The organism is Ochrobactrum sp. WV_118_8 (assembly GCF_039631535.1).
Lineage (GTDB): Bacteria > Pseudomonadota > Alphaproteobacteria > Rhizobiales > Rhizobiaceae > Brucella > Brucella anthropi.
On sequence record NZ_JBDIUZ010000001.1, the window covers coordinates 912,091 to 969,299 of the forward strand.

Consider the following 57,209-nt stretch of genomic DNA (forward strand, 5'->3'; position numbering starts at 1 on the left):
CCCTCGTTTGAATGCTTCTGGTATGGCGGCGATGATCGCCTTTTTCATGACGGTGGGCAGCGCCTCATCGGAAAGCTCGTCTGGCCGTGACCACCATCCATCCGTAGACGCACTCTTGCTGACATTCTCGGAGCGATAGACCGACAATCTCAGTTCGAAATGTGTAAAAACATGCGTGATTGAACCGGAAACGTTCCATTGTGCCGGGAATGGTGCTGCAGCGATTGTTGCATCTCCGTCGATACGCGCCGTCCAGTGGCTGCCCGGAACTTCGGTCATTCCGGCAAGCAGGCCTTCACCTTTCCGCTTGCGCAGGAGAATTGAACCATCCCCCGCAATGGCGATGAATGCCGCCCCGGTGCGAATTGGCTTTTCTGCCTTGGGGGCCTTAACCGGAAACTCCTCCGGATCGCGTGATTTGAGAGCCAAGCAATCATCGTTGAGCGGGCAGATTGCACAGGCTGGCCGTCGTGGCGTGCATATGGTTGCGCCCAGATCCATCATGGCCTGAGCAAAGTCTCCCGGTCTGTCGATGGGCGTCATTTGACCCATGAGTGCGCGGATTTCAGCTTTTGCAGCGGGCAGGGGCGTGTCGATTGTGTAGAGCCGCGAAATTACACGCTCCACATTGCCGTCGACGACGGCAGCCGCCTCGCCAAACGCGATTGCGGCGATCGCCGCCGAAGTGTAATCGCCGATGCCCGGCAGTTCCTTCAGTGCAATGGCATTGTCTGGAAACTTGCCATCGTGCTGTAGGGCCACGGCGTTGGCACATTTTTTCAAGTTACGTGCACGCGAATAATAACCGAGCCCGGCCCATGCACGCAGGATATCGTCCTCACTCGCCTTTGCCATGGCTTGAACGGTGGGCCAGCGTTCTACGAATTTCACGAAGTAGGACTTGACCGCCTCCACCGTCGTCTGCTGAAGCATAATCTCGGAGAGCCAGACGCGATAGGGATCGGGTTTGACGCCGAAGGCCTGTTCGGACGGGCTCACGCGCCACGGCAGAACGCGATGGTGCCGGTCATACCAGCGCAGGAGCTTTGTGGATTGATTGGAATTGGTAGAATTCAGCATGAGAAGGACATCGGTTAACAGTTGGGCAGCATTCTGATTAATGCCTTATTTTTAGAATTGATAGAAACAACGCTGTGCATAATAGATCCTAGCGCATAGAAGTCTCACCGTGGGCCTTCTGATGTGCTCGGTTGGAAAGAGAATAAGTGGACCATTCTGTACCTGTCTATGTCATCAATCTTGCGCGGTCACGGGATCGCTGGGACAGGCTGAAGTCCAATGCGGATGCGCTTTCGATCGATCTGAGGCGCGTGGAAGCTGTTGAGGGAAAACTTCTGTCCCCGGAAGAACTGACGGATTTCGATGATGCAGGCTTTCGTCGTTGGCATGGTAAAACTGTACTGCCCGCAGAAATTGGTTGTTATTTCAGCCATATCCAAGTGCTGGAGATAATAGCCGCAGCACCTGAATCTTTTGCGGTCATTGTGGAAGATGACGTAATTTTCACTCCTGCTTTTCAACCGTTCCTGACGTATTTGACAAAGGTGACGGGTTGGGATGCGGTTAAGCTCGTGAATCACAGGACGGCTGCCTTCCGCCCATTTCAAAAAGCCGGTGATCAGTTCTCCATAGGTCGCTGTCTGCATGGTCCGCTGGGCAGTTCAGCAGCATATGTCGTAACCAGGGAAGGTGCGTCGAAAATGCTGAAAGCGCTCCGGCCCATGCGACTGCCTTATGATGTTGCATTGGAACGCGGGTGGGCTGGTGCGTATCAGGTTTTTACGACCGACAAGCCGGTCGTTGAGTTTTCGGATATTGCGATTTCTACGATCGCTCAGGGGCGTTCTGCCTACGCCAAGAAGCGTTTACCTGTATACAAAAGGATAACTACCCTTCTGTTTCGAGCAACTGACTATGTCCGACGAATCGCCTACGCTCTTGATAAGAAGGGCTTAAGAGAGGGCAGAGATTGAGTTATTTTAAAAAGTCTTTTCTCCTGCGGCGCCGGATAGATTCCTGGGTGCTCGGGATAGCGTCGGCCGCGATGCCCATTCGCATCGGTTTTGGACCGCTGATACTTTTCGTCTTTTCATGCATTGGTATTTATCTCGCCTGCGGACGTCATGCGACGACACGTATGTTCGCAAAAAAATTCTATCTTTTCATCGTCTTATATGCTGTCTGGTCGTTAGGCTTGATCCTGTTTCGCGGCGAGCCTTTCCACGATAACCGGCAGATCGGCTATACTCTGCTGATCACCATTTTCGCTTTTGCCGGTTCCGGAATGGTGCTTATCCGTGATCCACTGCGAGCCTATGTCCTTGGCGCACGCGTTGGAACGCTGCTTGCCGTCATTATCGCGGTCTGCCTTTCTATCGTCGACGGTGGACGCATTGGCATTGGCGGCAATCAGGCCGTTTTCGCATTCGTTGCTGGGGTAGCGGCGATCTCTGCTGCGATCCCGCTGCGCAACACATCACGCTACTTGCCGAATGGTCCGCATTGGCTGGTTCTCGGGTTCGCCGCTGTTTTGACCTCTGAAACACGTGCAGTCATTGTGGTGTTGCCGATATTTGTCGCTGTGGAAATCCTCATCTTCCTGAAGCGTTTCAGCATCAGGCAACAGGGCGCGGCTTACGCAATACTGTTTGCCGCAACAGCGGCTCTGGTCGTTGTCGGCCCTGTCGGAAGCATCATTTCCAAGCGTTTTTCTGGAATGGTCGAATATTACGATACCGGGCGTGCCGCTGACTGGGAAGACAAGATCTCAGCCGATATCCGCGAAGTCATGTGGAAAAGTGCGTCTCGTGTTATTGCGACCCATCCGTTTACAGGTGTCGGCTCCTATTCGAAGATGGATTTCGTAAAGGCTGAGGCTGGCGATAAGGCTACGATGCTGAACGGCTTCCGTCACGTGCACAACACGATTCTCGATGAACTGCTGAACGATGGCATTGTTGGTCTTATCTTCATGGCCGGCGCATTTATCTCGATCTTCGTCTATCTGTGGCGGACCGCCGATAGTTGGGCGATGCGGCGAGCATTAATTTATTTCGCTGTTATCTGTGGCAGCTACGGCATGCTGCACAATCCGCTTTTGCACGAGGTGACCATCGCCTCGACCATGTTCTTCCTCGCAGCACTGAATGCGGCTGCATCGCGACGAATGATGGCTGCGCGCCGCGCAGGTCTCATCTCGTATATTTTTGGAAAGAAATCAGCCGCATGAAAGCCATTGTAACGGGCGCAGCCGGATTTATCGGGTTCCACACGGCGCAACGACTGCTGGATGAAGGCTGGCAGGTCATCGGCATAGACAATGTGAATGACTATTATCCGGTTGCCCTGAAAGAAACCCGGCTCTCCAAACTTCATATGAGGGAAGGCTTCAGGTTTGCAAAGGCGGATATTTCCGATGCGGAAGCGTTCAATGCGGCAATCGGTGCTGATCGGGATGCAGATATCATCGTGCATCTGGCAGCGCAGGCGGGTGTGCGATACTCCATTGAGAACCCCACCGTCTATATCTCCGCTAATGTGCAGGGACAGGTCACGGTCTTCGAAACAGCGCTCAGACTGGATAAGCGACCGCCTGTCGTCTATGCCAGTTCATCGTCGGTCTATGGCGCGAATGAAAAGGTGCCTTTCTCCGAAAGCGATCCTGTCGATCATCCCGTCTCGATCTATGCCGCGACAAAGCGTTCGGGCGAATTGCTGGCCTACTCCTACCGTCACGTGCACAAGCTCCACTCTGCGGGCTTGCGTTTCTTTACCGTCTACGGTCCCTACGGGCGGCCTGACATGGCGCCATGGCTGTTCACGTCCGCGATCCTCAAGGGTGAGCCGATCCGGGTGTTCAATAATGGTGAGATGCAGCGGGACTTCACCTTCGTGGACGATATCGTCAGCGGTGTAGTCGGTGCGGCACGGCGCATACTCGACAAACCGGAAGATACCGCACCTGTTTATAATCTCGGCAACAACCGGCCCGTAATGCTGAACGATTTCATTGCTGCAATCGAGAAAGCGACGGGCAAGGAAGCAATCCGTAAGCTCGAACCCATGCCAGCTGCCGACGTGCCGCGTACTTACGCCGACATCACGCTTGCTGCTGGCGATCTTGGCTTTAGCCCGAAAACGACACTCGATCAGGGGATTCCTTTGTTTGTCGAGTGGTTTCGCGGCTATAATGGAGCGCGATGAGCGAACCAGCATCCAGACGCGGTTTCAGGCCGCTGGCAGACATGGCTTCGGGTCTGGTGGATCCGATGCTGCAAAAGCGTGCCGGTATCAATCTCGCTTTGCTTCAGTCGTGGGAAGATATAGTCGGCCCTGCAATCGGTGCAACGTCACGTCCGCTGCGCATTATCTGGCCCCGTCGTCTGCATGAGGATGATCCGTTTTCACCTGCAACGCTGATTATCGCCTGTGAAGGCTTCGCAGCCCTGCAAGTTCAGCATGAAACAGGGGAAATCATCAGCCGTATCAATGGCTTTCTCGGCTTCTCGGCAGTCGGGCGCATTCGCATCGAACAGAAGCCGCCGGTTATTCCAGCCAAGCGTCGGATAAAAAGGCTGGCTCCGCTTGGTCCAGCGGAAGAACGCCGCATCGACAAGGCCACGGACGGTATTGAAGATGACGCGCTCCGCGCAGCACTGGCGCGTCTTGGCAAGAACATTCTCGCAGAGAAGCGGACAATCGGTCGAAAAGACGGTAAGGACAGCTGAATTCGGCTTGCTGCCATAAAATTGATGCAAGCTTTCAGCAGTTTGAACTCGGCACTCCAATTGATTGTCGCAAATATGAAGACAAAAAACGCAAGGTGCTGACTTTCATGTGAACGCTGCGGGTCTAGCGAAGTGCGATCTGCCGCTTTAGATTGTATGTCGAAGTCAACTATTGAAACAGGACTGGATGATTCGGATGCCTGCAGCGTTTAATCGCAGACACGTTATTTCTCTCGCCGGAGCAGCGGCTGCCGGGCTGGCGTTTGCCGGTGGTGCGAATGCGCAGCAGCGCGATCCTGAAGGCACCGTTGATGCGGCCAAGATTGCCGAACCCGGCAAGCTCAAGGATATGGTCTATGGCAAGGCTGACGCGCCGGTCACCATCGTTGAATATGCATCGCTGACCTGCCCGCATTGCGCAGATTTCACGATCAACACATTCCCGAAAATCAAGGAAAAATATATCGATACGGGCAAGGCACGGCTCATCTTTCGTGAGTTCCCGTTCGATCCGCGCGCGACTGCCGCTTTCATGCTGGCGCGCTGCGCACCGGAAGACCGTTACTTCCCCATGGTCGACGTTTTCTTCAAGCAGCAGCAGCAGTGGGCGACCGCCGAAGATGGTGAAGCAGCTCTCCTGCAAATTGCAAAACTTGCCGGTTTTACACAGGAGTCCTTCAAGGCTTGCTTGACGAACCAGCAAGTTCTCGATGATGTGAGAGCGACGATGGAGCGTGGGTCGAAGGATTTTGGTGTGAGTGCAACGCCGACTTTCTTCATTAACGGACAAAAATACGCTGGAGCGCTTTCGGTTGACGAAATGTCGGCAATCATCGACAAGCTTCTCTGATCCGGTTTTCAGATCGAAAAGCGGGCGCTCTTCTGCGCCCGCTTTTTGCGTTTTTGAGATAGAGCATTTCCAGCAAAAGTGCGAAGCGGTTTTGCGTGGGATAATGCGTACAAACAATGAGCTGGAGCGGTTCCACCACCCGGTTTTAACAGGCACCGCTCTCGCTGCAGGAGGGGCATTCTGATGCGCTTCTCCAGGCTGCGCCTTGTCGGTTTCAAATCTTTCGTCGAGCCCATGGAGTTCGTCATCGAAGGCGGGCTGACGGGCGTTGTCGGCCCGAATGGCTGCGGCAAATCCAATCTGGTCGAAGCGCTGCGCTGGGTGATGGGTGAAAACTCATACAAGAACATGCGCGCCTCCGGCATGGACGATGTGATCTTTTCCGGCTCGGCCACGCGGCCCGCGCGCAATACTGCGGAAGTCACGCTTTTTCTCGACAATTCTGACCGCACCGCGCCTGCAGCTTACAATGATGCGGACGAATTGCAGGTCTCTCGCCGCATTGAACGGGAGTCGGGATCGGTCTATCGCATCAATGGCAAGGAAGCGCGCGCCAAGGACGTGCAACTTCTCTTTGCGGACCAGTCCACCGGCGCACGTTCACCGTCGATGGTCGGGCAGGGGCGTATTGGTGAGCTTATTCAGGCAAAGCCTCAAGCCCGTCGTGCGCTTCTGGAAGAAGCGGCTGGCATTTCGGGCCTGCATACGCGCCGTCATGAGGCCGAGCTGCGCTTGCGTGCTGCTGAAACCAATCTCGAGCGTCTGGACGATGTGGTTGGCGAGTTGGGAAGTCAGATTGAAAGTCTGAAACGTCAGGCGCGTCAGGCGAACCGGTTCAAGGCACTTTCCGCAGATATTCGCCGGGCGGAAGCCGCACTTCTGCATTTGCGCTGGTCGCAGGCAAAGATGCAGGAAGGCGAGGCGCAAAGCGCCCTGGCGCAGGCAACCTCGGCTGTCGGTGACATGGCGCAAGCCCAGATGAACGCGGCGAAAGTACAGGCGGTCGGCGCACACAAACTGCCCGAACTGCGTGAAGCTGAAGCGAAAGCTGCGGCTGCATTGCAGCGTCTTTCCATTGCCAGAACGCAGCTTGATGAGGAAGGCGAACGTCTTCGTGCCCGCCGGGCAGAGTTGATAAAGCGTCTTGAGCAGCTTTCCGCCGACGTCGCGCGCGAAGAAGAAATGATGCGTGAGAACGCCGATATTCTGGCGCGTCTCGATGACGAAGAACAGGAACTGATCGCTGCCGCCGAAGAATCCGGCGAGCGCGATCAGGAACTGCATGCACTGTTTGAGGAAGCGGAAGTTCGCTTGCAGGACAGCGAGAACGCTTTGTCCCGCGTTACGGCTGAACGTGCCGAAGCTGCCGCAGAGCGTGTGCAGATCGAGCGGGCATTGAAGGAAACACGTGATCGTCGTGACCGTCTTTCTGTCCAGATGGAAGCGATCGAGCGCGACATCGCTGCTGTCGCGGAACAGATCGGTGGCCTGTTCGATCCTGCGGAAAAGCGCATCGTGGTCGACAGTTGTATGGAAGCGCTGGCATTCGCCGAGGAAATGGTTGCCACCGCGGAGGAGCTTGTTGCAAGTGCGCGCGAAGCCGAGGCCGCCAGCCGCCAGCCTATGAGCGAAGCGCGCACGGAGCTGAACCGTATCGAAACGGAAGCGCAGACGCTGGCCCGCATTTTGAATGCCAGCGAAACGGGACAATTTCCGCCGGTGGTGGAAGAACTGCGTGTCGAGAAAGGCTATGAAGTAGCACTTGGTGCGGCACTCGGCGAAGATCTTGATGCGGCCAGCGATGAACACGCACCGGTCTACTGGGCTTACAATCCCGCAGCCAATGCCGATCCCGCTCTGCCCGACGGCGTGACACCTTTGGATCGGCTGGTAGAAGGGCCGCAGCAATTGCGCCGTAGGCTGGCACAGGTCGGCGTTGTCTCGGAAAGTGAAGGCAAGCGCCTGCAAACCATGTTGCGGCCCGGCCAGCGGCTCGTCAGCAAGACTGGTGCGCTCTGGCGCTGGGATGGTTATACAGCGAGCGCCGATGCGCCGACCCCGGCAGCCCAGCGACTGGCACAAAAAAACCGGCTGGCGGAGCTCGAACAGGAGGCGATTGCCGCGCGCAAACGTGCCGAGCAGGCTGAGCAGGATGTGCAGCGAACCGAAGCCGGCGTCCGCGAGGCGGTCGAACAGGAACGCGTCGCGCGTGATCAATGGCGTGCTAAGCAGCGCAAGCTTGATGAAGCGCGTGAGGCTCTGGCGGCTGCTGAGCGTGCAGCAGGCCAGTTGGCAACACGCCGTGCCGGTCTGGAAGACAGCAAGGCACATCTGAAAGAAAATCTCGAAGAAGCGCAGATCCGTGTCACGGAAGCCGAAGACCGGCTTGACGCAATGCCGGATATCGATGCGATTGGCGAACGCCTTGCCGCATTGAGCAGCGAAGTCATGTCGGACCGCACTGCTCTGGCCGAAGCGCGCGCTGCTTACGAAGGGCTGCGGCGCGAGGCCGATGCCCGCAAACGGCGGCTGGAAATGATTGCGTTGGAGCGCCGCAATTGGAAAACCCGCGCCGAAAATGCGGACCGTCATATAGCTGCTTTGAATGATCGCCGTGCGGAAACGGCAGATGAGGCCGAGGTGCTTGCCGAAGCGCCTGACGAAATCGAGGGTCGCCGCCGGGCACTGTTGAACGAACTTTCGCAGGCCGATGCCCTTCGAAAACAGGCTGGCGATATTCTGGCCGAGGCTGAGGCTGCACAGGCGGAACTCGACAAGACGGCGGCCCTTGCTATCCAGCAATTGGCAGCAAGTCGGGAACAGCGTGCGCGTGCCGAAGAACGTCTTGCGGCGGCGGAAGAGCGGCGCAAGGACGCCGAAGCCCGTATTGCCGAAGCTTTGAACTGCCCACCGCATGAAGCTATCCGCCAGACAGGTTTAGGGCCGGACGAAGCTTTGCCTGATCCTGACCAACTAGAACGCCAGTTGGAGCGGTTGAAGATCGATCGCGAGCGGCTCGGGGCGGTTAATCTGCGCGCCGATGAGGAACAAGAAGAACTGTCCGGACGTCTGGGCATCATCGTCTCCGAGCGTGAGGACGTGATTGAGGCGATAAAGAAACTGCGCCAGGCAATCCAGAGCCTCAACCGTGAGGGACGCGAACGCCTGCTGGCTGCGTTCGACGTGGTGAATGTGCAGTTCCAGCGTCTGTTCACGCATCTGTTTGGCGGCGGCACGGCTGAACTGCAATTGATCGAAAGCGACGATCCGCTGGAAGCCGGCTTGGAAATTCTGGCCCGCCCGCCTGGCAAGAAGCCGCAGACCATGACACTGCTTTCCGGCGGCGAGCAGGCACTGACGGCCATGGCGCTCATCTTTGCTGTGTTCCTCACCAATCCGGCACCGATCTGCGTACTCGATGAAGTGGACGCACCGCTGGATGACCATAATGTGGAGCGTTACTGCAATCTGATGGATGAAATGGCGGCTTCGACCGAAACGCGCTTCGTGGTCATCACGCATAATCCGATCACTATGGCGCGCATGAACCGTCTCTTCGGCGTGACGATGGGTGAGCAGGGCGTGAGTCAGCTTGTTTCTGTGGACTTGCAGACGGCGGAACGGCTGCGCGAAGCGGGATGACGATCATAAAACCTTCAGAGCTAACAGCATGGGCGACAATTTCGGCCGCGTAAATCACTGGATGGTGTAATGTCCTAGCGCCACTAATATCCGCCAGGCTGCCATTGCTGACGGAAACGTTGATCGGTCGCGACGGCACGGGCCGGAGACATCATCAGATCGGCAATCTGAGCTTGAATATCGGGAAACGGCTCGCGCGCAAGGGCGATATCCGTGCGGCGCGGAACGGCGTCGTCGCTGAGCTGATCTGAAGAATACCATCGAGACAAAAATTGTAAGATTGGTCTGGATGGCGCAGACGATTGACTGGGCGTTTCTGGAAAAGCACTTCGGGGAAGTTTACAAGGATGGTGGTGGCCTGCCACCCTGACGCGGCTGATGGCAGGACCTGCAATCCTCAAGCACACCTTCAACCTGTCGGATGAGGCCGTCTGCGCCCGTTACCTCGACAGTCCTTATTTCCGTGTGCCTTGAGCTGGCGTTTGTGTGTGCCGGCGCAACTGTGTTGAAGTTGGGAGTGGGCCTCCCGAAGCCGACCTGCAGGGGCCGGCTTCAAACCACTCCATGCTGCTTCGTTTCAAGAGACGTGGTGATGAGCGATGGAGAAAAGGCGGTGCGCGACGCCTTTAGGTGTGTGGCGAGAAGATGAGCGAAAGCGAACCGCTGACGACATATCGAAATGGGCTCAGACTCAGTCAAACCAGAACAAGGTTATCTTTGAGCAGGACGCAGAGGGTGGGATCGAACATCGGACCTGAACCTGGACGTCGGTCTCCTGATAGATGCACTTGCGGGTCGTCTGTCGGAAGAAAGTTCGAAAGCCCGTATGCCAGAGTTCGCCGATGCAGTACGTGATCCGATGTGCGAGGAGGTCGCGCAGAGGAATGGACAGCCGCATGAGAGGTAGTTGTTACCCGCGGGGCGGCAATCATCTGCGCGCATCCACGCTCGATGCGGCACGAAGTTTGAGGAGACCTGTACCATGGCCAAAATTGAATATCTCATGCCCCGGGGACGGTGACTGTGGTTCAAGAGGCTTTGCTTGACCCCACGAGGCTTGAGCTCAATGCTTCTCAAGAATGATAGCTCGTCGTGGATAGTGTATTCACTTTTAGGCCAACAGCCTTGCGCAGAGCCTCATTCATGCGGCTCTGCCAACCTTTGCCAGTAGCCTTGAAGCGTTGAACCACATCCTGATCGAGCCGGATCGTAACCGGTGTCTTGGGATCGTCGATACGCGGTCGGCCCCGAATGGCCTTCTCCATCTTGGCGGCCATTTCCGGGAGGGCTTCTTTGAAGGGTTTTGCCTTGGCAAGTTGTTCATCGGTGGCTTCTGGCGCATCAGGATCACTTGCGATCATCTTCTGGATTGCTGCCTCTTCTTCCTGAGTGAGAGGGCGCTTAGAGGAAAATTTGATACCCATCATAGCTTCCTTTCCTTTTGGCTTGCTGGACGCATGGAGATAACGGAGAGGGCTTCCGAACCAATCGGCTTGAAGACGACGACGATAATGATCTGACCGTTGAATTCGCCGATTGCCATCAAGCGATCTGCCTTGGTAGGGAAGACCTTGGCCGACAAGAAGAATTCTAAATGCAAGTGTTGAGTTTCAATTGAGTTTGAACCAGTTTTCCATTTCGCTCTGATCCAATTGCGAGACAGATACCATTGTGTTTTCAAGAGCATGAATTCAACTGACTGGGACATGGTCAAACGGAAAACTGGTTCAATTTGAGATGAAATTCAACAGAATATTGTTACGAACCTTTTGCGTGTGCGCGCCCATGATAGTATCGATCGTTATTTTAGAGCGCTTACCTTAACTTAATGCTTATTTAAGCTAAGGGCCAATTGCTTAAATAACACTGCGCCCGCATAATTGGGCATGTCCGAATCAGATTCTAACCTTCGGCTAGGCCGCTTCGTCAAGACCCCTGTTGCGGGCGAAATCGTGCGTGCCTTCGTGCCGCCTTCGTGCCGCCTTCACTGCCGCCCGAACCGCCGATCGACGTGCTGGCCCTTCTGGAGCGGCTAGGCCTGGCCGAACGCGCGTTGGGTCGTCTGGACGGGATCACGATGTTGCTCCCGCGTCAGGAGCTGTTCCTCTACATGTATGTAAGGAAGGAGGCCGTCCTTTCATCCCAGATCGAAGGCACACAATCGACTCTTTCGGACCTGCTCCGCTTCGAGACCGAGGCGCAGGTCGGCCAGCCGATTGACGACATCCGCGAAGTCTCGAACTACGTCGATGCGATGATGTATGGGCTGGAACGGCTGGAGGAGCTACCGCTGTCACTGCGTCTGATCCGCGAGATGCACGAACGCTTGCTACAAAGCGGACGCGGCGGGACGAAAAATCCCGGCGAGTTTCGACGGTCTCAGAACTGGATCGGCGGCTCACGTCCCGCCAACGCGCTGTTCGTACCGCCGCCGCCGACCGAGATGGACGATTGCCTCGATGCGCTTGAGCGCTTCATGCACGAGGACGGCTCCCGTCTACCCGCTCTCATAAAGGCCGGACTGCTGCATGTCCAATTTGAGACCATCCACCCGTTCCTTGATGGCAATGGCAGGATCGGCCGCTTGCTGGTGACGTTGTATCTCTGCGTCAACGGTGTGCTGCGCAAGCCACTCCTCTATTTGAGCCTGTACCTGAAAACGCATCGCGCCGACTATTACCGCCTTCTTCAAGAGGTGCGCGAGCACGGGGCGTGGGAAGCCTGGCTCGATTTCTTCCTTACCGGAGTTGCGGAAACGGCCAATCAGGCGTTCGAGGCCGCTACCCGTATTGTTGATCTGTTCAAGGAAGACCGCGAGCGGATTACGACAGAGAGCGACCGGGCAGGCTCCGCACTGCGTATCCACGATTTGTTCCAGCAGAACCCGTTCCTGACGGCCAACCAGCTCGTCCAACAAACAGGGCTTTCGGCTCCGACCGTGAATGCGGCACTCGCCGATCTGGAACGGTTTGGCATCGTTGAGGAAATCACCGGGCGCAAACGGGGGCGCGTGTTCAGTTACCGGCGATATCTCGCCATCTTGAGCGAGGGAACCGACCCGCTCCCCATGACGGCTTAAAAGGGGAGCCCGTGCCGATAAAAACTACATCCGCCGCACAATTCGCGACCGCCTTCACTTGGCGTTTTCCTTGGACTGGTATTCGTCAAACAGTGCCATGATCTGTCGCATCATGACATGCATGGGGTCATCACCCATTTCCTGTGTGATCGAAACCAGCTGAGCCGGGAGGAAATCCGGCAGGCAACAGGGTATGGTCTTGAGGACGTCGCTGCGGTGATGCGTGCGCTCGCCACCATTGCCGAAGGCGTCGATATTTCGTTTCGCACGCGGCCCATGCTGTCGGATGTCGCGGACGAAATGGTGCTGGAAGCTGCATTGAACGGGCAGGCGGAGGCCATCGTGACGCACAATGTCAAGGATTTCCGTCCGGCACTTGGACTGGGTATGACCGTGATAACACCGGGAGAGATCGTCAGGAGACTGAACACATGACGCAGACCCAACGCTATAAATATCCGCTGCAACTTCCGCAATCCTTGAAGGAGACCGCCGCGCGTCTGGCGCAGGAGGATGGTGTGTCGCTCAATCAGTGGATCATTTCCGCCGTCGCACAGAAGATCGGGGCCGTGGAGACGGCCAGCGAATTCCTCAAGGCACGTGCGGGTACGACGAAACGCGGTGCTCTGACAGGCTTTCTGGACAAAGCGCCGGATGTTATGCCCGTGCCGGAAGACAAGATGTGATGCAATGATGTGCTGGCAGGCATCTACGGTGAAAGCCTTTTTTGCTTGCTTGAGGGGGCCGGAACGAAGCCGCCCCTCAAGGCCGAGCCGCTTACCGCGGTGGCGCGTTCCGCGTCAGCCTTGACCGGCCGGCTCCGTCCCGGCGAGGGCTTGTGAGGCAGGAAGGCGGGCCTGCGCTGACAGGCAGCGCCAGCCGCGACGAGCCATGCAGACGCAGTGCATTGCCGAGTGAAGGGGAACCGATTCATGACCCGTGCCGCCCTCTATGCCCGCTATTCGTCCGACAATCAGCGGAAGCCTGCGCTCCCGCTTCGGTCGCGTGCTGCTCTTCGACCCGACCAATACGAAGTCGGCGGCCTATAATCCACTGCTCGAGGTGCGGAAAGGCGAATGGGAAGCCAGGGATGTGCAGAACGTTGCCGATGTGCTGGTGGATCCCGAAGGCTCGCTGGAGAAGCGGGAATCACTGGGAGAAGACATACCACTCGCTGCTGGTCGGCGCGATCCTGCACGTCCTCTATGCCGAAAAGGACAAGACGCTCGCCGGCGTTGCCGCCTTCCTCTCCGATCCGCGCCGGCCGATCGAGTCGGCGCTATCCGCCATGATGACCACCCCGTACGTCGGCGAGAAAGGCCCGCATCCCGTCATTGCCAGCGCCGCCCGCGAACTGCTCAATAAATCCGATAACGAACGCTCCGGCGTGCTCTCCACCGCGATGAGCTTCCTCGCTAATCTCCTTATACAGGGTCAAGCGCCCTAAATTGACATCCAGCCTGGAACCTATCCGCCTCTCCCAACAATATAGAAATCATCGGGCGCTTGCGCCGCTCACAAAGCATTCATGCCATCTCCTTTCAATCCGGTCGAACCGAACGGGGCCGCTATTCAGCGGCCTCCCGGATCGTCCCGACGATCCATTCATTCAGGCTCTTGCCCGATGCTGCTGCGGCAATGACTGCGGCGGCATGGTCGTCAGGCGTGAGGCGGACATTGAACTTGCCAGAGAACTTCCGACGCGGCTCGATGCCCTTCTCCCGGCACATTTCGAGATACACGGCCAGCGACTTGCGGCCTTCCTCAATCAGATCGTGGACGCTCTCGGCATAGAAGTCGGCCCCACCATTCAGGCCGACAAACTCGCCGCGCAGCATCTGAATCTCGGGATCGAAAGCGATGACTGCCTTCTCACCATTGATTTCAACGACATTGTTCATGGCTTTACTCCGTGTTCGTCCAGCCATTTACGGATGCTGGCAACCGCACCTTTGTCCGTATCCGGTGACGGATGCGGGCGATGAAAGACGCGCACTTCGCCGAACAGGAACACGCCGACGCGCGAACCTTCCCGCTCGCTGACTTCCGCCCCGAGAACTACAAACAGCGCCTCTATGTCCGCCCAGCGGATCGAACCGTTGACTGGGCGGGCGAAGATCAGTTCCAGCGTGGCTCTGTGACGCTTTTTCATGGAGTATCCAGTATCATTTTTTAGTACCGTTTTCAAGCTCGATTTTGGCTCCCGAATCGGGCGATCCAGCGTCGGGGCAGAACATTTCATCGAACAGGTCGCCGAACCATCGCTCGAACACCTCGATCTCGGTTTCCGTGACCGGAACGGGATCGGGCCAGTCGTCGGTCACGGTCCATGTGGTGAGGGCGTGTTTCGGCGGCCTGCCGGAGAATGGCCACGGGTAAATGTGACGGCTTGCCAAAACCTGATGCAAAATCTTCCAACCGCGCCTCCAATCAAAGCGCATAGATTCCACCGTTCGCACAATGGCTAAAGCTTATCTGACTTCGCTGCTCTGCAACTGTTGTGAACTGATGTGAAAAAGATTTTCAAATTGAAATATTTCTGATAACAATATTTTCATAAAGATAAAAACAAACGGGAACCACGTGAATCTGTCAACTTTGATCGGGTCGTGCCGGGGTAGTCTGACCTCAAACCAGCAGAAGATCGCAGATTTTGTGCTCGCCAATCCATTCGCGGTCGCGACAATGGGTATTGAGGAGCTTGCACAGGCAACCTCTACCTCGTCGGCAACGATTACCCGTTTTGTGCGGGCGCTCGGATTGGGGAGCTTTACAGATTTCAGAGGGCTCGCGGTGCAAGGCTATCAGTCATTGCTGCGCCCCGTGGAAAATGTCGACCGCGCCCGTCACATCCCGCCCGGAAAAATTGCGGAGGACTCCTTCCAGAGTGCGGCGGAAAGCCTGCGGCAGGTTATGAGTGAAGCCGGGAATACCGCATGGGAGGGCGTTGCCGCCCAGATGATGCACGCGCCGCGTGTTGCCTTTCTCGGTTTTGGCGTCAGTGCGAACATGCTGCAATATCTCGCTGATAAATCGATCCTTTCTACCCAGTCGCAGATCATGCTGAACGGGGCAGGCGGGCTTGAACGTGTTGCCCAGAAAGTGCTTCGGCTGGGGCCTGGAGATCTTGTGATAGCGATGGCCTTGCCACGCTATTCACAGGCAACCGTTGATTTTCTGAAACTCGCGAGGGGCAGGGGAGCCTATTGCATTGCCGTAACCGATGGCCCTGCCTCGCCGCTGTGCCCACACAGTCATGAACAGATTTTTGTGCCTGCGAGCCACCCCGTTTTGCACAGTTCGACGATTGGGGCACTCGCTGCCTTCGAAGCGATTATTGCCGTGCTGACGGCACATCATCAGAGCGTCTCGGATGCCGTCTCCGTAACGCGCTCTCTCATGCCCTATCTTTATGCGGAGGATGAAGATCTGCCGCAGTCCAAATCGAGGACCACGGATGTCAGTGAAACCGAATAAGCCGGTAGAAGCACCGATCGTACGCGTTGAAAATGTCAGTGTTGATTTCAAGGGCGATGATGGCACGTTTCGTGCGGTCAGGAATTTGTCGTTCGAGATCCGACCGGGTGAAACGCTGGCAGTTGTGGGCGAATCCGGATCCGGTAAATCTGTCACCTCTCTTGCGATCATGCGCCTTGTGGAATTCGGTGGCGGCAAGATTACGGAAGGCGCTATCGAATTTACCAACCGCGATGGAGTTACACACGACCTTACCAGATTCGCGCTTGATGAGATGGAAGGTATTCGCGGCAACGATATCGCGATGATTTTCCAGGAGCCGATGACCTCTCTCAACCCGGTTTTTACTGTTGGCGAGCAGATTGCCGAAGCGGTGCGTTTGCATCAGAAATGTTCTTCTGCTGAAGCACGGGCTGAAGCACTGCGCATGTTGGAAAAGGTCCGTATTCCCGATGCCAGGCGCATACTTGACCGTCATCCGCACCAGTTGTCGGGTGGCATGCGTCAGCGTGTCATGATTGCCATGGCTCTTTCTTGCCGGCCGCGCCTGCTGATTGCCGATGAGCCTACCACGGCTCTGGACGTCACCATTCAGGCGCAGATTCTGCGTCTCATCCGCTTGCTGCAGGAAGAGATGGGCATGGCCGTACTCTTCATCACTCACGATATGGGCGTTGTGGCGGAAGTCGCAGACAAGGTACTTGTTATGCGTAGCGGCGAGAAAGTGGAAGAAGGCACAGTAGAAACCATTTTTGCTGCACCGCAACACTCTTATACCCGCGCGTTGCTTGCCGCAGTGCCACGTCTTGGAGCCCTTAACGGTGAAAACCTTCCGCGTCGTTTTCCTCTATTGAAAGCAGATGACAGCGGCTCGGACAGTTTTGCCGAGTATCCTCCGCAAGACACGATCAAATCACCTGACCCGGTATTGCAGGTGCGTGATCTGGTGACACGGTTCGATATCAGGAACGGGCTCTTCTCGAAACTCACTGGTCGCGTGCATGCTGTGGAACAGGTCAGTTTCAGTTTGCACCAGGGTGAAACACTGGCGCTGGTCGGTGAATCGGGTTGTGGCAAGTCAACGACCGGACGCACAATTATGATGCTTCAGGAAGCCACTTCTGGAGCGGTCCTCTACAATGGCAAGGATATTTTCAAACTTGGAAGAGCGGAAAAGCAATCCATTCGCCGCAAGATCCAATACGTCTTTCAGGACCCGTTCGCATCCCTCGATCCGCGCCTGACTGTAGGCTTTTCAATTGCGGAACCGTTAATCACCCACGGACTCGCAAAAGGGGCGGAAATTCACGAGCGTGTAGTGGAATTGCTTCGGGATGTAGGTCTGCGGCCAGAACATGCACATCGTTATCCACATCAGTTCTCGGGCGGGCAACGTCAGCGCATCTGTATAGCGCGTGCTCTTGCGGGAGACCCCGATATTCTCATTACCGACGAGGCGGTTGCCGCGCTTGATGTCTCCATTCAGGCTCAGGTCATTAATCTGATGATGGAACTGCAGGAAAAACGCGGACTTTCCTACATATTCATCAGTCACGACATGGCGGTTGTTGAGCGGATATCCCATCGTGTGGCGGTGATGTATCTCGGGCAGATCGTTGAAATTGGTCCGCGGCGCCAGATTTTCGAGAATCCACAACATCCCTATACGCGACGGCTTCTCTCTGCGGTTCCAATTGCCGATCCCCAGCGACGTGAGCGCAGTCGCCCGCTTATCGAGGGGGAAATCCCAAGCCCGGTGCGTTCACCGGACGACATGCCGCTCGTCAGCTCTCTTATCGAGGTGGAGCCTGGCCATTTCGTAGCACGCCATCCCATCGGCGATTTTCATTGATCTTAGGAAGGAGTTGACAATGAAACTGAAGAACTTGCTGTTTTCGTCGGCGTTGGCCGCCGTGATGATGCTCCCGGGCGCGACGGCCTGGGCGAAATCCCTTACCGTTGCGGTACCAAATAACCTGACAGGTCTTGATCCAACGAACATCAATGACACGCTGTCGCAGACCTCGCTTCGTCTTATCTATCAGGGTCTTTTTGGCTTCGACAAGGATATGAAACTCATTCCTCTGCTGGCTGAAAGCTATGAAGCCAATGGCGAAGCGACCGAATTTACCATCAAGATTCGCAAAGGTATCAAGTTCCACGACGGCTCGGATTTCAATGCCGAAGCGGTCAAGGTCAATATCGAACGTCTTGCCAACCCAGACAACAAGCTTTCGCGCCGCAGCCTGGTCTCAATGGTCAAGGAAGTGCAGATTGTTGACGATGCTACAGTCAAATTGATCCTCAAGGAACCGTTTGGCGCGATGATCGCTTCGCTTGCTCATCCAGGTGCTATGATCATTTCACCGGCCGCGCTTGAAAAATATGGCAAGGAGATCGGACGCAATCCGGTCGGAACCGGCCCGTTCAAGTTCAAAAACTGGTCGGCAGATACGCTTGAAGTCGTGAAAAATGACAACTACTGGAAAGAGGGGCTTCCCAAGATCGATGGCGTTACGGTTCGTTCAGTGCCGGAATCGGGCGCGCGCTTTGCAATGCTCCAGACGGGTGAAGCCCAGTTTATCCCTTCCTTCCCTCCTGAACTGATGCAGGTCGCCGAAAAGAACCCGAATGTCGAGGTCGACAAAGATCCTTCTATCGTCGAGTGGTACGTTTCTCTCAATAATCTGAAAAAGCCTTTCGATGACGTTCGCGTCCGGCACGCGCTCAATTACGCCGTAGACAAGAAAGCCTATTGCAAGATCGTCTATAACGATCTTTGCGAGCCGGCAGATTCGATCATTCCCAAGAACCTTGCTTTCCATGTTCCGGTTGGTAATTACGAGTACAATCTCGACAAGGCCAAAGAATTGATGACGGAAGCAGGCCTGGAGAATGGTTTCGAAACGGAAATCTGGGCGAACTCCAATACGGAATCCATACGTGCGGTTCAGTTCATCCAGCAGCAACTGGCACAGATCAATGTGAAGGTGAACGTAATGCCGCTTGAGGCTGGCGTTGCTGCGCAGAAAATCTGGTCCATCGAGAAGCCGGAGGATGCTGCCGTACAGATGTATTATGGCGGCTGGTCTGCTTCGACAGGTGATGCCGATTGGGGTATTCGTCCGCTGCTTTATGGCCAGAGCTTTCCGCCAGCAATGTTCAACGTTGCTTACTTCAAGGACGCAAAGGTCGATGCTGCCATCGAAGGTGCAATCAGCACGGCTGATCCGGCCAGGCGGGCAGAATTCTACGCGGACGCACAAAAGGCCGCCTGGGAAGGCGCGCCCTGGATATTCCTCGGTGTGAACCAGAACCTATCGGCCAAGACCAAGTCGCTTTCCGGCGTCTATATGCTTCCCGATCGTGGTTTCCTGCTCGAAGAAGCAGCATTTGCTGACTAACAGCTCGTGAAAAGAGCGCTGGCCTTTGGGGGCCGGCGCTACCTTTCCGAAAGGGAATTTATGTTTTCCTATCTCATCAAACGGCTTGTTGCCACCCTACCTGTCATCGTGCTGGTGATGGTTTGCGTTTTCGCCTTTGTGCATATGCTGCCAGGCGATCCCGCCCGCCTCGTGGCAGGGCCTGACGCCAGCCCGCAGGATGTTGCCGCAGTTCGTTCGTCGCTTGGGCTGGATAGACCGTTGCCGGAGCAATTCACGCGCTATATAGCGCGCGCAGCTCAGGGCGACTTCGGTGTTTCGCTGAAAACGCGTCGTTCGGTCACCGAGGAGATTGGCGAACGCCTGATGCCTACCGTCTGGCTCACCGTATTTGCAATGCTCTGGTCATCGCTTCTCGGTTTGCTCATTGGCGTGATTTCCGCAGTAAAACGGGGCAAATGGCCTGATTATGCCGGAATGATCGTTGCAGTATCCGGCATTTCATTTCCGCCATTCTGGCTGGGCCTGTTGCTGATCAATATCTTTTCGGTGAAACTTGGCTGGTTTCCGACCGGCGGGTACGGTACGTGGCAGCATTACGTGATGCCTTCATTCACCCTCGGGGTAGGAGTTGCAGCCGTGATGGCGCGCTTTACCCGCTCAGCGTTTATCGAAATTGCGCGGGAGGATTATGTTCGCACAGCACGTGCCAAAGGCGTGCCGGAGCGCAGGGTCATATGGAAACATGCGCTGCGCAACGCTTTGATCCCAATTATTACAATGGTCGGTCTGCAATTCGGCTTTCTGCTCGGTGGATCGATTGTGGTCGAAAGCGTTTTCTCTTGGCCAGGTGTAGGAAGACTGCTGGTCGATTCCGTTTCCTATCGCGATTATCCCGTCATACAGGCATTGATCCTGCTGTTTTCGCTACAGTTCATCTTCATCAATTTGCTGGTTGACGTTCTTTATGCCTTTGCAAACCCGGAGATCCGCTACAAATGAGCACGACAACCGTTTTGGTGGAACCCTCCCAGAAAATGCGCAGACCATTAGCTGAATTCTGGCGGCGGTTCAAAAAGCAGAAGGTGGCCCTCGTGGCGCTCGTCTTCATCATTGCTTTGGTACTGGCGGCAATTCTGGCTCCCGTGCTCGCGCCCTACGATCCGAGTACACCCGACTATAATGCTGTTCTGCAAGGACCCAGTGCCGGGCATTGGGCAGGAACGGATGCCTACGGACGGGACATATTCAGCCGTATTATCTGGGGTGCGCGCATTTCGCTTGCCGTTGGCTTTCTTTCGGTGACGCTGGGTGCTCTTTTTGGTGTCACTCTGGGTATCGTTTCCGGGTTTTACGGCGGTTGGGTGGATTCGATTATCATGCGATTCTGCGATCTGCTGCTTGCTTTCCCAGGCATTCTGCTTGCTATAGCTGTAATTGCTGTGCTCGGACCTGGTATTACCAATGTGATCTACGCAGTCGCAATCTTCTCTATTCCGGTTTTTGCCCGACTTGCGCGCGGTACGACGTTGCAGTTGAAGCGAACCGTCTATGTCGATGCATCGCGGGCCATCGGCGTGGCTGATCGCGTTATCATGCTTCGTCATATCTTGCCCGGCACCTTGCCAAACGTCATCGTCTATTTTTCGATGCGTATAGGCACCTCCATTCTGACAGCCGCTGCCTTGTCCTTCATCGGTCTCGGCGCACAACCGCCAAGTCCCGAATGGGGCGCCATGCTGGCTGATGGCCGGACATATATGGGCGTAGCTGACCATTTGACGTTATTCCCCGGCATCGCAATTTTTGTCACCGTGCTGGGCTTCAATCTTTTTGGCGATGGCTTGCGCGACGCGCTCGATCCGAAGCTACGATCCGACTGAGGAGCGGTTGTTATGCGAATCTATATCTCCGCCGATATTGAGGGAGTTGCAGGTGTAGTTGCTCCAGCGCAAGGGCAGGCTGGTCATGCGGAATATGAGAAGGCGCGCATTCTCATGACCGAGGAAGTAAACGCCGTAATCGAGGGGTTGGTAGAAGCGGGCGCGACCGAAATCCTTGTCAACGACTCTCACGGGCCGATGACAAATATCCTGCCATCTCTGCTGCATCCGGCAGCCGATCTGCTTCTGGGCAAGCCTAAACCGATGAACATGGCCTGCGGTTTGACGGCTGAGTTCGATCTGTTCCTTATGGTCGGGCATCATTCCATGGCCGGCAAGGGTGGGGTGCTTGCTCACACCACAAACGGTTTTGCATTCCGGGAAGTCCGCATCAACAACTTGCCTTACGGGGAACCGGGTATTTACGGTGCTTATGCTGGAGAGCTTGGCGTTCCAGTTGGTCTGGTTTCCGGCGATGATTGCACGAGGGACGAGAATATTGGATTTTTCCCGGATGCTGAATTTATCGTTGTCAAACAATCTTTCGGTCACCGGGCTGCGCGACAGATATCCGTTCAGCGGGCGCGCGCTATGCTAAGGGAAGGGGCGATACGTGCAGTCCGAGAAGCTGGTAGTAAAAAAGCCTTCCGGCTGAATGGGCCATACAAGACAGAATTCTTGATGAGCAATGCGGCACTCGCCGATCAAATGGCAATACTCCCCCCAGCCAGACGGGTTGATGCCGTCACGGTGGGTTTTGATTGTGTGACAATGGCAGAGGTGGTCGGCTGGATGACGGCACTTTCCGCCATGAGTTTCGCGTTGCGCTGACGCGATTGGATAAAGCAGAACTCCTTCCACATTGAGGTTAGAATGTCTGAAACGATGCCGGTTATCGCGCTGCATGGTGGTGCGGGAACGATACTGAAATCTATTATGACGCCGGAGCGCGAAGCGGCCTATCATGCTGCCTTACGCGCCTGTCTCGAGGCGGGGCTAAATATTCTGCGCGAGGGTGGCACATCGCTCGATGCTGTAACGGCTTCGGTCATGGCATTGGAAGACGACCCGTTGTTCAACGCGGGACGTGGCGCGGTCTATACCACCGACAGCACCCACGAAATGGATGCGGCCATCATGAATGGAATGACGCGTGAATGCGGTTCGATTTCAGGAATTTGCGGCCCGCGTCACCCCATACTTGCTGCACGCGCGGTGATGGAAACGACCGAGCATGTATTTCTGGCCGGTGATGGCGCCAGGCGTTTCTGTGAAAATGCCGGTCTTGAAATGCAAAGCCCGGAATGGTTCGGTACGGAACATCGGCTCCATGCCCTCAAGGTCGAAATGGACCGTCGCAAGAAGGGGCTTCCCGATGACGGCGATCCTGCTCGCAAGCACGGAACCGTCGGGGCGGTCGCGCTCGATCGCTTCGGTCATCTCGCTGCAGCAACTTCTACAGGTGGCATGACCGCCAAGACGCCCGGTCGCGTCGGTGATAGTCCCGTTATTGGCGCCGGAACCTGGGCGGACGATGCCACTGCGGCCATTTCGGCAACTGGACATGGCGAATATTTTATTCGCCGGGCGGTTGGACACGAGATAGATGCGCGTATGCGCTGGGCAGGGCAGGACTTGCACAAAGCAGCAGGCGACGTCGTGACCGAACTTGGTGAAATCGGCGGTTCAGGCGGGCTTGTGGCCGTGGACGCAAAGGGCAATATCTGCCTGCCCTTCAATAGCCCGGGCATGCATCGTGCATGGTGCGGTGTGGACGGTGTCGTTCATACCGGAATCTATCACCATTGATTTCGTATGCACACCCGTGTCAACGGCGGAATAAAATCAGGCCAAAGGGCGGTGTAAAAGTAGGCCGCTGGCGGCGTCGGCGATTTTGCGAGGGTTTCAGCCGGCCTTACTGGCTCGGCTTTGCGCGAGACGATAACTGTCGCCGTTCAGGGCGCCTCGAAGGCGCGTATCACCAGTGGAGGAAGGATCCCCCCAGATAATTGTCTATAGGTCTGGTAGTTAACAAGCGGCTTGCCGGGCAACCGGTCGGGCTGAAGCCTCGTGACAAAGGCCGCCATGGGCGGTCGAGCTATGCCACCTGGAGGCCCTTGGGTATTGGAAATGATTGGCACAGTGAACCGTGCAGCCGGGAGAGCCTGTGCCACCGTCGGTCTTGGAGATAGGCCAGAAAAGGCGAGCGAACGAATGCAGATCAGCCAACGGCAATCACGCTGGCGACAAGCCGGATGCTGATGACAAGGCCGATGCCGCCAAACGGCTAGGCGCAGTGGTATTATCCAGTGCCCAGCTGATCGGCAGGCAGATGGCGCGCGAGGATTTCGAAAAGTCCCTGCGGGCTGCAAATGACAATCAAAGGGATAAGAGTTGGAAATCGGGCTCGATAATCAGGACGATGAATAACGTCCACATTCCGTTTCTCCGTTGAAGATACAATATAGAAATGATATCTAGAAAGTGTGTCTATATGAGGAGATTACCATGGCCTTGAGCATCAAGACCGATGAAGCAGACCGGTTGGCGCGGGAACTATCCCGTCTTACCGGCGAGACCATGACTGACGCTATCACTCAGGCCATGCGAGAGCGACTGGACCGGCTTCGTGCCGAGCGCGAGGCGCAGCGCGATTACGTTGCGCGTATGAAAGCTTTCGTTCGTGAGCGTGCCAGTCGTTATGACCGCCGTCCGGTTACGAAACAGGAATGGGACGAAGCCGTCGGCGATACCTTAGAAGAGCCAGGCTATCATCAATGATGATTGTCGACGCATCAGCGATCATAGCGATCCTCTTCGATGAGGTGGAAGCGCCGGAGTGCATGGATGCTCTCCAGTCTGATACGGCGCGTCTGATATCGGCGGTGAATTACGTCGAGGCCGGTACAGTTCTTGCGGGCAGGATCAGGGAGGGAGATCGGCATGCTGCGATTGCCGATCTGGATGCATTCCTTGCTGATTTCGGCATCTTGGTTGCGTCCATAGATGACAGGCTTGCACGAGCTGCGATGAAGGCGCGGGTGGAATACGGCAAGGGATTTGGAACGGGAGCCGGTTTGAACTTCGGTGATTGTTTTGCCTATGCCTTGGCAAAACGGCATTCCGCTCCCCTTCTCTATGTCGGTGATGACTTTGCGCTGACTGACATTCAATCCGCGCTATCACGCGGCCCCTGCCAAGGCTAGCGCTTAGCCTTCATGCTGCGGAAGCGAGCAGCTTGGCCCGTTCGATCCGCTCACGCTCGCGCGGCGAATGCATCGCTTCCCACAAATCCGTCCGGCGCTGCACGTTCACCCAGAAGTCAGGGCTATTGTCGAACACACGCGCCAGAATGAACGCGGTCGGAGCCGTCACCGTACGGCGGTCGTTGCAAAGCTCGTTCACATACTTGCGCGGAACCCCCATCGCCCCGGACAACGCCGATTGTGTCAATTCCCAAGGCTGCATGAACTCTTCCACCAGAATTTCACCAACTGTCGCGGGCTTACGTACGGTCATCGGCATTTTCGTCACCTCAACGATAGCTGTGATCGTCCAGATAAAGGCCGGACGCTTCACCCTTATTTCCACCTCATCGGAACGCCAACCGCTATTGCTTGGTGACGTGGATGGAATGAAAACCCTCAAGATTGCCTTTCACCGTCTGATTTCGTCAAGCTTCGCCCGGGAACATAGTTGCGTGCTCTCGACGAGAGTGCATATGGGCCAGACGACCTTCATCAAGAAAGGGTTCCGTCAAGGTGACCCCTCGGGTTTCGGATTGCGCAGTTTCCTGATCGATGATGCTGGCAATCCAAAGAGTTAACTTCGCCCACGCGAACACAAGAACATCCAGACCGATCGCGTCATTCTTAAACCGGGACCACCAGAGGAACTCGAAGTGGTCAAGCGCATCTACACCGATTTCGTAGAACGCGGATTGACCGAACCGCAAGTTGCCAGTTGCCCGGCGTGACGGATCATGGTTTGCGCGAAACGGCCGCAGCAAGGCCTCGGGATGTATCGCTCACCACATTTCAATGCAAAAGCGCGCCGGCTAGGGATCAACGTTTCGTTTGTCATGGGTGTTCCTGCGCCGTTTCGGAATTTGCCTGCCAACGGTTATATGACCGATGGCAGGCTGGCGATCCAATCTATACGCTGCTAAGGGCTACAGGGCAAAATTAGCCTGAATAATTCATGTCGAGTTGACGGATGTAGCCTAACCTTTTGAAACAGCGTAAGAAATGGTTGTCGAAGCCGATCCGTGCAGTTTCCGGGAGACTACATCCGCCATGAACGATCATACGGTGCCGCTGAGCGGTTTGTCACCCATTGATGGCAAGAATGTTGTTGCCCGGTTTGACGGCGGAATGCTGTCATCGGATGGTGGCCTTCTGGCTTTGAATGAAGTCGAGAAGCGCTATCGTATTGCCGAGCGCCTGGCAGGCTGCATCAAGGATCCGCGCCGTTCAGATCAGATTGTACATGGTCTTTCGACGATGATCAGCTTCCGCATACAGATGATTGCAGCAGGTTATGAGGATGGCAATGATGCCAACCGGCTTCGCAGCGATCCGGTCTTCAAGATGGCGCACAATAGTTTGCCCTCAGGCCGGTCGCTGGCCTCTCAATCAACGATGTGTCGGCTGGAGAACCTTCCGGACGTTCGTGAACTCCTCGCCATGGGCCAGGCCATGATCGACCTTTACTGCGCCTCCTTCCGGCAGGTACCGAAGCGGATCGTGCTTGATATTGATGATACTTTTGATGCTGTTCACGGTTGCCAGCAGCTTCGCCTGTTCAATGCCCATCATGACGAATACGGTTTTCAGCCGATTGTCGTCTTCGATGGTGACGGCCGGTTCGTCGCCGCAGTGCTACGCCCGGCCAAGCGACCAGGCGGCGCTGAAATCCGCGCCCACCTGCGCCGCCTTGAACGGATGATCCGAAACAACTGGCCCAATACCTGTATTCTGATCCGGGCCGACAGCCATTACACCAGCCCACTCGTCATTGACTGGTGTCGCGCCAATGACGTTGACTTCATCCTTGGCGTGGCGCCGACCACGACACTGCGCAAGCGCTTCGAGACCTCGGCAAAGGCGGGCAAGGTGCGCAGGTTCACGGAATTCTTCGATGGGGCGGCGAGCTGGAGCCGGGTGGAACGCATCATCGCGCGTATGGAAGCTGGTGCCCAGGGGACAGATACCCGCTTCATCGTGACCAATCTCACAGGCAACAGACCGAAAACGCTTTATGAGGGCGTCTACTGCCGACGTGGCATGGCCGAGAACCATATCAAGTCGTGGAAGACGCATCTGGCGGCTGACCGCACGTCTTGCACCAGAGCCACCGCCAACCAGTTCCGCCTCTTCCTGCATGCTGGGGCCTATTGGCTGATGTGGGGCCTGCGCGCTGCGATGCCGAAACGCTCACGCTTCGCCGTCGCTCAGTTCGACACATTGCGGCTGCGCCTGATCAAGATCGCAGCGCGAGTGATCGAAATGAAGACCCAGATCCGTCTCCATCTGCCGACCTCTTGCCCAAGCCAGAATATCCTGCGCCTCGTGCTTGAACGCATTCCAAAGCTGGCAACGTAAAAAAAGGGCGTAAACGCCCCGAAACCTCAACCCGTTCGTCGCAACTTCCAAACCCAGATGACACAACGACCGGTTAAAACCGGCGAATGTCCCCCTGTGAAAAACGCTCACTTCGGCACACGGCAATTTGCACGATGCGCGCCATATCCATTCCGCTATGAATTAACCGGGTTAGCTGTTAGTGATGACGGACTTACTTCGTCATTTCATCGACCGTCTTCACGAGCATAGGCAGGCCGTCTTCGGGGGTAAGATCGCCCCGCATAACCTTGGCAATGATGTCGCGTTCCGCGCGCCAGATGCGCACCGACGATCCGGTCGGATAGCCCTCCCACGGGCGCGCCAGCTCGATTTGGGATGCCACTGTTTTGAAGCGCGGTTCCTTTTCGTAAAAAGGAGCAAGATAATCAGCGCCGTCAGCCAGTTTGTTCGTCGGCAGATATCCTGTCGTTTCTACCACGATACTCTGTCCTTTCGGACCGGTGGCGAATTTCAGATATTCCCAGGCCGCCTTTTGCACTGCCTCATCTTGTGAAAGAATGATGCCCGCCGCGCCGCCCGTCGGGAGGCCGCCATTTTCCTTATCGTCAACCGGTACTCTTATCGTGTTCAGTTTGAAGCGGTCTCCTACAAGACCGATAATCTGTGCAAGGCGGGCGGGTGTATCGATGAAATAGGCTGTTTGTCCGGCTGCGAATTGCTGGCGCGCCTGTTCAAATTCCAACAAATTCTCGCCGCCCTCAGTCACGATACGACGGAGAATTTTGAGGGCTGCCAGACCCTTTTCATTGTCGAAACCGGCATTTCCCGTTTCAGGCTCGACGAGCTGCGTTCCTTTCTGCCGCAAAATGGTCTGCCAGAGCCAATCGTCGGGCCAATCGTAGATTGTATAACCGATACCCGCCATCTTCGGGTCTGCGTCATGGATTTTCTTGGCGCGCGCCAGAAGATCGTCCCAGGTCGCCGGTACCTCCTTGGGGTCCAAACCTGCTTTCTCGACGGCGCTTTCATTGACGTAAAGAATTGGGAGCGACGCGTTGAAGGCCATACCGTATTTGGTACCATCTACAACGCCGATATCGAGCATGGACTGTGAATAATTCTCCGTTATCCAGTTTTGTGGTTCGGCATCCAGAAACGGCTTGAGGTCCACGATCTGATTGCGCTTGGACAAAGTGCGCGCAAGCTCGGGCATAAGATGATAGCCGGGAAAGTAGATGTCTGGAAGCTGATTGGTGACGGCCAGCCGCTGCATCAGGAGATGGCCTTCGTCGTAGTCCTTGGCAGGAGCCCGGAATTTTATCTTGATATCCGGGTGTTCCTTCATGAAGGCTTGCGAAATTGGATCATGGAATTTCGCGAAGCCGGATTGTGCGTAGAGCACGTCCAGTGTCACCTCGGAGGCGGGTGCCGTTCCCGCCATACAAAGCGTCAGGGTTCCGGCGGCGATGAATTTTGCTATATGTTTCATATGTTCCTCCCTGGATTAAGACGTTTATTTATTGAGGCTTCTTATTTGACACCGGTCATGGTGATGCCCTGGATGAAACGCTTGCGCGCAATCAGGAAGCAGATCACGAGCGGGGCTGTAAGCATGGTGGCGGCCGCCGTCAGGGCTCCATAATTCGAGCCAGTTTCCGCGTCTGCGAAGAGCAGCATGCCAAGCGGTGGCGGAGCGAGCTGATTGTCGGAAATGACGATGAGCGGCCAGTAAAGGTCGTTCCAATGCGCGACGATCGAGAATACCGCGAAAGCGGCGATTGCCGGCATGGCGCTCGGCGTGACGATGCGCCAGATGATTTCAAGCTCGCCCATGCCATCAAGTCGTGCGGCATTGATGATATCGTCGGGAAAGCTCCTGAAAAACTGCCGGAACAGGAATATGGCGAAGGCCGACAGGAAAAACGGCAGCATCATCGAGAAATAGCTGTTGAGCAGGCCAGCCCAGGCCAGAGCGATATAAAGGGGAAGCGCTGGCACCTGGATGGGGATCGCCAGTGCTAGCAGGATCAGAACGAAGAAAAGGTTGCGGCCGGTAAATTTCAGCTTGGCCAGTGCGTAGGCACACGGGATTGCGACAATCAACTGGACCAGAAGGATACCGCTGCACACAATGACGCCGTTCAGTGCAAAGCGCAGCAACGGAGCGCTTTCAAGCGCGAAGCTGTAATTTTCCACGCCATAAAACTGCGTTGGCCATAACCGCAACTGAGCGCTGAATATCTCATTTGGTGGTTTGATTGATGTAACCAGCATCCAGACGAAGGGCATGACGATAAAGATTGCGCCCACGATCAAGATGGTGTGGACCGCGATGAAGCCAAGCCCCCGTTTCAGCCCCGAGAGGCTGCGGGCAGGCGGGCTTGCGGCTTGTGCTTTCATGTCCGGTATCGGTGTCAATAGTGCACCCTCCTGTCTATGAAAAAGGTCTGGATGCCCGAAAAGATCAGGATGAATGCCAAAAACACCAGAGTCAGAGCTGCGGCATAGGCGGTCGAGAAATACTGGAAGCCTTCCAGATAGATCGCATAAAGGATCACATTGGTGGAATCTTGTGGGCCCCCTCGCGTGATCGCGACTACCGTGTCAAAGACCTTGAAGGCGGTGATGGATGTGGTGATGAGGACGAACATGGTCGTCGGCCCAAGCATCGGCCAGGTCACGGTCAGAAAACGATCGATCACGCCAGCCGCGCCATCAATATCAGCGGCTTCATATAGGTCTTTGGGGATCGCCGAGAGACCGGCCAAAAACAGCACCATGTTGAAGCCGACCAGTTGCCAGATTCCAATGACCGCCAGCGTCGGCAGCGCATAGGCGGGGTCGCTGAGGAAATTGACGGGCTGGAAGCCCAGGGCAACAATAATCGCATTGATTGGGCCAAGGCTTGGATGAAGCAGGAACTTCCATACTGATGCCATGGCAATAAGTGTTGCCGTGACCGGCAGGAAGAAGATGACCTCATAGATTGCGCGGCTACGCGTTCGGCCATGGATGAGGAGGGCGAACAGGAGGCCGAGCCCCACTGATCCGGGAACCACGAAGGCCACGTAGATGAACGTGTTGAAGAGCGATCGACGGAAGGTCTCGTCGTGCAAGGCATTGGAAAAATTCTTGAGGCCGGTAAATGACAGCGTCAGGTCGCCAAGCTGATAATCGGTGAGGCTGAGCACCACCAAGACAATCAGCGGCACGATATGGAGCAGCAAGAGCAGCATGAATGCGGGTGCCGCCAGGCCAAGCCCTGTCAGCTTCTCGACGAATTCTCGCCGGCCAAGCCTTTGTCCAAGGGCCGGTTCAACGCGTTGAGCCATGTTTTGCCCTCCCGGAATCGTCGTCTGACAAGAGCACATGCGTTTTTCCGGCCCGCCGTCCGTCGGGGCCGAAAATATGGCAAAGCGTGGGGTCGAAGGTCAGTCGCACGGCGTCGCCTTCGTGGATGTCTTCGTGCGGTGATGTTGTGCGCATGATGAAGCCAGTGGCGTCCGTGCCGGTCAGGTCGAGGTGATGGAGAAATTCGGCGCCGAGATTTTCCGTGCGGCGCAGGCGTGCGTCGATGATCGGTTGGCCTGCAGCTGCCTGCTTGGGCGAACGCAGGTCGAGCGCCTCCGGCCTGATGCCGATGGTCACGCTCTCGCCTTGCGGCAGGTTGACGGCGATGCCAAGCGGCCGACCGTGTATTTCCACACGGCCGGCCGGTCCAATCGATGCGGGCATGGTATTGATTGTTGGGCTGCCAATGAAGCGGGCCACTTCCAGATTGGCCGGGTCCTCATAAAGTTCCGTCGGCGTCCCGAGCTGCTGCACCTTGCCGCCGTCCATCATTGCGACACGGTCCGACATGGTCATGGCTTCGATCTGGTCGTGTGTGACATAGATGAAAGTCGCGCCCATGCGCTTGTGCAGTTCAGTTAGTTCTGTGCGCATGTGGACGCGCAGTTTCGCATCCAGATTGGATAGCGGTTCGTCCATCAAGAAGGCACGCGGCTGGCGGACCATCGCCCGGCCGAGCGCCACGCGCTGGCGCTGCCCGCCAGAAAGCTGCGCAGGTTTGCGGCCAAGCAGCGCCTCGATCTTCAACTGGCCGGCCACGGCTTCGACCTGTTTTGCAATCTCTTGTGTGAGCCTTTTGCGGCGCGGCGAGAGATGTTTGATCAGCGGAATGCGCTCCAACAGGCTGAGTTTTTCTACTGTGAGGGGAACAGCGATGTTGTCGAAAGCCGTCATATGCGGATAAAGCGCGTAGCTCTGGAACACCATCGACAGCTTGCGCTCATGCGGGCGCAGGTGGTTCACCGATGCGCCGTCCACGCTGATCGTACCTGCCGACTGGCTTTCCAGGCCGGCTATGATGCGCACGAGTGTCGACTTGCCGCAGCCCGAAGGCCCAACGAGGGTAAGAAATTCCCCGTCTCGGATCGAAATATTAATGTCGTCCAGCACCTTGAGGCTTCCGAACGATTTGCTGATGTTTTGGATATCAACCTGGGACAAAAGCTCTCCTCCAGCATTCGTCGCCCGCCCAAACTATCGTGGGGGGTAAACCTCGTGCACAACGTCATCGATCCACATCATCTTCAGTTCCGGCAGATGTACACGCGTAAAGCTGAAACCTGTTTCCGAGAAATCGTAGCGTACGGCCCCAAGCTGTTTTTCGCCGCCCAAAGGCGGCTGCATGTGTGGACCAACCGCGAAGGCGGCTGACGGACACCAGACGAACTGGACGCCGTCGAGAATGAAATCGTGTGAGAGATGAAGATGACCACTGGCGATAAGATCGACACCGAAACGCTGCGTGAGGCGCTGCAGCCGGGTGCGCGGTTCCCGCTTTACCGACCAATAGCCGTTGTCGATATCCTCCCAGCCATTGATAAACAAAGGTTGGTGGGTAAACCATGCGATGCGGCGGCCGTCCGCGCTCTCCATTTGTCGTTCCAGCCAGTGAAACTGCGCTTCTTCCGCCGCAAGACCGGAACTTAAGATCATGGAATCGAACCCGAGAAGGCGCCAGTTTCCCACATCCTTTGCCCAGAAATCTGCGCCATACTGTCGGTTCCAGCGTTCCAGACGATGTTCGTTGGCCGGCTGATGTGCGCTTTGCGGTTCGCCGACATCGTGGTTTCCCGGAACAACCAGCATCGGGGCGGGCAGGTCGACCATCACTTCGCGGCAGAAGGCAAAATCGTCCTCAACATCCGCGCCGTCCACGCTGATATCGCCGGAATGGATGATGAGTTTGGGATTTTCACTGGCAAGCCAGTTTTTCAAAGGCCGCCAGTTTTCCACGAAATGCGCCTTGTGGCGTCCAAGATGCGTGTCTGAAATCTGTATGACGCGGACCATTCTTTCATTCCCCTGATTGCAAACTGATCAGATCAATTCACCGCATCGAAAAAAGTTTACAACTGTTGGTGTGGCTTTGCAAATGTAACGCTGTGATCGGTCGGTCTGTCATGTTCACCGATGAGGATATTGGCAGCGGTTATCGCAGCCGGTAACTCTGCGGCTCCGTTGACCACGAAAGCAGCGCCGCTGGCCTTGAGAAGCGAAGCCCGATCGGGACGCGGATCTGCTGGATCGACAAATCCGATCGCAGTCATGCCTGCTGCATTGGCGGCGAGGACGCCGTGCGAACTGTCGTCGATCATCACGCAATGCTCCGGCTTGACGTGGAATTGTTCAGCGCAATGCAAAAGAAGATCCGGGGCAGGCTTGGGTCTTGCCACCATCTGGGCGCTGAACACTGCGGGATGGAAATGTTGCCACAAATCAAGCTTGCCCAGACTGCTTTTGAGGCGCTCGATGGAACTGTTCGAGGCAACGCATTTGGGCCGCTTCACGCTTTTGACCACCGCATCAATGCCGGGCATCGATGTGAGCGAACGCCCAAATTCCTCATAAAGGCGCGTGTGCCAGGCGGAGAAATGGACATCGACGTCGACCATGCCTAATTCTTCCGCACAGATCCTGCGGATAGCCGGTTCTGAATGGCCGGTGAACCTGACATGCGCCTCCTCATCCGTGATGGACATGCCGGCATTGCGCAGCATTTCGGCAAGTGTCCGGCTGGCGATGGGCTCGCTGTCGATCAGCACCCCGTCACAGTCAAAAATAATGAGAGCAATATTTTCAAGAGCATCCAAGCCTGCTGATGTTGTGTCGGTCATGGCAATCATCCCTGCATGAAGGGCATTGGATGGACGGCAGGAAAGCAAGGCCGCATATCGTACGGGATAGGTCGATGTCGTTTTGCCCTTTTGATTTCCGGCCGCATCGCTCTTTCCTCCCGGTAGTGCTTCAACTCTGACGACATTCAGTCTAGATAGGTTGAAACAGTTGTCAACGTTTAATTACAGATGTAAATATACTCGATATTGAAACCGTGGAATCAGCGATTTGTCCCGTACATTCTAACGGTCGCTATCTTTCCGTGCAGGACAAGCGCTGCTACACCAAAGCAGACAGGCAGAGGGTCCGCCTGGCGAGGCCCGGTTGGCAAATGAGGTTCTGAGGATGAACGGAAAGCCTTTGTTGAACGGTCCAGCTGCGCTCTCTGAAGAACAGATGCAGATGCGCGTTGTCTGGCAATATTTCATGGAAGGTCGCACACAGGGAGAAATCGCGCAGGCCTTCTCCACCAATCGCCTGCGCATCAACAAGATTATCGCCGAGGCGCGCCGGTCGGGGCTGGTGACGATCACGTTGAACTCGCGACTGGTGTCATGCGTAGAATTGGAGCGACAGCTCGTCGCCGATTTTTCGTTGCGCCACGCCAGTATCGTGCCGACGCCCGACAATCCTGATCTGGTGCCGGTGCTGGTGGGACAGGCGACCGCCGATTATCTCGTAGACCAGCTGAACACCACCGACATATCGGGGATCGGCGTGGGGTGGGGCGCGACATTGCGCGAGATGGTGCGTCACATGCCTAAGCTGAAACGGCCCGATGTTTCCGTTAATTCCGTCCTCGGCGGTCTCACGCACGGCATCGAGATCAACACCTTCGATATTGCGAGTGATCTGGCGCGACAGCTCAATGCGCAATGCGCTTATCTCGCCGCGCCGATTTACGCTGGCAGCCCCCAATCTCGCGACGCCATTGTCAGTCAGGACGTGTTCGAAAGCGCTTTTGAGCGGATCAGGAAGAACGACATCATCCTTGTCAGTATTGGCGACTTGACGATGCGTTCGCTGCTAATCCGCTACGGATTGCCGAGTGACGTTTCGTTGGATGAACTGATTGCAGCTGGTGCCTGCGGCGATATAGTCGCGCAGTTTATTGACCGGAATGGTAAGCCCATCGACCATCCGATCAACCGGCGCGCCATAGCGCCGTCATTCGAGACCCTAAAAAGCGTGCCGACTGTGGTGTTCGCGTCGGGCGGGCTTAACAAGGCAGAAGCGCTTGCTGCCGCGCTGCTCTCCGGCACCGGCAATGTACTCATTTGCGACGAGGAAACCGCGCGCCGTGCTCGGCAGATTGCGCTTGATGCATTAGGTGTTTAAGGCGAGTAGCCAGATCAGCTACCTTCCAAACTGTGCTGTGAGACGCTTATCATCTTTAGCGATAAATAGCTCTCCTCATCGCTGGCCTCTTTTCTCCAATCAGCGGAAACCTTCAATCCAGCTTGGAAATCGCCAAATGCGAGCGATTTTTGGACATCAAGGGGAAAGATAACTACCGCATCAGGCTCCAAAAGCCATGCTTTCGACCATGCACCTTTTTCAGATCCGCAACGTAGTCATCATGCGTTTTGAACTCTGCGAACTCTTCTAACTGATGTGCCAGAGACGCACATTCCATGAGATGTCGCGCCGCGTGCTTGTAACGACTGGAGCGAGCATAATTGAGTGTAAAGTCGATCATGGCACGCAGAAGGAGGGTCGCTGCCAGTGGATATTTTGCGCTTAGCACTTCTGCTGCAGGAGAGAGCAATTCGTAACGATCACCATCTAGTCCGGCGGCTCGGTGCATTACCAATTTGGCTGCTTCGGCAGGAGAAGGATAGTTCAAAAAGAGTATTAATGCCTGCTGGACATCGGGATGGGTCTGAGCGTATGCAAATGCCTTTTCCTCAGCCTCCACATCGTCAAAATCCGGTAATCGGCGCACAAATTCCTTCAGCATCTCGTCATCGAGAGACTGTTCAAAGCATTGCCAGCGAAACTGTTGTGCTTCTTTACCACGACCGAGCATTTCAAGAGCGTCGGCTCGTGTCGCCTGCCAATCGTAGGGAACTTGATACCGCTCACCGATTTGTGCCTTGTCAAGGATTCTCAAAGCTTCCTCGGCTCGCCCTGCCGAAACCAGCCTCCTGCCGATCTCTGTCGCTACTGTGGGGACAATATGCGTGTGCTCGGCATGCTGAGCGATATACAGATCCACGTCACCTAACGCGTCAGCGATTTGCTGCAAGGACACTTTTGCTGTGAAGAATGCGCTACTCGCATAGACATCGTCACGATAAACAGGCTCGTTTGAGCTCAGCCCTGTCAGTTGTCTGCTTTCGTTGGTTCGTTTCGTGTCGCGTGTCTTCGTTCCGCCTTCGAATAGCTGCTGCAATTGCCGCAGCCCTTCTTCGCCAAGGGCCGGTACCATGGATGGGATCAATCTGTCGAATTGACTGTAGCCATTGTTATTCTGGAGTGCTGCATAAATTCGCCCGACAAGGCTCTCCGTGGAAATCTTGACCTGTCCAGCTATCCGTCCTGCGTCATCAATTGCCTGATGAAAGCTTTCGGTGAGCAATCCGCTACCGTCATGTGTGCGTTCGTAAATAGAATCTCCTAACAACAAAAACTGCCATATGAGTTCGAAAGCCTCATCGGGATTCGTCGGAGCTATTTTTTCGACGATTGTTTTACGCTGGGTTTCCAGATCGGATTTGACCGTCTTGACTTTCTGCCAGTCGATCCAACTCTTGGCGCGAGCGATACTGCTGAGACGTTTGCGAACCTCCCTGGCCAATTCTTCCCCGCTAGAGTTACCAGCAAGTTCCATTCGAAGACGTCGCTTGTGGTTGGCATTTCCGGTACTGATTTCGATCAGCAGTTCAGCCAGTTTCTCTACGCCGAGTGCTTCGAGATTTTTTGCATTGAGCGTCGTTTTGGATGCCATGAAATAAAAGCCATTCGATTAATGCATAGCTGAAATCTGAATAGCGGACTGAACAGGTTTTCACCAGCATGATTAACGGCTTCTTGCCTGATTTGGAGAGTGCTCGTCTTGAATGTGAGAGCTGATGGGCAGAGGAAGAGATCCAGTTCGCGATTGACAAAGGCTCGTTGAGGCAACTGTTTGTCGTGATCTCCAGCCAAGACGCGAAAGCAATGGCAATAGGAACGAGATGATGAATAGTGATACGAGTAAGTTCCGGTCTGCTGTAAAAACAATGAGCTTGGAAGGGTAATCTCCCCGTTTTTAACGGCGCCATTCAGTAGAATTTACGCTGCTAGTTTCAGTTTCTGCCTCGGCGTGATGCCGCCGATAGCCATATTGGGTCGCTCGTTGTTGTATGTCCAGAGCCAGCGTGTGGCGTAATCCTGCACCTCCTTGATGGTATCGAACATGAAACATCCCAGCCATTCATGCCGAACCGTGCGGTTGTAACGCTCGATATAGGCATTTTGCTGCGGCTTACCTGGCTGGATATGGGCGATGGTGATGCTTCGCTTCTGCGCCCATGCCAAGAGTGTCCCGCTGATATATTCCGGGCCGTTATCGACACGAATTATATCCGGTTTTCCGCGCCACTCGATGATGCGGTTCAGCGACCGGACAACCCGTTCGGCTGGTAATGAGAAATCGACCTCAGTGCCGAGCCCCTCGCGGTTAAAGTCATCGATCACGTTCAGTGTCCGGAACGAGCGACCGTCAGCGAGTTGATCGGCCATGAAGTCCATCGACCAGGTCCGGTTGGGTTGTTCTGGTACTGCCAGAGGTTCAGGCCGCTCCCGGATCAGACGCTTTCTGGGCTTGATCCTGAGATTGAGCTCCAGTTCGCGGTAGATACGGTAAACCCTCTTGTGGTTCCAGCCAAAGCCCTTGATGTTACGCAGATAAGGGAAGCACAGACTAAAACCCCATGCCTTGTGCGCCGTCGTCAGGCGCAAAAGCCAGTCGGCAATCTCTTCGTTCTCGCTGCCTAGCTTACGTTCATAGCGATAGCACGTCTCGCTGACCTCGAACGTCCGGCACGCGAGCGCGACGTTGATATTATGTGTCTGGACCGCTTGCATGGCCATCTCCTTGCGTTGAGATGGCATCAGCGCTTTTTTCCAAGAGCTTCCTTCAGAAGATCGTTTTGCATGCTCAATTCCGCATACATCTTCTTGAGCCGACGGTTCTCGTCCTCCATGCTTTTCATTTGGCTGACCATGGATGCGTCCATGCCACCGAACTTTGCTCGCCACTTGTAAAAGCTGGCATCGCTTATCCCATGCTCCCGGCAAAGCTGTGCAACAGGAATGCCGTCCTCAGCCTGCTTCAGGATAGCCATGATCTGCGCGTCGCTGAATCGTGATGTCTTCATTGGAATCTTCTCCAAAATCATTGTGAGAAAATTCTACTTTTAAAACCGATTAATTGATGGGGGGATTACCCAACGACTGTCCATCCTGATCGCCACGCAACCCGTGGACTTTCGCTGCGGTCATCAGGCTCTGGCCTTGATGGTGCAGACTGAACTGAAGCTTGATCCACATTCCGGGATCACGGTGATCTTCCGGTCGAAACGGGGAGATCGGCTGAAAATCCTGGTATGGGATGGCACCGGCTATGCGCTGCCTGACGTGATGGTTGCCATCGCTGATTACTGGAGTATGTCGGCAACCGAACGTGGTGAATTAACCTCTGAACTGAGAGCGATATTGAAAAGTCGGATGCAATGATCCTTGTCGATGTGGATCGGGCAAGAAATTCAAGAAATGTTGCGGTGCTCGCGGTTGAATAAACATGTATTCGGCTTGGGCCAGATTCCATGGAAGAAAAGTTGGTCATCAGGTTATATTTGTTTCACAAGATGCTCGCATCATCTCAATATGTATCGTTGGGGCGATTGTTGAAAGGTTGGTCTGACCATTGAGCACCGCGATCCAGCCTGAAGAAGAGGCGGCGCTAAAAACCAATCTCGTTCAGGTTTGTTTGAGATTTGCTGGTCAGTTTGCCAGATGGCCATGGCACCTATCGCTTAGTTTGCCACGAAAGGTCATGACAGGGGAGCGTGGCCCCCGAGCAGAGATGAAGATCACGCTTTTGTATCATTGTGATTCGCCGCTTTAACCGGACGGGAGGAAACTTTAAATGAAACGCAGTTTTGCGGCCTTTATCGTTTGACGAACCGGTTGACTTCTGCGGCCTCGTCCATTTCCTTTCGCCGGAAATAGATGGCGCGCCCACAGCGGATTGGACTGTGTCCCTGTACAATAATGATCTGCTCGTCTTTGCGCATCGACTGAGTGATTTCATGCGGCATGATCAGCGGACGACGTTGAAAATTGAGGTTTTCGGATTTTCGCGAGGCGCTGCTTTTCGAATACCAGCCGATATTGCGTGAACTGCTTTTCACCTCGACCGTCATTTCACCACATTGCGCCGAAACGTTCCGTGCGGTGTCGAGCGCCTTGATTGCTGCATAGCTTGCAAAGGCGCATCCATCGAGCCATGATAATGCACCGTCTTTGCCAAAATGGCGTTCCAACTGGCCGACGGATTGGTACATCAGCATCATGCTGATGCCGTATTTGCGACCGCGATCACGCGCTTCTTCCAAAATGCGCATATAGCCAAGTAGATCGACCTCATCGAGCATAAACAAGGCACGGCGCTGGAATGCACCATCCGCCTCGATCATTGCATTGATCAGCGAGCCGATGATCACACGCCCGATCCCCGGATAGGAACGCAGAATCGATGCAGGGATATTTAGAAACACATCCTTTTTGCCTGTCGCGATCTCAGGGGATTTGAAGCTATCGCCACAGACGAGGGCAGCGTAATTGTTGAGAGATAGCCATTGTGTATCCTTCGATGCAGTCGAATAGACACCTGAAAACGTCTGCTCGGTCATATTGACGAAGACGCCAAGTGTTTCACGAATGAAGGCAGATTCTGAATGCTCTTGAACCTCTCGCAGCATGGCGAGCACGGATGTCTCGGGTTCGGAAACGATTTGTCGCAGGCTGCGTAAATTGCGTCGGTCGGAAAATTCCGGCGACAACATCACATGGGCCAGAAGCCCGGTCAGGAGATTGTGTGCCTGGTTCTGGAAAAATGAACCGGTTGAGCTTTCGAAGCGCACGCTTTCTGAAAGCAGCATATGTGCGATGCCGACAATGTCTTCTTCCTTCTTTGTCGATGTTTCAATTCCATCAAGGACATTAAAACCCATGACTGGATTGCTCGGATCGAGCACCATGACATCGCGCCGAAGTTTCTTCCGACGATATTCGATGACCATTGGCGCCACTTCAGTTGACGGATCAAGGCAGATGATCGGACCAGTGTAGCGCAGCGCTGTCGGCACGACATTACTCGTCGTCTTGTAGCCGCCTGACCCGGCAAAGAAGAGCATGTGGGTGGAATCGAAATCCTGCTTGTAGGTAAGAAGCGGTGCCTTGCCGCCGCGTCCCCATGTGGCTGGTTCATTTGGATCGAATGGTAGTTTATGAACGAGCTCCTTGTCGACGCGATAACGTTCGCCAACGACGATTTCGCCATCTTCCGGGAATAGTCGTGCTAGCGCCCGCATTGGCAGCCAGTCTGCATCGCCGAAGCTTGCGCGCCGGGCCCGCTTTATCTGTGCAGGCACGACACTGGAAATGCGTGCTGATACAGCCGCGGCAATAAAGCCAATGACGGCGCTGACGACCGCGATCATATCAAGGTATGACAGCGCCTGGTCCCAACTCAATGCCCGGCTTTCCACGAAGGGGGAAAGACGGGTAATTTCGCGCAATGCGTAGAAGCCAGTTATTAGCAGGAAGCAGGCAAGACTTGCCAGCGCGATTGGTTTCCGCCGATGCAATGGCAACATCCAGACAGTCAGGAGCCCGGCAAGTGGGCCGCATATAAGGGCTGGTACAGGAGACGCCCGCAAAGCCCAGTATTGCGGTTTCCCTGATAAGCCAGCGGCCAATTCCGGCCAACGCCAGTTGGCAATATAGAATGCTAAACTGGAAACAGCGATTGGCACCAGGACGAGCAATTGGCTTGGATGCGGTTTTGCGCCAGTCGTCATTGCGCAGCATCCGGCTCTTCTTGCCAATGAGGATCTGATGCTTTTGCGCGGAAAGCCATTTCACCGCGATTGCGCAAGCGCTGAAACTCAGCCGTATCCGGTAAAAGTCGCGCCAGTTCTAGCAAGCCACCTAGTAGGAATGCCCGGTCTGCCGTCGACAGACCGGCACGAACGACAATTTCGCCGAGTAGGTATTTTTTGCGAAGGTCTTTCTTGCGTTTAACTGACACGAGGAACCTCCGTCGACGCTCCAGTCCCACCATTTGTCTTTCTATGCGACGCAGCGGATGCGCCACCGCTGTTCCCTTTTTTCCTTTCGCGAAATCGTGTCGTAATTTCACTAATGATTTGATCGATCTCCGTATCGGCGATGTCCATTTCCGCCAAACCGGATTTCGTGGCTGCACGCGCAAAGCGCTCGGCGGACTTTACCAGTAGTTCTTTTCTACGTTCGTGCAGCTTCTCGATTTGCGTGTCGATATCAAGAATAGAATTTTTGCCTGCCATCTATTGGGTTCCTTCCCATTTCACCGCTTTGCCCCTCGTTTATTTAACTGTATATAAAAAGATAGTTAAATATGTTATAAAGCGCAAGTCTACAACTATTGGTGCGGTAAGGGCTGTTTTAACTGTCTAATAAATCGATGTCGATCAAAGCTCGTGTGCCGAGATACGACATTCTTTGGAGGTCTGGAGGAGTGTCATGGCGATCATGTTCGTCAGAGCGCAGGTGATCAGCAGAGGGGCGGGGCGCAGTATTGTCTCGGCTGCTGCCTATCGCCATCGTGCACGGATGATGGACGAGCAGGCGGGAACTTCATTTAGCTATCGTGGCGGGGCTGATGAACTCAAGCATGAGGAACTGGCGCTTCCCGATGAGATCCCTAACTGGCTGACGACAGCCATTGAAGGAAAGACGGTCGCCGCGGCAAGCGAGGTTTTGTGGAATGCGGTCGACGCTTTTGAGAAGCGGGTGGACGCACAGCTTGCCCGTGAACTTGTTATTGCGCTGCCGGAGGAACTGACGCGTGCAGAAAACATTGCGCTCGTCCGCGAATTTATCAGGGAAAATCTGACCGCAAAGGGCATGGTTGCCGACTGGGTCTATCACGACAGGGACAGCAATCCGCATATCCATCTGATGATGACGTTGAGACCGCTGACGGAACAAGGGTTTGGCAGCAAGATGGTGGCGGTATCTGGACCCGACGGCAAGCCGTTGCGGGTGATCAAGCCCGATCGCCCGAACGGTGCTATCGTTTACTCACGCTGGGCCGGTGACAAGGAGACGATGAAGGAGTGGAAGATTGCCTGGGCGGAAACGACCAATCGGCATTTGGCGCTTGCTGGCCATGACATTCGTCTTGACGGACGCTCTTATGCCGAACAGGGGCTCGATGGGATCGCGCAAAAGCATCTTGGACCGGAGAAGGCTGCTTTGGCGCGCAAGAATATGGAGATGTATTTCGCGCCGGCCGATCTTGTTCGCCGCCAGGAAATGGCAGATCGGCTTCTTTTAGAGCCTGAACTTCTTTTAAAGCAGCTTGAGCGCGAACGTTCCACTTTCAACGAACGCGACATCGCCAGAGCGTTACATCGTTATGTTGATGATCCAGTCGATTTTGCCAGTATCCGCACACGGGTGATGGTGTCCAATAATCTGGTGTTGTTAAGGCCTCAGCAAGTTGACCGGCAAACTGGTAAGGTGGCGCAACCGGCTGTCTTTACGTCGCAAGAGATCTTGCGCACAGAATTTGACATGGTTGGCTCGGCGGAGGTTTTGTCCAAGCGAACCGGCTTCAGGATCGCTGACAAACAAAGGGCGTCGGCGGTGGGGGCCGTCGAAACGGCTGATCCTGAAAAGCCTTTCAGACTTGAGCAGGAGCAGATTGAGGCTGTCCATCATGTCACCGGTGACAGCGCTATTGCCGCCATTGTTGGTCTTGCCGGAGCGGGCAAATCGACGCTTCTTTCCGCTGCACGTATTGCGTGGGAAAGCGGACATCATCGCGTTTTGGGTGCAGCGCTTGCTGGCAAGGCAGCCGAGGGATTGGAGGAAAGTTCGGGTATCAAATCGCGAACTCTTGCCGCATGGGAACTTGCCTGGGCGAACGAACGCGATTTGCTGAAACGCGGCGATGTTTTTGTCATAGAAGAGGCAGGAATGGTGTCGTCGCAGCAGATGGCCCGTGTGTTGGAGGCAGCAAAGGATGCCGGAGCAAAAGTCGTCCTTGTCGGTGACGCGATGCAGCTTCAACCAATTCAGGCCGGGGCAGCGTTCCGCGCTATTGCTGAGCGGATAGGTTCTGCAGAACTTGCTGGTGTTCGTCGCCAGCGCGAAGGATGGGCACGCGACGCCTCACATCTGTTTGCACGCGGTGAAGTCGAAAAAGGTCTTGATGCATATGTAAAGCATGGACACCTTGTCGAAGCGCGAACCCACGACGAGATTATCGGCCGTCTGGTTTCGGATTGGGCAGATGCACGCCGCTCGTTTCTCCAGCAATCAAGGGGAGAGGAAAGTGCATTTTCATATTGTGACAAATTGCTCGTGCTTGCCCATACCAACAAGGACGTGAGGCGCCTCAACGAATCTCTTCGTGAAGAAATGAAGAAGGAAAGCGCGTTGACGGTGCCGCGGGAATTCCGAACTGAACGTGGTATGCGGGAATTTGCTGTTGGTGATCGTATCATTTTCCTCGAAAATTCCAGATTTATTGAAAAGCGAGCAACCGGGCTCGGCCCACAATATGTCAAGAACGGTCTGCTTGGTACTGTCGTTTCCACTGGCGGCAGACATGATGATGCGCTGCTTTCCGTCCGTCTAGACAACGGTCGCGACGTTATTATAAGCGAGGATAGCTATCGAAATGTTGATTATGGCTATGCTGCAACCATCCATAAAGCGCAAGGAACGACTGTCGAGCGGACCTTCGTGCTTGCCACCGGCATGATGGATCAGCATCTGACCTATGTGGCGATGACGCGACATCGGGATCGGACAGATCTTTATGCAGCACGTGAGGATTTTGGGCCGAAAGCGGAATGGGGTGGGAAATCGCGTATTGACCATGCGGCGGGCGTTACTGGGGAACTGGTTGAGACCGGCATGGCAAAGTTCCGACCGCAGGACGATGATGTTGACGAAAGCCCTTATGCCGACGTGAAGACTGATGACGGAACTGTGCATCGGCTGTGGGGCGTCAGCTTGCCCAAGGCATTGTCCGACGCAGGCGTATCGGAAGGCGATACTGTTCTTTTGAAAAAAGACGGTGTTGAAATCGTCAAGGTCACAATGCCTGTCCTCAACAAAGAAACGGGAAAGAAAACTTACGAGGAAAGGCAGGTGGAGCGAAACGTCTGGACGGCAAAGCAGATCGAAACCGCAGCCATGCGTCTTGAGCGCATTGAGCGCGAAAGCCATCGCCCGGAACTCTTTGGGCAGTTGGTTGAACGTCTTGGCCGTTCAGGCGCAAAAACCACAACGCTCGATTTCGAGAACGAGGCCGACTATCAGGCGCATGTTCGCGACTTTGCCCGCAGGCGCGGTATCAACACAATTTCCGGGATGGCTGCAGACATAGAAGATAAGGTGGCGCGCCAATGGTCATGGATTGTGGAAAAGCGTGAGCAGGTGGCAAAACTTTGGGAGCGAGCAAATGTCGCGCTTGGCTTTACGATCGAGCATGAGAAAAATGTCTCCTATAATGAAGAGCGATGTGAAAAGCGTGCGGCTGACAACCCCATCGAGCGGGTCTATCTTATTCCACCGACAACCCGATTTGTCCGTAGCATAGAGGAAGATGCCAGGCTTGCTCAACTCAGTTCGGATCGCTGGAAGAAGCGGGAGGTAGTCCTCCGGTCGTTTTTGGAAAAGATCTATTGTGATCCCGATAGCGCTTTGGTCACATTGAATGGACTTGCATCGGATGTCAGCGTCGAGCCGCGTCGGCTTGCCGATAATCTGCAGCATCTTGGCCATCTGCGTGGATCGGGTCGCCTGATCGACGATCGTATTACCCGAAATGACCGCAAGGCTGCACTCAACGCGCTGTCGCAACTAGCTCCCTTGGTGCGAGCCCATGCGACAGAATTCCGACGTCAGGCTGAGCACTTCAAAAATCGCGAAGAAAAACGTCGTTCATATATGGCCTTATCTATCCCGGCACTCTCGAAGCCGGCAATGGCCCGCCTCACCGAGATTGAAAACGTGCGAGAACACGGTGGACCGGATGCCTACAAGATTGCTTTTGCTTATGCCGTCGAAGATCGTTTGCTGGTTCAGGAGGTAAAGGCAGTCAATGAGGCGCTGACGGCTCGCTTCGGCCGGACTGCTTTTACTAAAAATGTTGATGCCGTCGGCGAACGCAACATGATTGAACGCATGCCGGAGGATTTTGATTCCGGTAAACGCGATAAACTGACCGATCTGTTTGGAGCCATACGCCGATTTTGCGACGAACAGAAACTTGCTGAACGGCAAGACCGTTCGCAGGTGGTTGCCGCCGCCAGCGTGGAGCCGGGGAAGAAAACGAGAGCCTTGTTGCCCATGCTTGCTGCTGTGACGGAGTTCCGAATACCAGTTGAAGATGAGGCTCGGGCGAGGGCGCGCGACGTTGCACACTATCGTCATGATCGAGCAGCCTTGGTTGAAATAGCCAAACACATCTGGCGTGACCCGGCTGGCGCTGTCGACCAGATCGAGGTTCTTATCTTGAAGGGTTTTCCTGGCGAGCGGATTGCTAGAGCCATCGCAAATGAACCCTCAGCCTATGGTGCAATTCGCGGATCTGATCGTATCATGGATAGACTGTTGGCAATCGGTCGCGAGCGACGAAACGCCCTTAAGGCCGTGAGTGATGCGGAAAGTCAGATCCGGTCACTTGGTTCGTCTTATAGGACGGCGCTTGAAAACCAGATCAAATCAATCACCGAGGAACGTCGACGCATGGCAATCGCCATTCCGGGCATGTCGTCAGCTGCCGAAAATGCATTGCGTAAGCTTATAGATGCCACGAAGACGACGGGCGCCAAACCCAATGTTGCCGCCAACTCGCTTGATGCCGTCATCTATCAAGAGTTTGAACGGGTTAGCCGGGCGCTTGACCTTAGATTCGGACGTGATGCGATTTTGCGTGGGGAGAAAACGGTCATCAACCATGTCTCGTCAGCACAGCGTCCAGATTTTGAGGCAATGCGGAACAGGTTAAAAATTCTTCAGCAAACCGTTCGCAAGCAGGCGCGCGATAAGGTAATTGTGCAGCGCCGACAGCGCAGCATCAAGCAGGTACAGAGCATCGACCGATAAACTCGACTTAAATGAGATGGAACAAGAATGGATAAAACCTGCGATAGTCCCTTCAGTCATATGTTTGTAACGGACGCATGCGCTCAAAACTGCAGGACTATGTCGCTTGTGCGTGGTATTGTTGACGAATGGAGATAGATGAGGACAAAATCGATGACGTGGTTCTGGCCCTGCTGTGGCTGACGCTCCACAACGAGCGTTGCGCCTGGAAGGGGTTTGACTGGTCAACGACGGATCGGTTGCATGACAAAGGCCTGATCTGTGATCCGGTAAACAAGTCGAAGTCATTGATCTTGACGGATGAAGGTCTGCGCCGTTCAGAAGAACTGTTTCGCCAGCTCTTTACGCGGTGAACGTCGGTATTCTGCCATCGTATTCAAACCGACATTCAGGATTTGCAGCGTATTCTTCAGCCCCATTTGCAACTGGATCCTCAATGGTTTTGCTAAGCTATGAGAAGTTGACGGCGGCTTGATCATGATGGGCGCAACCGCACCATTCAAGGGTTTGGTATGTCGTTTATGCGCCTGATTTGCAAGTGCATCGCATAATTCGTTACCGTCCCACAGACCAACGACGTCATCGGGCGGGAAGTTTATTCGCTTCGATGAGCAACGGCCTTTCGCTCTGACTGCAGGGGACATGCGCTCGTCTAGACGCTGTATTCCCAGCCGTCTCCAAAGCTACCAAGATACTTGAACGATTTCGCGCGGGTGTCCTGAGCTGTCGACAGCAACGAGAAACTGCGAGTTTCTAGCGGACCAATCCCCATTGTTCGTCCGGCAAACCAAAGCCGAAATCGCGCATTTGGAATTCATAAAGGTGGCTATTGGTCCAACCTATCGCGGCGTGCAACATTTCGTACAACAGACGGTATTATAGTCCCTGTGAAAGAAAGAGCCAGGCGACTTCAGGTCTTGGGCATCTTTTCACGAGCGAAGCGCTCAATGGAAAAATCGAGAAAGACACGGAGTTTAGGGGCCGTGTGCTAACGTGTGGGATAAAAAGACAAGATACGTAAACTCGGCGGCCTCTCAATTTGCCAGTGCCGATCCGGTTGTGCTCTTTCATTCTCGGTGCACTCAGTATTGACACCAAGCGCTGTGGTTGACGCCATCGGCATGGAAGCCGATCTGACTGGTGTTACGTGTATGGCAAGGAGTGCTTGGGCACGCAAATGGCTACCCATCTGTGTTGCCGCTCACCTTTACGGCGTGGCAGTTGACTGCGGTGGTGTTCTGCTGCTTCCAATTGTCGTAGTTGTTGGTGGCTCCATACCCGCTCCGACGCATTTCAATCTCATGAGGTTCATCTGGCGCGGTCTGGTCGGCTGAAATCTGACTACGTTCTCTGGCTTCGCGAGATTGGGTGCCTAGCATTTCCGGTTGTTTCTGCACTTCTTTTCATCGGTCCTCTGAGGGCGGTACCCCTCGGCTGGATGTTGCTCGGGCGGTCACTAACGATGTTGCAGATTGTCGGTATCACTAACTTTTTTCGGTAGCATCTGGCTCATCCAACATTCAAGCTGATGTGTTTCTTTAAACAACGAGTGCGTGAATGAGTGCCGCCCGACAAATTCCGGGAGATCCTGAAAAAGCCGTCTGACGGCTATGGGATATTCGTGACTACACTGGACGACATAGACCAGCTTCTGCCTGTCAAGTTAAACTTACTCCTTCAAAAAGAGGAAAGACATCAAAAAATCTGCTCCGCATAATATTCAATTCATAAGATGTCGGAGGAAATTCAATGCATTCTTCGCAATCATTCGCTTACGATAGGATTTTTTCTCCTTTGCTTGGAGCTTCCCGATTGACAACTGTTGGAACCGGGCGCGCGATAGCTCATCATGGCGAGATATTGCAGGGAGTTTTCCCTGATGAAGCTGGACATCTCCATAGGGGGTTGATCACATTACCATGTTCAGCGTTCGAATCCGTTATAACTTTTTGGCCCGAAGATGGTGGCGAGCTCTGCACTCGCCCCACAGGCATGAATAAAGCTGCTCGTGCGGCACGGCTGACATTCGAGTTATTGGGGCAGAAAAAATGCGGTGGGTGCCTTACGATTGAAACGAATGTTCCGGTCAGTCTAGGGTTTGGATCATCAACTGCAGATGTTGTTGCGACGATTCGAGCAGTTGCTGCTGCTATGGGCGTGGAACTGCGCAGAACAGTTATATGCCGCCTTGCGGTTGCAGCCGAAACAGCCAGCGACTCTATCGTATTCGGCGAACAGGCTGTACTTTTCGCCCACAGGGAAGGCCGCGTGATAGAATACCTTCCCGGTGAGTTTCCATCTCTGATCGTCGTGGGGTTCATATCGCCGAATGATAAGCCCGTCGACACACTTACATATGTGCCAGCTCACTATGATAGATCTGAAATTGAAAGTTTTCGCGTCTTGCGCGGCCTTGCTAGGAAGGCAATTCTTGAACAGAATGTCGTTCTACTCGGCCACGTCGCAACAGCAAGTGCTCGAATAAATCAACGTTATCTTCCAAAGCGACATTTCGAGGAGCTTCTCCAAATAGCGGCCTATTGCGACGCTCTTGGTGTGCAAGTCGCTCATAGTGGTAATCTAATGGGGCTCTTGCTCGATGCCAGCGATCCGAACGTAACGGAAAAGGTCGCTGCCGCGTTTAAAAAAGCTGCAGAGCAGGGATTTATGAGCATTCATCAGTTCGCGGTGAACGTCGATGTGCAGCCGCTCCGGGTGGCGTTATGAACTTAACGTCTTTTCTTCACGGTTACGAGACGCCTCAAATAATCGAGCTGAGCCCGAATTTCTATGCGGCCCAGTTTCGCTTGATGAAGCTGTTACCGGCCCACTACATCTTGGATCGCGCAGAAGAAAACAAGCTAATAAAGGCTGGCGGAGATATCGTGGAGACAAGCTCGGGAACCTTTGCGCTCGCATTGGCTATGTTGTCCGCAGTTCGTGGTTATCATCTTACAATTGTCAGCTCTACAAGCCTTATGGATCGTGGTTTTAAAACCCGATTGGAACAACTCGGCACTGCAGTGAGGCTGGTTGAGGACCCGGGGGGAACAGGCAACCAGGAGGGTCGTCTTTCAGAACTACACCGTGTGCTTGAAGACAAGCCGGATACGTTCTGGCCGAAACAATACGACAATCCTGATAATCCTGCAGCCTATTCGCGTCTGGCGGAAGTCATTGTGGATCGTCTGGGGCAAGTTGATTGTCTGGTCGGCTGTGTTGGATCTGGGGGATCGCTCTGTGGCGCAACACGATATCTTCGTCGAGTTTATCCTCAATTGCGTGCGATAGCGGTTGACACGAACAATAGCGTTTTGTTTGGGCAGAAAGCTGGCCCGCGCTTATTGAGGGGGCTTGGAAACAGTATCGTGCCGGAGAACCTTGATCACTGTTTGGTTGATGATGTTCATTGGGTGGGTGCTCTACAAGCCTTTGCTGAAACTCGCCGATTGTATCGTAAATGTGCCCTCTATGTTGGTCCTACCAGCGGTGCTGCTGCTCTTGTGGGAAGTTGGTACGCAAAAAAAACTCCCAATAAGAAAATTGTCGCCATCATGGCTGATGAGGGCTATCGCTACCAGCCGACAGTCTATGCCGATAAATGGCTGAAAAACCTGCCGGGATGGCCGACGGTTATAAAACTAGAGCCTACGCAGATTACGGAAGTTAAGTCAGAGGGCGAGGAAGCCTGGACTTATATGAACTGGGCGCGACGAAAAATGCATAGCTGAAACTTCCTCCCTTTTCAAAGGCGCGAAGTAAGCGCCGTCTCCGCCCCATTGGATTGGCTGTATTTTGAGGCTGGCCGGGCGTGCAAGAAGGTTTCCAGGACTATCTGGAGATTTGCATGGCAGATGATGGATTTGTTGGGCGCTACGAAGTTGTCGAGCCGCGCCGCGGAAACCGGCGTTGGCCAGATGATGTGAAGGCGCGGATCGTGGCGGAAAGCCTTGAGCCTGGTGTTCGTGTTGTTGATGTCGCGCGCCGTCATGACGTTGTTCCGCACCAGCTTTCCTTGTGGCGCCGGCAAGTGCGCGAGGGCATTCTGACGCTGCCTTTTGAGTCTATGCCGGGCCTGTCGGAGAGCGGCGATGCCGAGCCTGCGTTTGTGCCTTTGGCGATTGCGGCAGAGCCGAGCGAGGCGGTGAATGTTTTGGCGCCGCCGAAACTGCGGGAGGCGGTTTCGTCAGTCTTGACGCTCACGATCGGCCCGGACGTTGTGATGCGGGTTCCCGGCGATGTGCCGGTTGAACGTGTGGCCGCTCTGGTGCGCGCCATGCGAGGGACGGCATGATCGTCGCGGGCCAACGACTGCCGATCCTGATTGCAACGCGGCCGGTGGACTTCCGCTGCGGGCATCAGGCGCTGGCTCTGATGGTGCAGACCGAGTTGAAGCTCGACCCGCATTCCGGGGTTACGGTGATCTTCCGGTCGAAGCGCGGTGATCGTCTCAAAATCCTGGTGTGGGATGGCACCGGAATGGTGCTGACCTACAAAATTCTTGAACATGGAAGCTTTGCCTGGCCCAAGGTGCAGGATGGGACGATGCGTCTTTCCAGGGGGCAATACGAAGCGTTATTCGAGGGGCTCGACTGGCGACGAGTCATAGCGCAACGGGTGAGCGCGCCGTCGGCGGCAGGGTGAATATCCCGCTGCCTTTGCATTGTTTTATTTGGATTTTTTGTGCTGTCTTGCTATAAGACCGCATGTCGTCGCCCCTTGATCTCAGCCTGTTTCCGGACCTTCCGCCAGAGGTGGTGAAGGCGTTTGCGGCGATGCAGTTCGAACTGTCGGTCGAGCGTGCTGCACGTCAGCACGAGCAGGCTGTGGTTGCCGAAAAGGACGCCTTCATCGCCGAGCTGAAGGAACTGGTCGAGAAGCTTGAAGGTCAGGTTCACGACTATCGGCGCACGAAGTTCGGGCCGAAATCGGAAAAGCTCGATCCGGCGCAGATGGAACTGGCGCTGGAAGACCTTGAAACGGCAATCGCCGAAACACAGGCGCGGATTGCCGCCGTCGAGAAAAAGATCGAAGCCAGCGCATCCGATCCGGAAAAAGTCGCTCCTCGCAAGGAGCGTAAGGCCCGGGCGCTGCCCGAACACCTGCCGCGGGTCGAGAGAGTGATCGAGCCCGAGAGCATCGTTTGTCCCTGCGGTTGCGGCAACATGGTCCGGATCGGCGAGGATCGGACGGAACGGCTCGACCGGATTCCGGCGCGCTACGAGGTGATCGTCACGATCCGCCCGAAATACGCATGCCCCAAGGGTCGAACGGGCGTCATCCAGGCCAGAGCGCCAGCGCATCTGCTGGAAGGGAGCTGGCCGACGGAAGCCCTTCTGGCTGAGATTGTCGTCTCCAAGCATTCCGAACATATGCCGCTCAACCGGCAGGCCGAGGTCATGGCGCGACACGGGGTGCCGATAGACCGCACGGTCCTGGCCGATTGGATGGGGCGCACGGGCAGCGAAATCGCACCGGTGGTCGACCACATGGCCAAACGGCTGCTGTGGGAAAGCACGCGGCTCTATGTCGATGAGACCACGGCTCCGGTGTTGGATCCGGGGCGGGGCAAGACGAAGACCGGCTATCTATGGGCCGTGTTGCGTGACGATCGCGGCTGGAATGGCTCCGCGCCGTCGGGCGTGGTGTTCCATTATCGACCTGGGCGCAAAGGAGAATATGCCGCTGAAATCCTCGACGGGTTTAACGGGACAATCCAGGTGGATGCCTACGGTGGTTACTCTCACCTCGCCACGTCGGACCGGGTGGGTGGCGATCCCTTGAAGCTGGCTTTCTGTTGGGCGCACGGGCGCAGAAAGCTGATCAAGGCCACGCCAAAGAGTGGATCGCCCATCGTCGACGAGGCGCTGGTGCAGATTGCCGCGCTCTACAAGATCGAAGACAGTATCCGGGGCTCAGATCCCGAATATCGCCGGGCAGTTCGACAGGACCTGTCCCTCCCGCTGGTGGACGAGTTCTTCACCTGGCTGGCAGCGCAAGCCAAGCGCGTCTCACGCAAGTCTGACCTCGGAAAAGCCCTGGCCTATATGCTGACGCGGCAGGACGGCTTCCGGCTGTTCCTGGACGACGGCCACGTCGATATCGATTCCAACCTGGTGGAAAACGCGATCCGCCGACCCGCCATGAACCGCCGCAACGCGCTCTTTGCGGGGCACGATGAAGGGGGCCGCAATTGGGCCCGGTTTGCCAGCCTGATCGGCACTTGTAAAATGAACGGCGTTGAGCCCTACGCCTATCTGTGCGATCTCTTCACCCGCCTCGCAAACGGCCACCTCGCCAAGGACATCGATGCCCTGATGCCATGGGCCTATGCCGCCCGCATCAAGGCCTCACAATGAGCTCGTCAGGTACTCTTCGGTGAGCTCATTTGACCGCCGAGGATCGGCCTCAGATCGCTGCAATTGAAAAATCAATGGGGCGTGAACGCCGCATACGGCGCGAACGGAAACGACACTAATCGAGAGGCGTCGCGCCAGTTCGGCTTGTGTCCAATTTAATAAGCCTCTCGCGGCGCGGCATTGTGCATTTGTGATGAACACTGTTGGTGCTCATTCTATTGATTGGACGCGATTGATGCTCGTCGATGAGCGATGTAGTTGGCAAAAAAATAGAGACAACTGATGGCAGTTATATTAGAGTGAACATAAGGCAGTGACGCGCTGCCTTGGGGCGTGCAAACCTCTGTTAGCGGTTGGTGTTGGCCGTTACAACATCACACTCCTTGACCTTCTGGTCGGGGAGCCTGTGGCGTATGCAACAGGCCTCCGGCTAAAGGCCACAGGGCCGCCTAACACGGTTTGCAACTCCCCGATCACCAAGGGGTCAATGAGCATTGAGCGGGGGCGTACCGCAAATGCTTCAATTGGAAATCGTGACAATGGCTAATATCGAACATGAAATCGAATATAGCTTCGCCCTTTATACGTACACTTACGGTGATGATCCTAATCAATCCGCGGGACAGTTCTACAGTTCGCAGGCAGAAGCGCGAGAGGATCTGGTAACCTTCCGCGCGTCGTTGATTAGAGACGATGATAGAGACCAACTGTTGCCCGATATGAAGATCATTGAACTGCGTACATGTCCAATAAACCAAAGGGCACTCGTAGAACTTTTCAATGGAATGAATGGAGATTTGGGCGGCTTCATTCGGTCTCGCAGGATTGTGGAAGTTATCACCGAGCCGCAACTTGAACATGAGTAAACGATTTCGTTACGCTGCGTACGAATGGATACGGTCTCGAATTCTGACCAGTAGTTTTTATTTTGAAGTGAATTAGCCGTGAAGCGCCTTAAGCAGTAGAAGTTTGGCGCTTCGGTCAAGTCATACATCGCAATAGCAGGTCGTCTCAGGCAACCGCACCCAGTAAGGGTTTACCATGGGTGAGGCCATTCACCTTATCGACGATCCCACGCGCGTCGATACCAAAATGGCTGTAAAGGTCGCCAATCGTTCCTGTCTGACCGAAATGCTCGACCCCGAGCGGAATCGTCTTATGACCGGTAACCGAACCGAGCCAGGACAGGGTCGCGGGATGCCCATCGATAACGGTAACGAATTTGCAGTGTGGGGGGACATCGTTCATCAGTTTTTCGACGTGGCACTCAGCTTGCGTGAGACCCCGGGCACGCGCGCGTTGTGCGGCGGTCCAGCCCGCATGAAGCCGGTCGGCAGATGTAACTGCCAACACGCCGATATCGCGCCGCCCTTCACCGATGATGCCAGCAGCCTTGATAGCCTCGGGCGCGATCACACCCTGGTAGGCGATGACCACGTCGCAATTCGGTCCAGGTTCACGCAGCCAATAGGCACCGTCAATCGCGCCTTGTCGGAATCGATCATCGATCCGCTTGGTCGGCTGCTCGATCGGATTGGTTGAAAGGCGCAGATAGACCGACCCACCGGTTTCGTCTCTAAGCCAGGTCCGTTCATCGGGATCGCCGCTTCCGTCGCGCTGCATATAGTCGAATGCCCAGTTCATAATAACAGCAAGTTCGTCGGCGAAAGCTGGCTCGAAAGCAGCAAGCCCATCCTGCGACATCCCGATGAGTGGAGATCCAATCGATTGGTGCGCGCCACCTTCAGGCGCCAATGTCACACCGGAAGGCGTTCCCACGATGATGAATCGTGCATCCTGATAGCAGGCGTAATTCAAGGCATCCAAGCCGCGCCCTACGAATGGGTCGTAGACAGTTCCGATCGGTAGAAGGCGCTTGCCGAAAAGAGAGTGTGAAAGGCCTGCCGCGCCCAACAGCAGGAAGAGATTCATTTCCGCAATGCCGAGTTCAATATGCTGGCCAGCCGGGGTGAATTCCCATTTTGCGGTTGAAGGTATTTTATGATCGATGAAAGTATCAGGGCGCTTTTCGCGGGCAAACAGTTTGCGCCGGTTGACCCATGGCCCAAGGTTGGTCGTTCCTGTAACATCGGGTGACATCGTTACAATTCGCGCGGCTAGTTCCGAGTCTGTTTTCGACAATTCGTCCAGGATTTTGCCAAAAGCCATCTGTGTCGAGATTTCTCGCTCGGCGCTTGTCGGGATCGCTGGTACCACAATGGGAGCGTCGTGGTAACGTCGCCGACCATTGGCAAAAAATGGCACTGTGTCTAGAAGCGTCTGCAACTGCTGCGGATCCTCGACCGTTGCCCATCGATCCCATTCCTGCCCTTCAGGAACGCCCATATGCGTTTGCCATTCAGCCATCTGGGCCTTTGTCATAAGGCCGCCGTGATTGTCCTTATGTCCGGCGATCGGGGTGCCCCATCCTTTGATAGTATATGCTAGAAAGCACACCGGTCGGTCATGATCGATCTCGGCAAATGTCCCGGCCATGGTGCTCACGCAATTGCCGCCGAGATTTTCCATAAGTTCGGCGAGTTCGACGTCGTTGCGCTTTTCGATCAGAGCGGTGACATCGCCCTGATCGCCGAGATCGTCCATGAGACGCCTGCGCCAGACGGCTCCGCCCATGAAGGTCAGCGCCGAATAAAGCTGATTTGGGCAATTGTCGATCCATTCTCGGAGCCGCTCCCCACCGGGTTCCTCGAAGGCCGCGCGTTGCAATGCGCCATATTTGATCCTGATAACGTCCCAGCCGAAAGCGTTGAAAATGTCTTCGATCCGTCGAAACAAGCCTTCCTGAACGATGCCGTCGAGTGATTGCCGGTTGTAGTCGATGATCCACCAAGTGTTGCGCAAGCCGTGTTTCCAACCCTCCTGCAGGCATTCATAGACATTGCCTTCATCGAGTTCGGCATCTCCGACCAATGCGATCATCCGGCTAAGGCATAAGTCTTTGCTCCAGTTCTTCGATGTAATGTAGTCCTGAATCATGGAAGCAAAGGACGTGATCGCGACACCGAGGCCGACAGAGCCAGTCGAGAAATCAACGTCATCGATGTCTTTGGTGCGGCTGGGATAGCTTTGTGCCCCATGGAACCCCCGAAAGTTTTCCATTTTCTCTCGCGTCTGGTTGCCCATCAGATACTGGATGGCATGAAAAACAGGTGAGGCGTGGGGTTTGACGGCAACGCGGTCCTGCGGGCGCAGTGCGGAGAAATAAAGCGCCGTCATAATTGATACCAGAGAAGCGGACGACGCCTGATGCCCGCCAACCTTGATCCCGTCCTCCTTTGGACGGATGTGGTTGGCATGATGAATCATCCAGTGTGACAGCCATAAAAGCCGTTGTTCGATCGTCTTGAGATGTTCATGCTGCATATTGATTGGGCCTCTCGCGTTGTAGTCGCATATGATTGGCTCGCAGAATTCGGGCCGCGTCAATATGCTGTTAAAGTGATCAAGCGTTCGGAGATCGATGGCGGCGCGACGGTTTGACGTCGTAGCTCCTTTTTTCACGAGGGCCGGCGGACGAACCAGACGCCAATGTTCTTGATCATTGGAATGATCAGAATGGCCAGCGTGAACAGGATCAGGCAGATGCTGATCGGGCTTTCGGTGAAAATCATAGGGCTACCTTCGCCGAGAATAAGGCTCTGACGCAGATTTTCCTCAAGTAGGGAGCCGAGCAGAAAGGCCAGCAGGAGAGGGGCCATGTCGAAACCGGCCTTACGCAACCCGTAGGCTACAAATCCGCATCCAATCACGACGCCGACGTCGAACATGCTGTTGTTCAGGCTAAACGCGCCTATGACACAGAACAGAACGATCAGCGGTGCCAGAACGGCCTGAGGAACCTTCAGCAAAAGGACAAAAACGCGGATCATAGGAACGTTGAGAACGACGAGCATTGCGTTGCCGATTAACATGCTGGCGACGATCCCCCAGAAGAGTTGCGGATGTTCCGAGATAATCTGGGGTCCTGGAATGACATTTTGCATCAGAAGCGCTCCCATGATGATGCCGATCACCGCATTTGCTGGGATACCGAGGCAAAGCATGGGAATAAAGCTCGCCTGTGCCGCAGCGTTGTTAGCACTTTCGGGTCCCGCGACACCTTCGATCGCCCCTTTGCCGAACCGCTCAGGTGAGCGGGAGAGTTTCTTCTCCATGAGGTAACTCGCAAAGCCGGCGACGAGCGCACCGCCGCCCGGCAAAAGCCCCAGGAAAAAGCCGAGAACCGTACCACGCGCAATCGGTCCGCCCGAGGCTTTCCAGTCTTTCCGATTCGGCAGAAGGTCGCGCAACCGATAAGAAGGCATTCTCGTGGCTTCGTGCGCTTCTTTCTGTTGGATCAGCATCAGGACCTCGCTCATGCCAAACAGGCCCATGGCCAGTATGGCGATGTTGAAGCCATCACGCAGGTAACTGACTTCAAAAGTGAAACGTTCCGCTCCGGAAATCAGATCGACGCCAACGGTTGAGAGAAGCAGACCGAGCGCCACCATCGTCCACGCGCGGATACGCGGCCCCTCGCCAACGCTTGCCGCTAGCACAAGGCCCAACAGGACGATCGATGACTTCTCGACCGGCCCGAAAGCAAGTGCAACCTTGGTAAAGGCAGGCCCAATAATCGCAATCGCGAGAGTCGCGGAAATGCCTGCGATAAAGCTTCCAAATGCGCTGATGCCGAGAGCGGCGCCGGCTCGGCCCTGTTTGGCCATGGGATAGCCGTCGAAGCACGTCATCACGCTTGAGGCTTCTCCGGGGACCCGCATCAGGACGGAGGTTATCGAACCACCATATTGCGATCCATAGTAGATGCCGGCGAGCAGGATAATAGCGCTTGTTTGATCCAGTACCATGGTAATGGGCAACAATAAGCTAACCGTCGCGGAAGGCCCTAGACCAGGTAGGACGCCAACCGCGGTCCCTAGGACGGCGCCAAGAAGCGCTACCGCGATATTGGTTGGTTCTAGAGCAATGCCGAGGCCCATCATGAGTTGGGAAAGGGAATCGATCATTTATAGCCTCCAAATGCCGTGCGGTAGGGGGACCGAGAGAAGAATTTCAAACAGGACCCAGGTTGCCACGGCGACAGCGGCCGAGAGCAAACCGGCAATCTGCCATTTCATGCGCTCGATGAACAACAGGACTCCTGAGAGGAACAGGAACGCCGCGGCGACAAACCCGAGGACTTCGAGCAAGACGCAGAAGAGAGCGAGTGCCACGCAATAGGCGATGACGCGTGGAATCTCGATTGGGTCTTCGTCGGGCACGACGCCCTGGGTCGTGCAAAGCAGGCTCGTGACAATCAACAGCAGGGCGGCCAGGAAGGGAAACAGACCTGCCGCAGGTTCGCCACTCTCCCAAAGGTGCATGCGAAGTCCACTTGCTGCGGCTCCAAGCCCGATTCCAGAAAGTGCGTAGGGAACGAAACGAGCCGGGTTCATAAATGCTCCTCCATCGTTTCAATCTGACTTCCGATCCTGGTATATGCCTCCTTGACCATGCTCGTGAATTCTTCACTCTTCTGAAACAGAGGATAGCCATTGATGAGTTTTAGAAAGTCCGCATACATCGGGCTAGACACCATTTCGCCGATTGCCTCTTCCCACCAGGAGACGATGTCGGAA

The 57,209-nt window shown here is 55.1% G+C and carries 53 protein-coding genes and 3 pseudogenes (2 of these 56 only partly in view); 33 read left to right on the top strand and 23 right to left on the bottom strand.

All coding sequences use genetic code 11. The features are described from left to right. Nucleotides 1-1,080, bottom strand: the 5' portion of a protein-coding gene (gene mutY / locus ABDF71_RS04320; protein ID WP_151615803.1) for an A/G-specific adenine glycosylase. It extends 15 nt beyond the left edge of the window; only the first 1,080 of its 1,095 coding nucleotides appear in the window; its start codon is at nt 1,078-1,080; its stop codon lies beyond the left edge, outside the window. Nucleotides 1,081-1,226: 146 nt separating this feature from the next. Here mutY and ABDF71_RS04325 point away from each other — a divergent pair, with 146 nt between their 5' ends. The 8 genes and pseudogenes from ABDF71_RS04325 to ABDF71_RS04360 form a co-directional block, all read left to right on the top strand. Next, nucleotides 1,227-1,994, top strand: a complete 768-nt coding sequence (locus tag ABDF71_RS04325) for a glycosyltransferase family 25 protein (RefSeq protein ID WP_012090869.1) — start codon at nt 1,227-1,229, stop codon at nt 1,992-1,994. A gap of 71 nt (nt 1,995-2,065) precedes the next feature. Further along, a complete protein-coding gene (locus tag ABDF71_RS04330) occupies nt 2,066-3,250 on the top strand; it encodes an O-antigen ligase family protein (protein ID WP_235824451.1) in 1,185 nt (394 codons plus the stop codon). Beyond that, nucleotides 3,247-4,224: an SDR family NAD(P)-dependent oxidoreductase gene (locus tag ABDF71_RS04335; protein ID WP_012090871.1), complete on the top strand. Its 978-nt coding sequence runs from the start codon at nt 3,247-3,249 to the stop codon at nt 4,222-4,224. The genes ABDF71_RS04330 and ABDF71_RS04335 overlap by 4 nt, the downstream gene beginning before the upstream one ends. Further along, the gene (locus ABDF71_RS04340; protein WP_012090872.1) at nt 4,221-4,748 is read left to right on the top strand and encodes a DUF721 domain-containing protein; all 528 of its coding nucleotides are present in this window, start codon (nt 4,221-4,223) and stop codon (nt 4,746-4,748) included. The genes ABDF71_RS04335 and ABDF71_RS04340 overlap by 4 nt, the downstream gene beginning before the upstream one ends. A gap of 196 nt (nt 4,749-4,944) precedes the next feature. Beyond that, nucleotides 4,945-5,598 (top strand): DsbA family protein, encoded by a 654-nt coding sequence (locus ABDF71_RS04345; RefSeq protein ID WP_010658427.1) that lies wholly within the window; start codon nt 4,945-4,947, stop codon nt 5,596-5,598. A 183-nt stretch (nt 5,599-5,781) separates the two neighbouring features. After that, nucleotides 5,782-9,240: a chromosome segregation protein SMC gene (gene smc / locus ABDF71_RS04350; protein ID WP_151615802.1), complete on the top strand. Its 3,459-nt coding sequence runs from the start codon at nt 5,782-5,784 to the stop codon at nt 9,238-9,240. Nucleotides 9,241-9,344: 104 nt separating this feature from the next. Continuing rightward, nucleotides 9,345-9,491, top strand: a complete 147-nt coding sequence (locus ABDF71_RS04355) for a hypothetical protein (RefSeq protein ID WP_158304318.1) — start codon at nt 9,345-9,347, stop codon at nt 9,489-9,491. 29 nt (nt 9,492-9,520) lie between these two features. Beyond that, nucleotides 9,521-9,705, top strand: a pseudogene (locus ABDF71_RS04360) (transposase); the annotation flags it as partial. A 608-nt stretch (nt 9,706-10,313) separates the two neighbouring features. On the opposite strand, the gene ABDF71_RS04365 reads toward ABDF71_RS04360, so the two are convergent. Both ABDF71_RS04365 and ABDF71_RS04370 read right to left on the bottom strand, forming a co-directional pair. After that, on the bottom strand, nt 10,314-10,664 hold the full coding sequence (locus tag ABDF71_RS04365) for a BrnA antitoxin family protein (RefSeq protein WP_151615841.1): 351 nt from the start codon (nt 10,662-10,664) through the stop codon (nt 10,314-10,316). Further along, nucleotides 10,664-10,948 (bottom strand): BrnT family toxin, encoded by a 285-nt coding sequence (locus ABDF71_RS04370; protein WP_158304319.1) that lies wholly within the window; start codon nt 10,946-10,948, stop codon nt 10,664-10,666. The genes ABDF71_RS04365 and ABDF71_RS04370 overlap by 1 nt, the downstream gene beginning before the upstream one ends. Nucleotides 10,949-11,126: 178 nt before the next feature. Between ABDF71_RS04370 and ABDF71_RS04375 the strand changes: the two are divergent. The 4 genes and pseudogenes from ABDF71_RS04375 to ABDF71_RS04390 form a co-directional block, all read left to right on the top strand. Continuing rightward, nucleotides 11,127-12,319, top strand: a pseudogene (locus ABDF71_RS04375) (Fic family protein). Between the two features lie 117 nt (nt 12,320-12,436). Beyond that, nucleotides 12,437-12,754, top strand: a complete 318-nt coding sequence (locus ABDF71_RS04380) for a PIN domain-containing protein (RefSeq protein ID WP_012090878.1) — start codon at nt 12,437-12,439, stop codon at nt 12,752-12,754. Then, nucleotides 12,751-13,005 (top strand): toxin-antitoxin system HicB family antitoxin, encoded by a 255-nt coding sequence (locus ABDF71_RS04385; protein ID WP_125301843.1) that lies wholly within the window; start codon nt 12,751-12,753, stop codon nt 13,003-13,005. The genes ABDF71_RS04380 and ABDF71_RS04385 overlap by 4 nt, the downstream gene beginning before the upstream one ends. A gap of 301 nt (nt 13,006-13,306) precedes the next feature. Beyond that, nucleotides 13,307-13,733, top strand: a pseudogene (locus ABDF71_RS04390) (type IV secretory system conjugative DNA transfer family protein); the annotation flags it as partial. A gap of 154 nt (nt 13,734-13,887) precedes the next feature. On the opposite strand, the gene ABDF71_RS04395 reads toward ABDF71_RS04390, so the two are convergent. Genes ABDF71_RS04395 through ABDF71_RS04405 form a run of 3 tightly spaced genes read right to left on the bottom strand, consistent with a single transcriptional unit; the run spans nt 13,888 to nt 14,643 of the window. Further along, on the bottom strand, nt 13,888-14,220 hold the full coding sequence (locus tag ABDF71_RS04395) for a type II toxin-antitoxin system HicB family antitoxin (RefSeq protein WP_012090880.1): 333 nt from the start codon (nt 14,218-14,220) through the stop codon (nt 13,888-13,890). Then, complete coding sequence (locus ABDF71_RS04400) at nt 14,217-14,471, bottom strand: type II toxin-antitoxin system HicA family toxin (protein ID WP_040129739.1); 255 nt, start codon at nt 14,469-14,471, stop codon at nt 14,217-14,219. The genes ABDF71_RS04395 and ABDF71_RS04400 overlap by 4 nt, the downstream gene beginning before the upstream one ends. 13 nt (nt 14,472-14,484) lie before the next feature. After that, nucleotides 14,485-14,643, bottom strand: a complete 159-nt coding sequence (locus ABDF71_RS04405) for a hypothetical protein (RefSeq protein ID WP_313533633.1) — start codon at nt 14,641-14,643, stop codon at nt 14,485-14,487. A gap of 259 nt (nt 14,644-14,902) precedes the next feature. Between ABDF71_RS04405 and ABDF71_RS04410 the strand changes: the two genes are divergently transcribed. From ABDF71_RS04410 to ABDF71_RS04450, 9 genes are all read left to right on the top strand, one after another. Further along, entirely contained in the window at nt 14,903-15,796 is an 894-nt protein-coding gene (locus ABDF71_RS04410) for a MurR/RpiR family transcriptional regulator (protein ID WP_012090883.1), read from the top strand. After that, the gene (locus tag ABDF71_RS04415; protein ID WP_051917513.1) at nt 15,777-17,648 is read left to right on the top strand and encodes a dipeptide ABC transporter ATP-binding protein; all 1,872 of its coding nucleotides are present in this window, start codon (nt 15,777-15,779) and stop codon (nt 17,646-17,648) included. The genes ABDF71_RS04410 and ABDF71_RS04415 overlap by 20 nt, the downstream gene beginning before the upstream one ends. A 19-nt stretch (nt 17,649-17,667) precedes the next feature. Next, complete coding sequence (locus ABDF71_RS04420; RefSeq protein ID WP_040129733.1) at nt 17,668-19,200, top strand: glutathione ABC transporter substrate-binding protein; 1,533 nt, start codon at nt 17,668-17,670, stop codon at nt 19,198-19,200. Between the two features lie 60 nt (nt 19,201-19,260). Then, complete coding sequence (gene gsiC / locus ABDF71_RS04425; RefSeq protein WP_012090886.1) at nt 19,261-20,181, top strand: glutathione ABC transporter permease GsiC; 921 nt, start codon at nt 19,261-19,263, stop codon at nt 20,179-20,181. After that, nucleotides 20,178-21,062 carry an ABC transporter permease subunit gene (locus ABDF71_RS04430; RefSeq protein ID WP_012090887.1) on the top strand — a complete coding sequence of 295 codons (885 nt, stop codon included), beginning with the start codon at nt 20,178-20,180 and terminating at the stop codon, nt 21,060-21,062. The genes gsiC and ABDF71_RS04430 overlap by 4 nt, the downstream gene beginning before the upstream one ends. Nucleotides 21,063-21,074: 12 nt before the next feature. Further along, the gene (locus tag ABDF71_RS04435; protein WP_012090888.1) at nt 21,075-21,893 is read left to right on the top strand and encodes a M55 family metallopeptidase; all 819 of its coding nucleotides are present in this window, start codon (nt 21,075-21,077) and stop codon (nt 21,891-21,893) included. Nucleotides 21,894-21,935: 42 nt separating this feature from the next. Continuing rightward, a complete protein-coding gene (locus tag ABDF71_RS04440) occupies nt 21,936-22,871 on the top strand; it encodes an isoaspartyl peptidase/L-asparaginase family protein (protein WP_012090889.1) in 936 nt (311 codons plus the stop codon). A 699-nt stretch (nt 22,872-23,570) separates the two neighbouring features. Beyond that, a complete protein-coding gene (locus ABDF71_RS04445) occupies nt 23,571-23,843 on the top strand; it encodes a type II toxin-antitoxin system VapB family antitoxin (RefSeq protein ID WP_151615797.1) in 273 nt (90 codons plus the stop codon). Beyond that, nucleotides 23,840-24,268: a type II toxin-antitoxin system VapC family toxin gene (locus ABDF71_RS04450; RefSeq protein WP_151615796.1), complete on the top strand. Its 429-nt coding sequence runs from the start codon at nt 23,840-23,842 to the stop codon at nt 24,266-24,268. Before ABDF71_RS04445 ends, ABDF71_RS04450 begins: the two co-directional genes overlap by 4 nt. 10 nt (nt 24,269-24,278) lie before the next feature. On the opposite strand, the gene ABDF71_RS04455 is transcribed toward ABDF71_RS04450, so the two are convergent. Further along, a complete protein-coding gene (locus ABDF71_RS04455) occupies nt 24,279-24,587 on the bottom strand; it encodes a HigA family addiction module antitoxin (RefSeq protein ID WP_012090893.1) in 309 nt (102 codons plus the stop codon). 770 nt (nt 24,588-25,357) lie between these two features. On the opposite strand from ABDF71_RS04455, the gene ABDF71_RS04460 reads away from it, so the two are divergent. After that, nucleotides 25,358-26,665, top strand: coding sequence for an IS1380 family transposase (locus ABDF71_RS04460; RefSeq protein WP_151615795.1), 1,308 nt, complete (start codon nt 25,358-25,360; stop codon nt 26,663-26,665). Nucleotides 26,666-26,858: 193 nt separating this feature from the next. On the opposite strand, the gene ABDF71_RS04465 is transcribed toward ABDF71_RS04460, so the two are convergent. The 6 genes from ABDF71_RS04465 to ABDF71_RS04490 are packed head-to-tail and all read right to left on the bottom strand — an operon-like array spanning nt 26,859 to nt 32,832. Continuing rightward, nucleotides 26,859-28,136, bottom strand: a complete 1,278-nt coding sequence (locus tag ABDF71_RS04465) for an ABC transporter substrate-binding protein (RefSeq protein ID WP_012090895.1) — start codon at nt 28,134-28,136, stop codon at nt 26,859-26,861. A gap of 41 nt (nt 28,137-28,177) precedes the next feature. Beyond that, nucleotides 28,178-29,065: a carbohydrate ABC transporter permease gene (locus tag ABDF71_RS04470; RefSeq protein WP_125302017.1), complete on the bottom strand. Its 888-nt coding sequence runs from the start codon at nt 29,063-29,065 to the stop codon at nt 28,178-28,180. Then, nucleotides 29,062-29,979: a carbohydrate ABC transporter permease gene (locus tag ABDF71_RS04475; RefSeq protein ID WP_012090897.1), complete on the bottom strand. Its 918-nt coding sequence runs from the start codon at nt 29,977-29,979 to the stop codon at nt 29,062-29,064. The genes ABDF71_RS04470 and ABDF71_RS04475 overlap by 4 nt, the downstream gene beginning before the upstream one ends. Next, the gene (locus ABDF71_RS04480) at nt 29,963-31,159 is read right to left on the bottom strand and encodes an ABC transporter ATP-binding protein (protein ID WP_151615794.1); all 1,197 of its coding nucleotides are present in this window, start codon (nt 31,157-31,159) and stop codon (nt 29,963-29,965) included. Before ABDF71_RS04480 ends, ABDF71_RS04475 begins: the two co-directional genes overlap by 17 nt. Nucleotides 31,160-31,192: 33 nt before the next feature. Then, nucleotides 31,193-32,008, bottom strand: a complete 816-nt coding sequence (locus ABDF71_RS04485) for a metallophosphoesterase family protein (protein WP_012090899.1) — start codon at nt 32,006-32,008, stop codon at nt 31,193-31,195. 56 nt (nt 32,009-32,064) lie between these two features. Continuing rightward, the gene (locus ABDF71_RS04490) at nt 32,065-32,832 is read right to left on the bottom strand and encodes an HAD family hydrolase (protein WP_500061134.1); all 768 of its coding nucleotides are present in this window, start codon (nt 32,830-32,832) and stop codon (nt 32,065-32,067) included. Nucleotides 32,833-33,178: 346 nt separating this feature from the next. Between ABDF71_RS04490 and ABDF71_RS04495 the strand changes: the two genes are divergently transcribed. Continuing rightward, nucleotides 33,179-34,171, top strand: a complete 993-nt coding sequence (locus ABDF71_RS04495) for a sugar-binding transcriptional regulator (RefSeq protein WP_125302009.1) — start codon at nt 33,179-33,181, stop codon at nt 34,169-34,171. Between the two features lie 172 nt (nt 34,172-34,343). On the opposite strand, the gene ABDF71_RS04500 is transcribed toward ABDF71_RS04495, so the two are convergent. Further along, on the bottom strand, nt 34,344-35,783 hold the full coding sequence (locus tag ABDF71_RS04500; protein WP_151662745.1) for a DUF6880 family protein: 1,440 nt from the start codon (nt 35,781-35,783) through the stop codon (nt 34,344-34,346). 326 nt (nt 35,784-36,109) lie between these two features. Then, nucleotides 36,110-37,197, bottom strand: a protein-coding gene (locus tag ABDF71_RS04505) for an IS3 family transposase (RefSeq protein ID WP_151662746.1) whose coding sequence is annotated in 2 segments (ribosomal slippage) — nt 36,110-36,936 and nt 36,936-37,197 — 1,089 coding nt in all. Because the reading frame shifts where the segments join, the coding sequence is not laid out codon by codon here. 88 nt (nt 37,198-37,285) lie between these two features. Between ABDF71_RS04505 and tnpB (ABDF71_RS04510) the strand changes: the two genes are divergently transcribed. Then, on the top strand, nt 37,286-37,555 hold the full coding sequence (gene tnpB, locus ABDF71_RS04510) for an IS66 family insertion sequence element accessory protein TnpB (RefSeq protein WP_500061651.1): 270 nt from the start codon (nt 37,286-37,288) through the stop codon (nt 37,553-37,555). Nucleotides 37,556-37,989: 434 nt separating this feature from the next. Here the strand turns inward: tnpB (ABDF71_RS04510) and traG are convergent, their stop codons facing one another. From traG to ABDF71_RS04525, 3 genes are read right to left on the bottom strand one after another with little or no spacing between them, the layout of a single operon-like run. Next, complete coding sequence (traG, locus tag ABDF71_RS04515; protein ID WP_151662748.1) at nt 37,990-39,903, bottom strand: Ti-type conjugative transfer system protein TraG; 1,914 nt, start codon at nt 39,901-39,903, stop codon at nt 37,990-37,992. Next, nucleotides 39,900-40,133, bottom strand: coding sequence for a conjugal transfer protein TraD (locus tag ABDF71_RS04520; RefSeq protein WP_012090906.1), 234 nt, complete (start codon nt 40,131-40,133; stop codon nt 39,900-39,902). Before ABDF71_RS04520 ends, traG begins: the two co-directional genes overlap by 4 nt. After that, a complete protein-coding gene (locus ABDF71_RS04525) occupies nt 40,123-40,410 on the bottom strand; it encodes a TraC family protein (RefSeq protein WP_012090907.1) in 288 nt (95 codons plus the stop codon). The genes ABDF71_RS04520 and ABDF71_RS04525 overlap by 11 nt, the downstream gene beginning before the upstream one ends. A 196-nt stretch (nt 40,411-40,606) precedes the next feature. Between ABDF71_RS04525 and traA the strand changes: the two genes are divergently transcribed. Continuing rightward, nucleotides 40,607-45,211, top strand: a complete 4,605-nt coding sequence (gene traA, locus ABDF71_RS04530) for a Ti-type conjugative transfer relaxase TraA (RefSeq protein ID WP_151662749.1) — start codon at nt 40,607-40,609, stop codon at nt 45,209-45,211. A gap of 128 nt (nt 45,212-45,339) precedes the next feature. Further along, nucleotides 45,340-45,564: a DUF6429 family protein gene (locus tag ABDF71_RS04535; protein ID WP_012090909.1), complete on the top strand. Its 225-nt coding sequence runs from the start codon at nt 45,340-45,342 to the stop codon at nt 45,562-45,564. On the opposite strand, the gene ABDF71_RS04540 is transcribed toward ABDF71_RS04535, so the two are convergent. Next, the gene (locus ABDF71_RS04540) at nt 45,529-45,855 is read right to left on the bottom strand and encodes a hypothetical protein (protein WP_151662750.1); all 327 of its coding nucleotides are present in this window, start codon (nt 45,853-45,855) and stop codon (nt 45,529-45,531) included. The genes ABDF71_RS04535 and ABDF71_RS04540 overlap by 36 nt on opposite strands. A 444-nt stretch (nt 45,856-46,299) precedes the next feature. On the opposite strand from ABDF71_RS04540, the gene ABDF71_RS04545 reads away from it, so the two are divergent. From ABDF71_RS04545 to ABDF71_RS04575, 7 genes are all read left to right on the top strand, one after another. Further along, nucleotides 46,300-46,545 (top strand): hypothetical protein, encoded by a 246-nt coding sequence (locus ABDF71_RS04545; RefSeq protein WP_143851059.1) that lies wholly within the window; start codon nt 46,300-46,302, stop codon nt 46,543-46,545. Nucleotides 46,546-46,960: 415 nt separating this feature from the next. After that, nucleotides 46,961-47,938: a GHMP family kinase ATP-binding protein gene (locus tag ABDF71_RS04550; protein WP_012090910.1), complete on the top strand. Its 978-nt coding sequence runs from the start codon at nt 46,961-46,963 to the stop codon at nt 47,936-47,938. Next, the gene (locus tag ABDF71_RS04555) at nt 47,935-48,942 is read left to right on the top strand and encodes a PLP-dependent cysteine synthase family protein (protein WP_012090911.1); all 1,008 of its coding nucleotides are present in this window, start codon (nt 47,935-47,937) and stop codon (nt 48,940-48,942) included. The genes ABDF71_RS04550 and ABDF71_RS04555 overlap by 4 nt, the downstream gene beginning before the upstream one ends. Nucleotides 48,943-49,058: 116 nt before the next feature. After that, nucleotides 49,059-49,505, top strand: a complete 447-nt coding sequence (tnpA, locus tag ABDF71_RS04560) for an IS66-like element accessory protein TnpA (RefSeq protein WP_094513458.1) — start codon at nt 49,059-49,061, stop codon at nt 49,503-49,505. Further along, a complete protein-coding gene (tnpB, locus tag ABDF71_RS04565) occupies nt 49,502-49,855 on the top strand; it encodes an IS66 family insertion sequence element accessory protein TnpB (protein WP_012090913.1) in 354 nt (117 codons plus the stop codon). Before tnpA ends, tnpB (ABDF71_RS04565) begins: the two co-directional genes overlap by 4 nt. Before the next feature lie 62 nt (nt 49,856-49,917). After that, complete coding sequence (tnpC, locus tag ABDF71_RS04570; RefSeq protein WP_151615790.1) at nt 49,918-51,570, top strand: IS66 family transposase; 1,653 nt, start codon at nt 49,918-49,920, stop codon at nt 51,568-51,570. 539 nt (nt 51,571-52,109) lie between these two features. Beyond that, a complete protein-coding gene (locus ABDF71_RS04575; protein WP_040129701.1) occupies nt 52,110-52,436 on the top strand; it encodes a hypothetical protein in 327 nt (108 codons plus the stop codon). A 145-nt stretch (nt 52,437-52,581) separates the two neighbouring features. On the opposite strand, the gene ABDF71_RS04580 is transcribed toward ABDF71_RS04575, so the two are convergent. The 4 genes from ABDF71_RS04580 to ABDF71_RS04595 form a co-directional block, all read right to left on the bottom strand. Continuing rightward, nucleotides 52,582-54,954, bottom strand: a complete 2,373-nt coding sequence (locus tag ABDF71_RS04580; RefSeq protein ID WP_012090916.1) for a thiamine pyrophosphate-binding protein — start codon at nt 54,952-54,954, stop codon at nt 52,582-52,584. A gap of 134 nt (nt 54,955-55,088) precedes the next feature. Further along, nucleotides 55,089-56,597 (bottom strand): tripartite tricarboxylate transporter permease, encoded by a 1,509-nt coding sequence (locus tag ABDF71_RS04585; RefSeq protein WP_151662752.1) that lies wholly within the window; start codon nt 56,595-56,597, stop codon nt 55,089-55,091. Further along, nucleotides 56,598-57,026, bottom strand: a complete 429-nt coding sequence (locus ABDF71_RS04590) for a tripartite tricarboxylate transporter TctB family protein (RefSeq protein WP_012090918.1) — start codon at nt 57,024-57,026, stop codon at nt 56,598-56,600. After that, nucleotides 57,023-57,209 carry the 3' portion of a tripartite tricarboxylate transporter substrate binding protein gene (locus ABDF71_RS04595; RefSeq protein ID WP_040129699.1) on the bottom strand. It continues 776 nt past the right edge of the window, so the window shows 187 of its 963 coding nt (coding positions 777-963); its start codon lies off the right edge, out of view — the gene reads right to left on this strand; the stop codon is at nt 57,023-57,025. The genes ABDF71_RS04590 and ABDF71_RS04595 overlap by 4 nt, the downstream gene beginning before the upstream one ends.

What these genes read in the sequence shown, in the direction of transcription:
- ABDF71_RS04540 (WP_151662750.1), bottom strand. Translation starts at nt 45,855, where the DNA reads ATGTCCCCTGCAGTCAGAGCGAAAGGCCGTTGCTCATCGAAGCGAATA.
- ABDF71_RS04370 (WP_158304319.1), bottom strand. Translation starts at nt 10,948, where the DNA reads ATGTCCCAGTCAGTTGAATTCATGCTCTTGAAAACACAATGGTATCTG.
- traG (WP_151662748.1), bottom strand. Translation starts at nt 39,903, where the DNA reads ATGACGACTGGCGCAAAACCGCATCCAAGCCAATTGCTCGTCCTGGTG.
- ABDF71_RS04555 (WP_012090911.1), top strand. Translation starts at nt 47,935, where the DNA reads ATGAACTTAACGTCTTTTCTTCACGGTTACGAGACGCCTCAAATAATC.
- ABDF71_RS04495 (WP_125302009.1), top strand. Translation starts at nt 33,179, where the DNA reads ATGAACGGAAAGCCTTTGTTGAACGGTCCAGCTGCGCTCTCTGAAGAA.
- gsiC (WP_012090886.1), top strand. Translation starts at nt 19,261, where the DNA reads ATGTTTTCCTATCTCATCAAACGGCTTGTTGCCACCCTACCTGTCATC.
- tnpA (WP_094513458.1), top strand. Translation starts at nt 49,059, where the DNA reads ATGGCAGATGATGGATTTGTTGGGCGCTACGAAGTTGTCGAGCCGCGC.
- tnpC (WP_151615790.1), top strand. Translation starts at nt 49,918, where the DNA reads ATGTCGTCGCCCCTTGATCTCAGCCTGTTTCCGGACCTTCCGCCAGAG.
- ABDF71_RS04465 (WP_012090895.1), bottom strand. Translation starts at nt 28,136, where the DNA reads ATGAAACATATAGCAAAATTCATCGCCGCCGGAACCCTGACGCTTTGT.
- ABDF71_RS04450 (WP_151615796.1), top strand. Translation starts at nt 23,840, where the DNA reads ATGATGATTGTCGACGCATCAGCGATCATAGCGATCCTCTTCGATGAG.
- ABDF71_RS04455 (WP_012090893.1), bottom strand. Translation starts at nt 24,587, where the DNA reads ATGCCGATGACCGTACGTAAGCCCGCGACAGTTGGTGAAATTCTGGTG.
- ABDF71_RS04340 (WP_012090872.1), top strand. Translation starts at nt 4,221, where the DNA reads ATGAGCGAACCAGCATCCAGACGCGGTTTCAGGCCGCTGGCAGACATG.
- ABDF71_RS04575 (WP_040129701.1), top strand. Translation starts at nt 52,110, where the DNA reads ATGGCTAATATCGAACATGAAATCGAATATAGCTTCGCCCTTTATACG.
- ABDF71_RS04400 (WP_040129739.1), bottom strand. Translation starts at nt 14,471, where the DNA reads ATGAAAAAGCGTCACAGAGCCACGCTGGAACTGATCTTCGCCCGCCCA.
- ABDF71_RS04440 (WP_012090889.1), top strand. Translation starts at nt 21,936, where the DNA reads ATGTCTGAAACGATGCCGGTTATCGCGCTGCATGGTGGTGCGGGAACG.
- ABDF71_RS04345 (WP_010658427.1), top strand. Translation starts at nt 4,945, where the DNA reads ATGCCTGCAGCGTTTAATCGCAGACACGTTATTTCTCTCGCCGGAGCA.
- traA (WP_151662749.1), top strand. Translation starts at nt 40,607, where the DNA reads ATGGCGATCATGTTCGTCAGAGCGCAGGTGATCAGCAGAGGGGCGGGG.
- ABDF71_RS04580 (WP_012090916.1), bottom strand. Translation starts at nt 54,954, where the DNA reads ATGCAGCATGAACATCTCAAGACGATCGAACAACGGCTTTTATGGCTG.
- ABDF71_RS04380 (WP_012090878.1), top strand. Translation starts at nt 12,437, where the DNA reads ATGCATGGGGTCATCACCCATTTCCTGTGTGATCGAAACCAGCTGAGC.
- ABDF71_RS04385 (WP_125301843.1), top strand. Translation starts at nt 12,751, where the DNA reads ATGACGCAGACCCAACGCTATAAATATCCGCTGCAACTTCCGCAATCC.
- ABDF71_RS04435 (WP_012090888.1), top strand. Translation starts at nt 21,075, where the DNA reads ATGCGAATCTATATCTCCGCCGATATTGAGGGAGTTGCAGGTGTAGTT.
- ABDF71_RS04550 (WP_012090910.1), top strand. Translation starts at nt 46,961, where the DNA reads ATGCATTCTTCGCAATCATTCGCTTACGATAGGATTTTTTCTCCTTTG.
- ABDF71_RS04500 (WP_151662745.1), bottom strand. Translation starts at nt 35,783, where the DNA reads ATGGCATCCAAAACGACGCTCAATGCAAAAAATCTCGAAGCACTCGGC.
- ABDF71_RS04445 (WP_151615797.1), top strand. Translation starts at nt 23,571, where the DNA reads ATGGCCTTGAGCATCAAGACCGATGAAGCAGACCGGTTGGCGCGGGAA.
- ABDF71_RS04485 (WP_012090899.1), bottom strand. Translation starts at nt 32,008, where the DNA reads ATGGTCCGCGTCATACAGATTTCAGACACGCATCTTGGACGCCACAAG.
- ABDF71_RS04330 (WP_235824451.1), top strand. Translation starts at nt 2,066, where the DNA reads ATGCCCATTCGCATCGGTTTTGGACCGCTGATACTTTTCGTCTTTTCA.
- ABDF71_RS04335 (WP_012090871.1), top strand. Translation starts at nt 3,247, where the DNA reads ATGAAAGCCATTGTAACGGGCGCAGCCGGATTTATCGGGTTCCACACG.
- ABDF71_RS04535 (WP_012090909.1), top strand. Translation starts at nt 45,340, where the DNA reads ATGGAGATAGATGAGGACAAAATCGATGACGTGGTTCTGGCCCTGCTG.
- ABDF71_RS04525 (WP_012090907.1), bottom strand. Translation starts at nt 40,410, where the DNA reads ATGGCAGGCAAAAATTCTATTCTTGATATCGACACGCAAATCGAGAAG.
- ABDF71_RS04415 (WP_051917513.1), top strand. Translation starts at nt 15,777, where the DNA reads ATGTCAGTGAAACCGAATAAGCCGGTAGAAGCACCGATCGTACGCGTT.
- tnpB (WP_012090913.1), top strand. Translation starts at nt 49,502, where the DNA reads ATGATCGTCGCGGGCCAACGACTGCCGATCCTGATTGCAACGCGGCCG.
- ABDF71_RS04420 (WP_040129733.1), top strand. Translation starts at nt 17,668, where the DNA reads ATGAAACTGAAGAACTTGCTGTTTTCGTCGGCGTTGGCCGCCGTGATG.
- ABDF71_RS04490 (WP_500061134.1), bottom strand. Translation starts at nt 32,832, where the DNA reads ATGACCGACACAACATCAGCAGGCTTGGATGCTCTTGAAAATATTGCT.
- ABDF71_RS04460 (WP_151615795.1), top strand. Translation starts at nt 25,358, where the DNA reads ATGAACGATCATACGGTGCCGCTGAGCGGTTTGTCACCCATTGATGGC.
- ABDF71_RS04585 (WP_151662752.1), bottom strand. Translation starts at nt 56,597, where the DNA reads ATGATCGATTCCCTTTCCCAACTCATGATGGGCCTCGGCATTGCTCTA.
- ABDF71_RS04365 (WP_151615841.1), bottom strand. Translation starts at nt 10,664, where the DNA reads ATGGGTATCAAATTTTCCTCTAAGCGCCCTCTCACTCAGGAAGAAGAG.
- smc (WP_151615802.1), top strand. Translation starts at nt 5,782, where the DNA reads ATGCGCTTCTCCAGGCTGCGCCTTGTCGGTTTCAAATCTTTCGTCGAG.
- ABDF71_RS04430 (WP_012090887.1), top strand. Translation starts at nt 20,178, where the DNA reads ATGAGCACGACAACCGTTTTGGTGGAACCCTCCCAGAAAATGCGCAGA.
- ABDF71_RS04395 (WP_012090880.1), bottom strand. Translation starts at nt 14,220, where the DNA reads ATGAACAATGTCGTTGAAATCAATGGTGAGAAGGCAGTCATCGCTTTC.
- ABDF71_RS04590 (WP_012090918.1), bottom strand. Translation starts at nt 57,026, where the DNA reads ATGAACCCGGCTCGTTTCGTTCCCTACGCACTTTCTGGAATCGGGCTT.
- ABDF71_RS04475 (WP_012090897.1), bottom strand. Translation starts at nt 29,979, where the DNA reads ATGGCTCAACGCGTTGAACCGGCCCTTGGACAAAGGCTTGGCCGGCGA.